Annotated in this window: 57 protein-coding genes and 3 pseudogenes (2 of these 60 cut by a window edge); 27 read left to right on the forward strand and 33 right to left on the reverse strand. The window is 48.2% G+C overall.

Features of this window, described 5'->3' with window-relative positions; translation table 11 throughout:
- The 3 genes in view from HUN05_12375 to HUN05_12385 are tightly spaced (at most 36 nt apart) and all read right to left on the reverse strand, a layout consistent with a single transcriptional unit that may run on beyond the window.
- Positions 1 to 1,132: the 5' portion of a citrate (Si)-synthase gene (locus tag HUN05_12375; GenBank protein WDP88045.1), read on the reverse strand. 35 nt of this gene lie to the left of the window's left edge; only the first 1,132 of its 1,167 coding nucleotides appear in the window; it begins with the start codon at positions 1,130 to 1,132; its stop codon lies off the left edge, out of view.
- A gap of 36 nt (positions 1,133 to 1,168) precedes the next feature.
- A complete protein-coding gene (locus tag HUN05_12380; GenBank protein ID WDP85830.1) occupies positions 1,169 to 1,498 on the reverse strand; it encodes a ferredoxin:thioredoxin reductase in 330 nt (109 codons plus the stop codon).
- Entirely contained in the window at positions 1,488 to 1,754 is a 267-nt protein-coding gene (locus HUN05_12385; GenBank protein ID WDP85831.1) for a glutaredoxin family protein, read from the reverse strand. Before HUN05_12385 ends, HUN05_12380 begins: the two co-directional genes overlap by 11 nt.
- Before the next feature lie 345 nt (positions 1,755 to 2,099).
- Here HUN05_12385 and HUN05_12390 point away from each other — a divergent pair, with 345 nt between their 5' ends.
- From HUN05_12390 to HUN05_12415, 6 genes are all read left to right on the forward strand, one after another.
- Positions 2,100 to 3,251, forward strand: a complete 1,152-nt coding sequence (locus HUN05_12390; protein WDP85832.1) for an alpha-hydroxy-acid oxidizing protein — start codon at positions 2,100 to 2,102, stop codon at positions 3,249 to 3,251.
- Between the two features lie 73 nt (positions 3,252 to 3,324).
- The gene (locus HUN05_12395) at positions 3,325 to 3,759 is read left to right on the forward strand and encodes an FprA family A-type flavoprotein (protein WDP85833.1); all 435 of its coding nucleotides are present in this window, start codon (positions 3,325 to 3,327) and stop codon (positions 3,757 to 3,759) included.
- Positions 3,760 to 3,765: 6 nt separating this feature from the next.
- Positions 3,766 to 4,212, forward strand: coding sequence for a thioredoxin (gene trxA, locus HUN05_12400; GenBank protein ID WDP88046.1), 447 nt, complete (start codon positions 3,766 to 3,768; stop codon positions 4,210 to 4,212).
- Positions 4,196 to 5,173 (forward strand): aminoglycoside phosphotransferase family protein, encoded by a 978-nt coding sequence (locus HUN05_12405; protein WDP85834.1) that lies wholly within the window; start codon positions 4,196 to 4,198, stop codon positions 5,171 to 5,173. The genes trxA and HUN05_12405 overlap by 17 nt, the downstream gene beginning before the upstream one ends.
- 336 nt (positions 5,174 to 5,509) lie before the next feature.
- A complete protein-coding gene (locus HUN05_12410; protein ID WDP85835.1) occupies positions 5,510 to 5,728 on the forward strand; it encodes a hypothetical protein in 219 nt (72 codons plus the stop codon).
- A 78-nt stretch (positions 5,729 to 5,806) separates the two neighbouring features.
- Positions 5,807 to 6,187 (forward strand): desulfoferrodoxin, encoded by a 381-nt coding sequence (locus tag HUN05_12415; GenBank protein WDP85836.1) that lies wholly within the window; start codon positions 5,807 to 5,809, stop codon positions 6,185 to 6,187.
- A gap of 78 nt (positions 6,188 to 6,265) precedes the next feature.
- Here HUN05_12415 and HUN05_12420 read toward each other — a convergent pair whose 3' ends face one another.
- From HUN05_12420 to HUN05_12430, 3 genes are read right to left on the reverse strand one after another with little or no spacing between them, the layout of a single operon-like run.
- Entirely contained in the window at positions 6,266 to 6,742 is a 477-nt protein-coding gene (locus HUN05_12420; protein WDP85837.1) for a ferritin family protein, read from the reverse strand.
- Positions 6,743 to 6,790: 48 nt separating this feature from the next.
- Positions 6,791 to 7,990 carry a flavodoxin domain-containing protein gene (locus HUN05_12425; GenBank protein ID WDP85838.1) on the reverse strand — a complete coding sequence of 400 codons (1,200 nt, stop codon included), beginning with the start codon at positions 7,988 to 7,990 and terminating at the stop codon, positions 6,791 to 6,793.
- 17 nt (positions 7,991 to 8,007) lie between these two features.
- Entirely contained in the window at positions 8,008 to 8,169 is a 162-nt protein-coding gene (locus HUN05_12430) for a rubredoxin (GenBank protein ID WDP85839.1), read from the reverse strand.
- Between the two features lie 199 nt (positions 8,170 to 8,368).
- On the opposite strand from HUN05_12430, the gene HUN05_12435 reads away from it, so the two are divergent.
- From HUN05_12435 to HUN05_12445, 3 genes are read left to right on the forward strand one after another with little or no spacing between them, the layout of a single operon-like run.
- On the forward strand, positions 8,369 to 9,754 hold the full coding sequence (locus tag HUN05_12435) for a TIGR01777 family protein (protein ID WDP85840.1): 1,386 nt from the start codon (positions 8,369 to 8,371) through the stop codon (positions 9,752 to 9,754).
- 22 nt (positions 9,755 to 9,776) lie between these two features.
- Positions 9,777 to 10,880, forward strand: a complete 1,104-nt coding sequence (locus HUN05_12440) for a hypothetical protein (GenBank protein WDP85841.1) — start codon at positions 9,777 to 9,779, stop codon at positions 10,878 to 10,880.
- A complete protein-coding gene (locus tag HUN05_12445; protein ID WDP85842.1) occupies positions 10,870 to 11,862 on the forward strand; it encodes a DHH family phosphoesterase in 993 nt (330 codons plus the stop codon). Before HUN05_12440 ends, HUN05_12445 begins: the two co-directional genes overlap by 11 nt.
- Before the next feature lie 163 nt (positions 11,863 to 12,025).
- Here HUN05_12445 and HUN05_12450 read toward each other — a convergent pair whose 3' ends face one another.
- From HUN05_12450 to HUN05_12470, 5 genes are all read right to left on the reverse strand, one after another.
- Positions 12,026 to 12,865, reverse strand: a complete 840-nt coding sequence (locus tag HUN05_12450; protein WDP85843.1) for a DUF3786 domain-containing protein — start codon at positions 12,863 to 12,865, stop codon at positions 12,026 to 12,028.
- Positions 12,866 to 12,977: 112 nt separating this feature from the next.
- Entirely contained in the window at positions 12,978 to 13,136 is a 159-nt protein-coding gene (locus HUN05_12455) for a rubredoxin (GenBank protein WDP85844.1), read from the reverse strand.
- Positions 13,137 to 13,216: 80 nt separating this feature from the next.
- Entirely contained in the window at positions 13,217 to 14,245 is a 1,029-nt protein-coding gene (cydB, locus tag HUN05_12460) for a cytochrome d ubiquinol oxidase subunit II (protein ID WDP85845.1), read from the reverse strand.
- A 14-nt stretch (positions 14,246 to 14,259) separates the two neighbouring features.
- Positions 14,260 to 15,570, reverse strand: a complete 1,311-nt coding sequence (locus HUN05_12465) for a cytochrome ubiquinol oxidase subunit I (GenBank protein ID WDP85846.1) — start codon at positions 15,568 to 15,570, stop codon at positions 14,260 to 14,262.
- Between the two features lie 45 nt (positions 15,571 to 15,615).
- Positions 15,616 to 15,786 (reverse strand): HTH domain-containing protein, encoded by a 171-nt coding sequence (locus HUN05_12470; protein ID WDP85847.1) that lies wholly within the window; start codon positions 15,784 to 15,786, stop codon positions 15,616 to 15,618.
- A 652-nt stretch (positions 15,787 to 16,438) separates the two neighbouring features.
- Between HUN05_12470 and HUN05_12475 the strand changes: the two genes are divergently transcribed.
- From HUN05_12475 to HUN05_12500, 6 genes are all read left to right on the forward strand, one after another.
- On the forward strand, positions 16,439 to 17,356 hold the full coding sequence (locus HUN05_12475) for a hypothetical protein (protein ID WDP85848.1): 918 nt from the start codon (positions 16,439 to 16,441) through the stop codon (positions 17,354 to 17,356).
- 72 nt (positions 17,357 to 17,428) lie between these two features.
- Positions 17,429 to 17,740 carry a hypothetical protein gene (locus tag HUN05_12480; protein ID WDP85849.1) on the forward strand — a complete coding sequence of 104 codons (312 nt, stop codon included), beginning with the start codon at positions 17,429 to 17,431 and terminating at the stop codon, positions 17,738 to 17,740.
- On the forward strand, positions 17,737 to 18,261 hold the full coding sequence (locus HUN05_12485) for an IS630 family transposase (GenBank protein ID WDP85850.1): 525 nt from the start codon (positions 17,737 to 17,739) through the stop codon (positions 18,259 to 18,261). Before HUN05_12480 ends, HUN05_12485 begins: the two co-directional genes overlap by 4 nt.
- 67 nt (positions 18,262 to 18,328) lie before the next feature.
- The gene (locus HUN05_12490) at positions 18,329 to 18,517 is read left to right on the forward strand and encodes a helix-turn-helix transcriptional regulator (GenBank protein ID WDP85851.1); all 189 of its coding nucleotides are present in this window, start codon (positions 18,329 to 18,331) and stop codon (positions 18,515 to 18,517) included.
- 175 nt (positions 18,518 to 18,692) lie between these two features.
- On the forward strand, positions 18,693 to 19,043 hold the full coding sequence (locus tag HUN05_12495; GenBank protein WDP85852.1) for a hypothetical protein: 351 nt from the start codon (positions 18,693 to 18,695) through the stop codon (positions 19,041 to 19,043).
- Positions 19,044 to 19,103: 60 nt separating this feature from the next.
- Entirely contained in the window at positions 19,104 to 19,466 is a 363-nt protein-coding gene (locus tag HUN05_12500; GenBank protein WDP85853.1) for a rhodanese-like domain-containing protein, read from the forward strand.
- 47 nt (positions 19,467 to 19,513) lie between these two features.
- Here the strand turns inward: HUN05_12500 and HUN05_12505 are convergent, their stop codons facing one another.
- Positions 19,514 to 19,861 (reverse strand): hypothetical protein, encoded by a 348-nt coding sequence (locus HUN05_12505; protein WDP85854.1) that lies wholly within the window; start codon positions 19,859 to 19,861, stop codon positions 19,514 to 19,516.
- 187 nt (positions 19,862 to 20,048) lie between these two features.
- On the opposite strand from HUN05_12505, the gene HUN05_12510 reads away from it, so the two are divergent.
- A complete protein-coding gene (locus HUN05_12510; protein ID WDP85855.1) occupies positions 20,049 to 21,830 on the forward strand; it encodes a hypothetical protein in 1,782 nt (593 codons plus the stop codon).
- Positions 21,831 to 21,977: 147 nt separating this feature from the next.
- Here the strand turns inward: HUN05_12510 and HUN05_12515 are convergent, their stop codons facing one another.
- The 6 genes from HUN05_12515 to HUN05_12540 form a co-directional block, all read right to left on the reverse strand.
- Positions 21,978 to 22,862 (reverse strand): serine hydrolase, encoded by an 885-nt coding sequence (locus HUN05_12515; GenBank protein ID WDP85856.1) that lies wholly within the window; start codon positions 22,860 to 22,862, stop codon positions 21,978 to 21,980.
- A gap of 129 nt (positions 22,863 to 22,991) precedes the next feature.
- Positions 22,992 to 23,381: a hypothetical protein gene (locus HUN05_12520; protein WDP85857.1), complete on the reverse strand. Its 390-nt coding sequence runs from the start codon at positions 23,379 to 23,381 to the stop codon at positions 22,992 to 22,994.
- Between the two features lie 264 nt (positions 23,382 to 23,645).
- On the reverse strand, positions 23,646 to 24,290 hold the full coding sequence (locus HUN05_12525) for a cytochrome b/b6 domain-containing protein (GenBank protein WDP85858.1): 645 nt from the start codon (positions 24,288 to 24,290) through the stop codon (positions 23,646 to 23,648).
- Between the two features lie 2 nt (positions 24,291 to 24,292).
- Positions 24,293 to 25,921: a tetrathionate reductase family octaheme c-type cytochrome gene (locus HUN05_12530; GenBank protein WDP85859.1), complete on the reverse strand. Its 1,629-nt coding sequence runs from the start codon at positions 25,919 to 25,921 to the stop codon at positions 24,293 to 24,295.
- A 72-nt stretch (positions 25,922 to 25,993) separates the two neighbouring features.
- Complete coding sequence (locus HUN05_12535; protein ID WDP85860.1) at positions 25,994 to 26,344, reverse strand: cytochrome c family protein; 351 nt, start codon at positions 26,342 to 26,344, stop codon at positions 25,994 to 25,996.
- 12 nt (positions 26,345 to 26,356) lie between these two features.
- Positions 26,357 to 27,457: a sulfurtransferase gene (locus HUN05_12540; protein ID WDP85861.1), complete on the reverse strand. Its 1,101-nt coding sequence runs from the start codon at positions 27,455 to 27,457 to the stop codon at positions 26,357 to 26,359.
- Between the two features lie 283 nt (positions 27,458 to 27,740).
- Between HUN05_12540 and HUN05_12545 the strand changes: the two are divergent.
- From HUN05_12545 to HUN05_12560, 4 genes and pseudogenes are all read left to right on the forward strand, one after another.
- Positions 27,741 to 29,118, forward strand: a pseudogene (locus HUN05_12545) (sigma 54-interacting transcriptional regulator).
- 343 nt (positions 29,119 to 29,461) lie between these two features.
- Positions 29,462 to 29,986 carry a thioredoxin fold domain-containing protein gene (locus HUN05_12550; GenBank protein WDP85862.1) on the forward strand — a complete coding sequence of 175 codons (525 nt, stop codon included), beginning with the start codon at positions 29,462 to 29,464 and terminating at the stop codon, positions 29,984 to 29,986.
- A gap of 44 nt (positions 29,987 to 30,030) precedes the next feature.
- Positions 30,031 to 30,990, forward strand: a complete 960-nt coding sequence (locus HUN05_12555) for a 4Fe-4S dicluster domain-containing protein (protein ID WDP88047.1) — start codon at positions 30,031 to 30,033, stop codon at positions 30,988 to 30,990.
- Positions 30,990 to 31,430, forward strand: coding sequence for a hypothetical protein (locus tag HUN05_12560; GenBank protein WDP85863.1), 441 nt, complete (start codon positions 30,990 to 30,992; stop codon positions 31,428 to 31,430). Before HUN05_12555 ends, HUN05_12560 begins: the two co-directional genes overlap by 1 nt.
- A gap of 369 nt (positions 31,431 to 31,799) precedes the next feature.
- Here the strand turns inward: HUN05_12560 and HUN05_12565 are convergent, their stop codons facing one another.
- Positions 31,800 to 33,011: an IS256 family transposase gene (locus HUN05_12565; GenBank protein WDP85864.1), complete on the reverse strand. Its 1,212-nt coding sequence runs from the start codon at positions 33,009 to 33,011 to the stop codon at positions 31,800 to 31,802.
- A gap of 399 nt (positions 33,012 to 33,410) precedes the next feature.
- Positions 33,411 to 34,202: an EamA family transporter gene (locus HUN05_12570; protein ID WDP85865.1), complete on the reverse strand. Its 792-nt coding sequence runs from the start codon at positions 34,200 to 34,202 to the stop codon at positions 33,411 to 33,413.
- A gap of 107 nt (positions 34,203 to 34,309) precedes the next feature.
- On the opposite strand from HUN05_12570, the gene HUN05_12575 reads away from it, so the two are divergent.
- The 7 genes from HUN05_12575 (at position 34,310) to recB (ending at position 44,833) form a co-directional block, all read left to right on the forward strand.
- A complete protein-coding gene (locus tag HUN05_12575) occupies positions 34,310 to 35,116 on the forward strand; it encodes an SAM-dependent chlorinase/fluorinase (GenBank protein WDP85866.1) in 807 nt (268 codons plus the stop codon).
- 93 nt (positions 35,117 to 35,209) lie between these two features.
- Complete coding sequence (gene mtnP / locus HUN05_12580; GenBank protein ID WDP88048.1) at positions 35,210 to 35,974, forward strand: S-methyl-5'-thioadenosine phosphorylase; 765 nt, start codon at positions 35,210 to 35,212, stop codon at positions 35,972 to 35,974.
- 5 nt (positions 35,975 to 35,979) lie between these two features.
- Positions 35,980 to 36,501 carry an adenine phosphoribosyltransferase gene (locus HUN05_12585; protein WDP85867.1) on the forward strand — a complete coding sequence of 174 codons (522 nt, stop codon included), beginning with the start codon at positions 35,980 to 35,982 and terminating at the stop codon, positions 36,499 to 36,501.
- A gap of 135 nt (positions 36,502 to 36,636) precedes the next feature.
- Positions 36,637 to 36,987, forward strand: coding sequence for a hypothetical protein (locus tag HUN05_12590; protein WDP85868.1), 351 nt, complete (start codon positions 36,637 to 36,639; stop codon positions 36,985 to 36,987).
- A 158-nt stretch (positions 36,988 to 37,145) separates the two neighbouring features.
- Positions 37,146 to 37,511 (forward strand): cytoplasmic protein, encoded by a 366-nt coding sequence (locus HUN05_12595; GenBank protein WDP85869.1) that lies wholly within the window; start codon positions 37,146 to 37,148, stop codon positions 37,509 to 37,511.
- Positions 37,512 to 37,892: 381 nt separating this feature from the next.
- Positions 37,893 to 41,300 (forward strand): exodeoxyribonuclease V subunit gamma, encoded by a 3,408-nt coding sequence (recC, locus tag HUN05_12600; GenBank protein ID WDP85870.1) that lies wholly within the window; start codon positions 37,893 to 37,895, stop codon positions 41,298 to 41,300.
- Positions 41,297 to 44,833, forward strand: coding sequence for an exodeoxyribonuclease V subunit beta (gene recB, locus HUN05_12605; GenBank protein ID WDP85871.1), 3,537 nt, complete (start codon positions 41,297 to 41,299; stop codon positions 44,831 to 44,833). The genes recC and recB overlap by 4 nt, the downstream gene beginning before the upstream one ends.
- Before the next feature lie 7 nt (positions 44,834 to 44,840).
- Here the strand turns inward: recB and HUN05_12610 are convergent, their stop codons facing one another.
- The 13 genes and pseudogenes from HUN05_12610 to HUN05_12670 all read right to left on the reverse strand — a co-directional run.
- On the reverse strand, positions 44,841 to 45,899 hold the full coding sequence (locus HUN05_12610; protein ID WDP85872.1) for an ATP-binding cassette domain-containing protein: 1,059 nt from the start codon (positions 45,897 to 45,899) through the stop codon (positions 44,841 to 44,843).
- Entirely contained in the window at positions 45,896 to 46,678 is a 783-nt protein-coding gene (locus HUN05_12615; GenBank protein ID WDP85873.1) for an ABC transporter permease subunit, read from the reverse strand. Before HUN05_12615 ends, HUN05_12610 begins: the two co-directional genes overlap by 4 nt.
- Positions 46,666 to 47,415, reverse strand: a complete 750-nt coding sequence (modA, locus tag HUN05_12620) for a molybdate ABC transporter substrate-binding protein (protein ID WDP85874.1) — start codon at positions 47,413 to 47,415, stop codon at positions 46,666 to 46,668. Before modA ends, HUN05_12615 begins: the two co-directional genes overlap by 13 nt.
- 619 nt (positions 47,416 to 48,034) lie before the next feature.
- Positions 48,035 to 48,604: a helix-turn-helix transcriptional regulator gene (locus HUN05_12625; protein WDP85875.1), complete on the reverse strand. Its 570-nt coding sequence runs from the start codon at positions 48,602 to 48,604 to the stop codon at positions 48,035 to 48,037.
- Position 48,605: 1 nt separating this feature from the next.
- Positions 48,606 to 48,842, reverse strand: coding sequence for a hypothetical protein (locus HUN05_12630; GenBank protein ID WDP85876.1), 237 nt, complete (start codon positions 48,840 to 48,842; stop codon positions 48,606 to 48,608).
- A 14-nt stretch (positions 48,843 to 48,856) separates the two neighbouring features.
- Positions 48,857 to 49,903, reverse strand: a complete 1,047-nt coding sequence (locus HUN05_12635) for a DUF2088 domain-containing protein (protein WDP85877.1) — start codon at positions 49,901 to 49,903, stop codon at positions 48,857 to 48,859.
- Entirely contained in the window at positions 49,900 to 51,177 is a 1,278-nt protein-coding gene (locus HUN05_12640) for a (Fe-S)-binding protein (protein ID WDP85878.1), read from the reverse strand. Before HUN05_12640 ends, HUN05_12635 begins: the two co-directional genes overlap by 4 nt.
- On the reverse strand, positions 51,174 to 52,544 hold the full coding sequence (locus tag HUN05_12645) for an FAD-binding protein (GenBank protein WDP88049.1): 1,371 nt from the start codon (positions 52,542 to 52,544) through the stop codon (positions 51,174 to 51,176). Before HUN05_12645 ends, HUN05_12640 begins: the two co-directional genes overlap by 4 nt.
- Positions 52,545 to 52,595: 51 nt before the next feature.
- On the reverse strand, positions 52,596 to 53,873 hold the full coding sequence (locus tag HUN05_12650) for a TRAP transporter large permease subunit (protein WDP85879.1): 1,278 nt from the start codon (positions 53,871 to 53,873) through the stop codon (positions 52,596 to 52,598).
- Positions 53,870 to 54,360: pseudogene (locus tag HUN05_12655) on the reverse strand (TRAP transporter small permease). The gene HUN05_12650 and the pseudogene HUN05_12655 overlap by 4 nt, the downstream one beginning before the upstream one ends.
- Before the next feature lie 62 nt (positions 54,361 to 54,422).
- Positions 54,423 to 55,467 (reverse strand): annotated as a pseudogene (locus HUN05_12660) (DctP family TRAP transporter solute-binding subunit).
- Positions 55,468 to 55,865: 398 nt separating this feature from the next.
- Positions 55,866 to 56,723, reverse strand: coding sequence for an ATP-binding cassette domain-containing protein (locus HUN05_12665; protein ID WDP85880.1), 858 nt, complete (start codon positions 56,721 to 56,723; stop codon positions 55,866 to 55,868).
- Positions 56,713 to 57,671 carry the 3' portion of an ABC transporter ATP-binding protein gene (locus tag HUN05_12670; protein WDP85881.1) on the reverse strand. Its footprint extends 25 nt past the window's final position, so only the last 959 of its 984 coding nucleotides appear in the window; its start codon lies off the right edge, out of view — the gene reads right to left on this strand; it ends in the stop codon at positions 56,713 to 56,715. Before HUN05_12670 ends, HUN05_12665 begins: the two co-directional genes overlap by 11 nt.

Below are 57,671 nucleotides of genomic sequence, written 5' to 3' on the forward strand. Positions count from 1 at the left end.
CCGGTCCGCAATAATCGCCGACATAGGCGGCACCCGGCCGGTATAAAGAGGGTTTGGGCGCTGCCATGGCAAATTGCTCTTCAATGACATGGGCGGTCCATCCGCTGACCCTGGACAGGGCAAACAAGGGGGTGAACAAATCCGTGGCAATGCCCATGGCGTGGAAAAGAGAGGCAGAATAAAAATCCACGTTGCAGTAAATATCTTTGTTTTTACGTGCCTTAAAGGCTGCCTTGCCACGGGTTTCAAGTGCCCGGGATAGTTCATACCAGGTGGTGTCTCCTGAAATTTCGCCCATTCTTTTGCTCATGGGCGCCAGGATGACGGCCCTGGGATCATCTGTCTGGTAAACGGCATGGCCAAGCCCCATGATCAGGCCCCCTGAATCCAGGATATTGTTGATATAGGCCTCAATTTTATCTTCAGACCCGATCTCCTTGAGCATCTTCATCACCCTGACATTGGCCCCGCCGTGAAGGGCTCCGGACAGAGAGCCCATGGCCGCGGAAATGGCCGCATAAATATGGGCTTTGGTTGATGCCACCTGGCGGGCGGTAAAGGTGGAGGCGTTAAAGGAGTGTTCTGCATGGAGCACCAGACCTGTGTCAAAAAAACGGGCCGCTTCGGCATGGGGCTTTTCTCCCTTGAGCATATAGAGGACGTTGGCTGCATGGGAAAGGCTCTTGTCCGGCGCAACGGGCGCTTTTTTATTCCGGATTCTTTCCCAGGCAGCTGTCAGGGTCGCCAGGCCTGCGATGAGGTTTTCCGCGCTGAAAAGGGTGTGTTCCATTCCTTTTTGTCCGGCATTGGGATCGTTCTGGATGAGCATGGGGGTTGCCATCTGAAGCACATCCATGGGATTGGTCCCAGGGGGAAGGGAGGACATTAACTCAAATATATTGTCTGGGATTTGTCTTTTATCTGCCAGGCTTTTTGAAAAATCATCCAGTTCCTTTTTTGAGGGCAGCCGTTCGTAGAGCAGCAAAAAGCAGATCTCTTCAAAGCTTGCCCGTTGTGCCAGGTCCTGAATGAGGTAGCCCCTGTAAATGAGCTTGCCTTCTTTGCCCTGAACATCGCATATTTTCGAGCTTGCGACATCCACACCCCGTAATCCCGTATTGAGTACACTCATACATTCATTGTCATTCATGGCCGTCTCCTTAAAAAATTAAAATATTTTTTCAGGGGGTCTTCTTTCCGGAACATAGTTTGATTCTATTTCATTGTTGTTCAGGGCCGTTGAAATATAGAGTCCGCAAAAGCAGGCCCCGAATTCTTCAAGATCGGGCGCCCTGTATACGCAGGGACACACAATGTCCTTGTCGTGTTCCCGGTCGCCGCAGGCAAGTCTGCAGGGACATGCCATGTATCCGTATCTCTCTTTGTTGAGCAAAAGCGATTCCAAAAGTTCAAAGACCAGGTCCTTGTCCTTGTTAAAAAAAATGCCTTTGGCTTCCTGTGATTTTTTCAATGCTGAATAGAGCTGTTCAATTTTCATTTGCAATCCCCAGAGCCTCCCTGATTTCATTTTCTTTGTATCCGACAATCACGGTTTCATTTATTTTAATGGTGGGGAAGGAACATCTGGGATTCAACTCTTTGATATCTGCCAGAATGGCTTTTCTTTCCTCACCTTCCAGATCATCGACTTCCACGTAATCATATTCCACATCGCAGTCGCTGAACAGTTTCTTTGTTGATTTGCAGTGGCTGCAGGTACTCAAGGCGTATAGTTTTGGCTTTTGATTGCCCATTGAATGATCTCCTTAAGGGTTTTGATTCGGTAAATCCGTATCCATAAAGGATGGTAGACCCTCTTTTTAGGGTATAAAAAAAAAGATGGTCGTATGCACACGATTTAAACATTTTGCATGTTTCATGCCGGTTTGGCAAGATAAAACTGGGTCAAAAGTGGTGGTCTGTTTTTTGCAATATATTTCTGGATAATATTTGGGAAACCTGAACGGGTTTACAGGAAACGCAGGATATGGAAAATGAAAATTTACAGACTTGTGTTTAAGGATGAATTCAGGGTATTAAAATATTAGGATAAAAAAAGATTACAATCGGCCTGATTCTAAATAAAAGGAGAAATCTTCATGAGTCTCTGGTATTGCTCTGTCTGCCATAAAGAATATGATACATCTGAAAAACCCGAGACCTGCAGCCAATGTCAGTCTGATCACCGCATGATTTTTGACCGGCAGTCTTTGCCGGACAGTTTGGAAGCGGTGAGGGATCTTGCCCGTAAAAAGATGAAAGGCATTTGTGCGGTGTATCCTTCCTGTGACGGCACCATGGATAAGATTTGTCAGCGGGAAAGCTATGGCAAGCCCATAGGCCTTGGCGGGGCGGGCAAGGGGCTTTCTTTTCGAAATAACATTGCAGCCCTGGAAGCCGTACAATTCAACATGTCCGTGGTGGGGGATCATTTTGATCCGGATACCCGAACCCGGTTTTTAGGGTTGGATTTAAAATTTCCCGTGCTGCCGGCATCCACTGCCGGGGCGCAAAAATATAATGATGCCCTGGATGAGACCGATTTTTGTAAAGCGGTTCTCATGGGGGCAAAAGAGGCCGGCACCATCGCCTTGAGGGGGGACACCTGGTTTTACACCCCCCAGGACAATCCCGCCTTGGATGCCATGGCGTTCTGTGATGGATACGGGATCAGTATATTTAAACCCCGGTCCCAGGATGTGCTCAAAGGGCTGATAGAACGGGCGGAAGGTTTGGGATGCCGTGCTGTGGGGGTTGACCTTGACGGGGCAGGCTCCACCATCATGGCCCGTTACGGCCAGCCGGTTTTTAGAAAAAGCCCAAAGGATATTGAGGCGCTGGTTCGGTTTTCATCTTTGCCTTTTATTGCCAAAGGGGTGATGCGGCCGGATGAAGCCCAGATGTGCAAGGATGCAGGGGTCTCGGTTGTGGGGGTTTCCAATCACGGAGGAAGGGTGCTTGACTCCACCCCGGGAACGGCACAGGTCTTGCCCCTGATCCGTGAACAGGTGGGCCGGGATCTTATTTTGACCGTGGACGGGGGGGTCAGGACCGGGTACGATGTCCTTAAAATGCTTGCCCTGGGTGCCGATGTTGTGCTCCTTGGCAGGGACATCATCCGTGCGGCCGTTGGCGGCGGTGCCTATGGGGTTGCCCTTCACCTGGAACATATTCACAAAACCTTGAAAAAAGCCATGTTTATGACCGGAACAAAAAATATTGCCGGAGTGGACAAGGGCATTTTATTTTAAGGTTTTTATAGGCCATGTCATTTTTCAAACCTATCAATTAATGTGGGCAACAAAAGAAATATCAGGAGGAATCATGGGACGAATTTTGATTGTTTACGGGACAAGAACCGAAGAAACCAAAAACATTGCAGATCTCATCGGTGAAGGCATTCGAATGTCAGGGCACGAGGCCCTGGTCAAACGGGTCTCCCAGATTAAAACGGAAGAAGATTTAAACGGGTATGAGGGGTATGCCTTTGGATCTCCCACCTATCACGGAGAAATGATCACCTCAATAAAACAGCTGCTCTTTATTGCAGAACGGGCCCAATTAAAGGATAAGCCCGGCGGTGCCTTTGGATCCTATGGGTGGAGCGGTGAAGCGGCCGGAAGAATTTTTGACACCATGGAAAATATTTATAAGATGAATATGACCCCGGAAGGACCGCTGATGCTCAAGGCAGGATGGGTCGAGGGCGGGATCCAGTCGGCCCAGAATTACGGCAAGGCCCTGGCTGAAATGATTTAGGAGTTGATCATGGCTGATCCCATTATTTTTTTATGCCCAAAATGCCGGGCAAAAAACCGGGTGCCTGCGGCAAGGCTCAAGGATCACCCCCTGTGCGGGCACTGCAAAGCCCCTTTGGTTACAGAGGATTTTGGAAAAGTAGTTCGGGTCACGGATTCGGATTTTGACACCATGATCATGGACGCTGATCTTCCTGTGCTGGTGGACTGCTGGGCGCCCTGGTGCGGGCACTGCCTTTCCATGGCGCCGATTCTCGATGATCTGGCCCAAGACTATGCCGGCCGGGTCAGGATTTTTAGGCTGAACCTGGATGAGAATCCAGGCATTGGGGCCAGGTTCGGCATCAATAGTGTGCCCACCCTGCTTTTGGTCAAAAACAAGAAGATACGGCAGACCCTGGTGGGGGCCAGGGCAAAAGAAACCATGGTGGCGGCAGTTGAACGCCTTTTGTGAATTGGATGAAAAATCGTTTTTTCCCTGGATCCAGTCGTTATGGGGGATTCGGGTCAAGCGGATTTGTCCTGAGCTGGAAATCCAGGGCAGTCCTGAGCGCTCTTTGTCCAGAGTTGTTTTAGAGGATGACCTTGGCGGGTTTTTTCTTTTGGAAAAGTTTGCCAGGGAAAAATATCCTGCCAGGCAGCGGGTGGCCCAAACCCTTGCCCATTTGAACCAACATGGACTGACTCGGGCATTGGCACCCTGCAAAACAAAATCCCATACCTTTTTGGACTTTTTTGGCGAAAACTGCTTTCAGCTCACCCGGTTTTTAAAAAGTTCCGGACTTGAACGCCCCCAATGGCTTGGGATGGGTGATATTGGCCGGCAAATGGCCTCTTTTTTAATTTCCATGCGCAAGGCCTCCAAAGGGATCACCGATCACTACTCTTTTTCTTGTTTTTCCATCAAGGAGTATATCTACACATTATTCAGGGAGATGAAAGTTTACCATCCAAAGGTCAGAGAACAATATCTGCCCATGCGGACTTTTTTGGAAAAAGGGTTTATGGATGCCCATGACCACCTGGATTTTGCCTTCTGTCACGGGGATTTTCACCCGTTGAACGTCATCTGGCACAATCATCAGATAAACGCTGTGATCGACTGGGAGTTCATCGGCATAAAGCCTGACTGCTATGACGCGGCAAACCTTGTGGGATGTGCCGGGATAGAGCATCCCCAGGGATTGGCCATGCCCATGGTGACGAGTTTTTTATCAAATCTTCAAAAAACCTCTGTCATCAGTGCGGCCGGATGGCGGTGGTTTCCTGAGTATGTTCTGGCCCTGAGGTTTGCCTGGCTCTCTGAGTGGCTGAAAAAGCAAGATGAGCAGATGCTTGAAACCGAAGCGGTGTTCATGAATATTCTCATTGACCAGATGGGTGAGCTGAGAAAAATCTGGTCCATAAAAAGATAAATTTTTCTTGATTTCCAAACAAATATTCTGATACTAAAAATGGTATATACCATTCGATAAAATTGGCGAATTCCAGAATTGTTACGATAAAAAAGGTAGAAACACTTTTGCCTCTGGGACAGGTTGCGACACTTTGTCCTGAGACATATTTGTTCCTTTGTTTTTAACCTTTTGATTGCGCCCACCCCCGATTTTGCAGGGCACCCAATAATCATGGGGGGTAAGTATGATCTGGTACGGACTTTGCTGATAAACATTAAGGAATATAAAAATTTAAGTAAACACCGGGACCCTTTTGATTTGGGAATTCAAAAAGCATAATCCAGGAGAATTGATATGGCCGAATCATTTGAATATCAGGAAAAGTTAAAAAGGTGTGAAAAGGCAAACACGGCTTTTTACGGTGCTGTCAAATCCAAAAACGAAGTGTATTTTCAGATGGCCTCAATGTTCAAAGAGGTGACCAAGGACAAAAAGAAATCCTCTGTGAAATGGATGGACCAGATTTTGAAATCATCAAATATCCCTGGCAAAATTTTTATGGATAACATATAAAAAAAAGGTCCGGTAAATCATTTTTTTTAAGTTCAAGGATGTTTTATTCAAATCAATCTAAAAGAAAGGAGCATTTTAATGGCTGAGCAACTCGGAATTTATAAATGCGGAAAATGCGGAAATATCGTTCAGGTCCTTCACGGCGAAAAGCCCCCGGTCACCTGCTGTGGAAAACCCATGGACCGCCTGGTGGAGAACACGGTTGATGCTGCCCTGGAAAAACATGTTCCAGTGGTGGAAAAAATTGAGGGCGGTTATACGGTTAAAGTGGGCAGCGTGGCTCATCCCATGGGTCCGGATCACTGGATTGAATGGATTGAACTTGTCTCTTGTGACGGCGCCTATGTGCAGCGTCAGATGCTGACCCCTTCCAGCACACCTGAAGCGACGTTTAAATGTGATTCAGACAAAGCATATGCTTTGGCCTATTGCAACCTTCACGGTTTGTGGAAATCATAGGCAGTCTTTGCACCTTTAAAAAGGCATAAAAAAAACTCACTGCTGAATTCAGCAGTGAGTTTTTGTTTTCAGGTTTTGTTAGGGGGTGGATTCAATCAATTTGTTTGCCAGCATCTTAATATGGCTCATCTCTTCTTTGATAATATCATCCACCTTTGATCTGCCCTGGGTTTCAGAGACCAGCTCTTTCATGCCCAGATAAAAGGCAATTGAATCCTTTTCAGCGGCAATGGCTGAGGTGAGAATGCCTTTCATGCTGGATTCAGGCTGCTCTTTTTCGGAAAAAACCCGGGTATCGGCCAGGGCCTTGAGATAAAGGGCATTTTCATCTTCAGGGTCAAAGACCATGGATTTGCTTTCTTTTGAACTCAAATCGTTTTGCATCTGGGCAAAGATCAGCTCATGGCTGTCTTCCATTTCAGCAAGGCCTATTAGAAATTGTTTGTGAGCATCTTCATCTACCCGGTTTGCCGCTTCCCTGTAAAATCTGGCGCCGTTGACTTCAATCTGTTTTGCGATCTCAAAAATATCATCTGCATTAAATTCGTTGCCCATTATGTCCTCCGTTAGTCTATGATCTATCGTTGGGTTGATAAGCTACAATTATTTTGCTATTCGTTCTTTCAAGGTCTTTGCCAGTTTGACGCCCAGGTCAAAGCATTTGGCAAGATCTGCTTCATCCGGTACATACTGCACCTTTACCCCGGGGTCAATGATATCCAGCTTCATTTCTTCAAATTCTTTGTTCAAAATTTTCATGGCCTCGCCGCTCCAGCCGTAAGAGCCAAAGGCCGCAGCGATTTTATTCTGGGGCCGCAACCCTTTGATATAGGTCATGACATCGGCAATCACCGGGAAAATACTATTGTTGAGGGTGGGAGATCCAACCGCAATGGCACCGGCATCAATGATTTCGGTCATGATATCCGAGCGGTGCCATTTCCGGGTATTCATAAGCCTGACATTAACCTCTTGAGATTCAATACCCGAGGTGATGGCACGGGCCATCTTGGTGGTGCTTTCCCACATGGAATCAAAAATCACCACGGCTTTTTTACCCGGCGCCTGTTTGGACCATTGGTCATAGGCCTGGATGATTTTTGCGGGGTTTTTCCGCCATAAAATACCATGGTCAGGGCAGATCATGTCTATCTTAAGATTGAGCTTTTCCACATCCTTGAGCAGGGCCTGGACCCTGGGAGAAAAATGAAGCAGGATATTGGCATAATATTTTCGGGCATGTGGCATGATTTCATCCCCGATTTCATCGTCAAAGAACATGTCCCCGCAGTAATGCTGGCCAAAGGCATCACTGGAAAATAAGATGGCCTGGTCCGGCAGATAGGTAAACATGGAATCCGGCCAGTGAAGCATTCTTGTCTCAAGAAAGGAAAAGGTTCTGTCTCCAAGGGTCAGGTTGTCCCCTGTGCCCACCACCTTGAAGTTGAACTCCCGGTTAAAATGGCTTTTAAGGTTTTTGGCCCCCATTTTAGAGCAATAGATGGGCTTTTCCTGGCCGATAATGTGCATCACCTTGGGAATGGCTCCGGAATGGTCCATTTCCGTATGGTTGGAGATCACAGCATCAATTTTTTTGGGGTCAATAATCCTTGAAATATTGGATAAAAGTTCATCTCCGAATTTTTCTTTGACCGTATCAATGAGGATGTTTTGTTCGCCCAGAACTAAAAAGGCATTGTAGGTGGTACCTTCATAGGTGGAATAGCCGTGAAAATCACGAATATCCCAGTCCCGACAGCCGACAGAATATATTTTGTCGGCAATTTCAATGGGTTTGTACATAGAGCAAGTCCCCTCGGCTAATCCTCAAGTTTTTCAAAATCTTCCTGGGCAGCGCCGCAAAGGGGGCAGACCCAATCTTCGGGAAGGTCACCCCAGGCAGTACCGGGATCTACGCTGTTGTCAGGATCGCCATTTGCCGGATTATAAACATATCCGCAGGGGCATTCATATTTATCCATTTTTTGTCCTCCTATTTTGATGTGATGATAGAGCGCCTTGCGCCTGCATTTTTATCATGGAAAAACAATACGCAAGGCATATGCCATTTTTTTAACCCTTAAATAGGAAATAATGCTCAGATAAGGGTTTCAACTTGTTTGGTATTCATATAATATAAGGCCTGCAAAATCAATAATTCATTTAAGCTGCAGGCAGGTCATGAAGGACGAGATATTTACCAAAGAAACATTGATTCATGTTCCAGTGGAAGATCTTTTTGCCTGGCATGCAAGGAACGGGGCCATCAACCGCCTGACCCCGCCATGGTCAAAGCTTTGTCTTATTTCAAGACAGGGCAACGGGATTGACAAGGGGGTCAAGGTAAAATTCAAAATAAAGGTGATGGGTATTCCCATGATCTGGGAGGCGGCCCATGTGGAATACCTGGAAAACAAGCTCTTCCGTGACTGCCAGAAAAGGGGTCCTTTTGCCCTGTGGGAGCATACCCATCTGTTTTCCGCCAAGGGTAAAAATGCGGCCCTCATGGAAGACCGGATCCGATTCAGGCTGCCCATGGGGTTTTTAAGCCGTCCTTTTTATGGCCATGCCCGCAGGGAACTTGAGCGGATATTTGCCTACCGCCACAGGGTACTTAAAGATGACATGGAAAACCGGGCAGGCAGGATCCGAAAGCAGAGAATTTTAGTTTCCGGGGCATCCGGCACCATTGGCAAAGCCCTGGTACCGTTTTTGAGGACCTGCGGCCACGAGGTCATCCGCCTGGTCCGGGATCCAAAGGATAAATCCGAGGATGCCCTGTACTGGGATCCTTACAATAATATTCTGGACATGGATGCTGCAGGACCCGTTGACGCGGTGATCAGCCTGAACGGGACGGATATCTCCAGAGGAAGGTGGACCCCTGCCCAACGGAAGTTGATTGTTGACTCTCGGGTGATCCCCACCCGGGTGTTGGTGGAAAAAATGCGGACCATGGCCAGGCCCCCCTCTGTTTTTATTTCTTCGTCTGCCATAGGATTTTACGGGGAGGGAGGAGAGAAGATACTTACCGAAGAGAGCCCCCAAGGAGATTCCTTTATTTCAAGGGTGTGTGATCAGTGGGAGACTGCCTCTCTCGGTGCTGCACGGGCAGGAATCAGGACGGTTCAGCTTCGTATCGGCGTGGTGCTGACGCCTGGGGGCGGGGCTCTTAAACGGATGTTGCTTCCCTTTTCTTTAGGCCTTGGCACCAGGATATCACAGGGCAGGCAGTATATGAGCTGGATCAGCATGGATGATGCCCTGGGCGGTATCCTCCACATTCTTGAAAAAAAACAGATCCATGGTCCTGTGAATCTTACGGCCCCGGCTCCTGTGACCAACAAGGTGTTTACCAAAACTCTTGGCAACATTTTTTCACGTCCGGCGATGTTTGTATTGCCAAGACCTTTGGCCGTTTTTTTATGGGGTCAGATGGGCAAGGAGACCTTGCTGACGTCTGCCCGGGTGGTTCCCCAGATACTCGTGGACACGGGGTATGATTTTTCCCATCCTGTTTTGGCGTCTGCACTGGCCCATGTGCTGGGCAGACCCTTGAAAAATTAATATCTAGTTTCAGGATAAATGAATGAATTTTAGACTCAAATTATTGTTCTCATTGTTGATGATCATTGCCCTGGTTTTCGGGTTTGTTCATATCTATTTTCCGGTTGCCCATTATAGTTTTGAAAGGCTCCATGTTTTTTTGTTTAATTTGTGTACCGGCGGCACCATCCTTTTATATTACACGGAAAAAAGAGCCCAGGTCTCAAAAACAGTGCGCCTGTTTTTTTTATTCTCGCTGATCTATGCCTTTTCAGCTTTTTTCATGTGGTATCCCCTGACCCTTGTTGTGTCAGTTATTCTTTTTGTGCTGGTGGAAAAGATAAGGATAGATAAATTTTCCATCATCCCCATCCAGTTTATTCAATCTAAGATACCGGTATCTGAAAAATTTCACCAGGCCTCGCTTTTATGTCTTTCCATTGGGATTGCCATGGCCTCTTTGGTGATTGTCAACAATGAATACACCCATTGGGTCCAGATGGAAAAACTGACCCTGAACACCTTTTTTCTCGGGTATTCTTTCCCCCTTTCTTTGATCACCCTTTCTTTGGTCTTTGACATGCTTAGAAAAATTGAAGGGGCCAATCGAAAAATCATCATGGAAGTCTGTTTCTGGACCATTACTCTCGGGGTGATCATCTTTTTTGTCTTTATCCTGTTTGAAAAATTCATCCCCCAGATTTTTGTCACGGCAGCCTTGTTCACCGCCGTTGTCATGGTTTTTTTACTCTATTATACCTTTGCAGACAAGATTCAGAAAAAACTGTTTCTGACATCAGGCATAGGGTTTTTAATTGTTACGGCCATTACCGGGATTGCCTATATTTCCCTTCAGATGCAGGAGGGGTATGACCCCCTTAAAACCAAGTGGCTGCTTCACATCCATGTGTTTGCCTCTTTGTACGGCTGGAACCTTTGCGGGCTTTCTGTTATCTGCCGCCATGATGATTTTCCCATTAAGCTTCATTCGCCAACCGTGATATTTATTCACTGGCTGACGGCCTTGGTTCTGGCGCCTTTGGGGGTATTTTACGGATGGTTTGCCATTTTTGCCATTGTCGGCTATGCCTTTATTACCCTGACCCTGTTTTTTTCAAGCAACGGAAAGATGGATCATGCTCAGTAACCAAGAGCGGATTAAAAAAATGCTGGCATTGTTCAGCAAAACATCAAAGGTGCTTATTGTCATCAATGCCGATCCCGACGCCATCGGTTCTGCCATGGCTGTGAAACGGATCCTGTGGCGGCGGGTGTCAGAGGTGGGCATTGCCTATTTTAACCGGATCAGCCGGCCGGACAATCTGGCCATGATTAACCTTACCGAGCCTGGAATGGTTCCCCTGGATGAGGTGGATGCCTCTTGTTTTGACCGGTTTGTTATTGTGGATTCCCAGCCGGATCACAATAGTTGTTTTTCCAGATTTTCCTTTGATGTGATCATTGACCATCACCCCTTGTCGTCTGCCGAGGCCCCGTTTTCAGATGTCAGGCCGGATTACGGGGCATGTTCGAGCATGGTAACAGAATATCTTAAAACCATGAAAATAAAACCCTCTGCAAAACTGGCCGCCGCCCTGATGCTGGGCATTAAGACGGATACGGCTGATTTCACCCGCCAGGCAGGGTCGGGCGATATCCGTGCCTTTCAGCATTTATACAAGTTTGCAGACATGAATATAGTCACCAAGGTGGAGCGTGCCCTGGTCACAGAGGCGGACCTGGACTTTTTAGGCCAGGCCATTAAAAAACGAAAGATCATAGACAACCGGGCTTTTTTCCATGCCGGCAATATTTCCAAGCCCGATGCATTGGTGGTTGTGGCTGATTTTTTTCTGGCCATTGCCGGGGTCAACTGGAGTGTGATTTCAGGGGTGATTGAAAAAAAACTCATCATTATCCTGAGAAATGACGGACTGAGAAAAGGGGCCGGTAAAACGGCACAAGAGGCCTTCGGCAGATTCGGCTCTGCCGGCGGTCACAAGACCATGGCCCGGGCCGAGCTTTTGGTTTCTTTGATTCGAAAAGAGATTAAAAAAGTAAACCAGAATGCCCTGGCAAAATGGGTTCAGGACTCTATCACCCTGACCGCAGGGAAAAAAATAGAATAGGGAGATATCCAAAGGAGACAAAAAGATGAAAAAGATGGTCAGTTTTATTATGATTGCCCTGTTGATGGGGCTTGTTGCAATTGCCGTTGGAGAGTTGTTCTTTAGATAGCATTTACCCCTGGATAGCTAAAAATAGCTGGCCTGAATGTTTTAAGGTTCTTTTTTATCTGGCCTTGTTGGTGAGCAGGTCTGTGAGGTGTTCGCTCATGAACATTATGGCCTCAATGTCCATGTGATCCAGAATGGTCTGGTCAAACATCAGCTTTGCCTCGGGTTCAAATCCCTGGGTTTTATCCCAGAAGAGCAAGGTGACATAGACCTTTGGAAAGATTCTGAACTGAAATGCAAGATCGGCAGCGTCGTACCGGTCTTTTACATCGGTTCCGCCAATGGCCAGGCAGGCCTTTTCAAGCAGCCTCTTCTGGTTTGCAAATTTTTGTTTTAAAGGGGTTTCCACACGATCATTCATGGAGACCATTTTTGAGACCGTATTGGGAAATTCCTTAAAGCTTTTCATTTTACCGGTGGGAGATGAACTGCCGCCTGCGGCAAGGTGGATATATACAAAGGTTTGTTCATTCCGGCTGAGCGCATCCCCACTTTTTTTAACTACTTTTTCTTTGGATACACAGAGACGTGAATTAAAATAGGGCAATATGATATGGGGCTGGCCCTTAAAAGGTCCGGGCCCGTTTCCAGGGTCCAGGATTCCGCCGATGCGGTCTGCCACATCTTCTAATGCCATGGATGCGGCCTTTTTTCTTGCCAGAACAAGGGCTTCTTGGGCCATGTCTTTTTTGAGCCATTTGCCTTGCTTGTACTGTTCTTCAAGTTCGGCCTGTGCTGGAATCAGAATGTCAGGATCAATATGGGGGCAGTTTTTTAAGGGCAGTTTTTCTGAGACCACCATGCCGGCAAAGGCAATACAGGTGGGATAACCACAGTCTTTGCAATTGGTTTTCGGCAGAACTTTGGCGTAGAGATCGACAACGGAAAGGGCCATATTTCCTCCATGACGATCAATGCCGGACAAAAACGATTTTTGCCCGGCATTGATTTTGATATTGGCTTGGATCTAAACCCAAAGGCTTGGGTTTAGATTGTAAGCTTCAGGCTTATTCTTTTTCAAATTCTTCTTTGGCCGCACCGCAGATGGGGCAGCACCAGTCTTCGGGAAGGTCTTCAAAAGCAGTTCCCGCATCAATACCGTTTTCTGTGTCGCCTTCTGCCGGGTCATATACATAGCCGCAGGGGCCGCATACATATTTGTCCATGAATTTTCTCCTTAAGATGTTATGTGGTTTTATTGCATAATATCCCTGTCACCCAGGTGACAGGGATTAAAGGTTATTGACTAGTAGGCTTCATCCATTCCAAGATCCTCATCGGTAATGGGATCTTTGAACAGATGATATGCCCATACCTGGTAGCAGATGACAATGGGAATGAACACCAGCACAACCCCGAGCATGATCTTCAGGGTCAGGGGACTGGAGGAGGCATTAAATGCGGTCAGATCCCAGTCAGGATTCATGCTTGAGGGAAAAAGTGCGGGAAACAGGCCTGCAATGCCGAAAAAGGTGCATCCCATAATGGTCAGGGCCGAAGCAAACCATGCCTTGAACCATGCCTGTTTGGCCGAAAAAAACCGTGTGGCAAACAGGGCGCCCACAGCCACCAGAATGATGCCGAAAAGCAGGGGATATTTAAAATAATTGGCATAGAGGTCGGTGGCAAAATAAGAGGCAATTAAAAAGATCACGGCCACGGGCACAAGGATGAGCCAGGTTTTGGCCGAGATACCCACAACCCGTTTTTGCAGATCCCCTGTGGCCTTGATGGCCATCCAGTTGGCCCCGTGGAGAATAAAGAGCAGGACAAAGAGCAGTCCGCCAAGAAGCCCGTAAGGGTTGAGTAGCTTTAAGGTGTTGCCGTGGTAAAGGCCCTCATTGTCAAAGGGGATGCCTGCAAAAATATTGGCAAAGGCCACCCCAAAAAGAAGGGCTGGCAGAAAAGATCCCAGGAAGATAAATGTATCCCAGAGTTTTTTCCATCCGGGCGTGTCGATTTTTCCCCTGAAGTGGAGGGAGACCCCCCTGAAGATCAGGGCAAATAAGATCAGCATGAGCGGGGTGTACAAAGATGAGAACATGGTGGCATACACCTTGGGAAATGCGGCAAATGTGACCCCGCCTGCCGTGATCAGCCAGACTTCGTTGCCGTCCCACAAAGGCCCCATGGCATTGAGCATCACCCGTTTATCCCTGTCGGTTTTGCCGGCAAAAGGATAGATGGTCCCGATGCCGAAATCAAATCCGTCCGTGAGAAAGAATACGGCCCATAAAAGCCCCCACAAGAAAAACCAGATCGATTGAAGTTCCATAAGTTCTATTCTCCTTAGTTGGTTTCGGCCTCAGGGCCTTCTTTTATGGATTTGGCAATCAGGTAGAAGCCCACGGCACCGAGCAGGCCGTAAACCAGAATAAACCCGATCAACGAGATAAACACCTGGGAGGTGGCAATGGGAGAGGCCGCAGCCGTTGTCTTCATCAGTCCGTAAACAATCCAAGGCTGGCGTCCCACCTCAGAGACCACCCATCCCATTTCAATGGCAAGGTAGGGCAGGGGGATGGACCAAAACATGATTTTTAAAAACATGGGGCTTTCCATGAGTTTATTGCGCCTTGTCCAGCCGTAAAGCATGAGCAGGATAAACAAGGTGCCAAGGCCCACCATGGTTCTGAACCCGATAAAGGTGGGCAGCACCGGCGGTCTTTCCTCTTTGGGAAAGTCCCTTAGCCCTTTGACCTCTGCGTTAAAATCGTGGAATCCCAAAAAGCTTAAAAGCCCGGGAAGGGAGCCGATTTCAATGAGATTTTTTTCCTGTTCCTGGTCGGGAACAGCAAACATGATAATCGGGGCCCGCGTCTGGGTTTCCCAATGGGCTTCCATGGCAGCCAGTTTGGCCGGCTGGGTTTTGGAAACATTGACCCCGTGCATGTCGCCTGAGATGCCAAGCCAGAGGGCTGTGACAAGGCCCACGATCAAACCGATCTTAAAGGAGCGCTGGAAAATTTCAATGTGTTGTTTTTTTAGCAGATGGTAGGCTGAAACCCCCATGATGAAAAAGGCGCCCAGAAGCAGGGCGGAGGGGACCACGTGGATGATTTCAAGCCACCCGTGTTTGTTGGTAATAAGGGCAATAAAGTCGACCATTTCTGCACGGCCGTTCTGGATGGCGTATCCCACCGGGTTCTGCATGAATCCATTGGCAAGAAGGATCCAGATGGCGCTGAAATTGCCTGCAATGGCCACCAGCCACATCACCCCGGCATGGGCCTTGGCAGAGAGCTTTTTCCAGCCGAAAATCCAGATGCCGATAAAGGTGGACTCCAAAAAAAAGGCCACAGAGGCTTCAATGGCCAGCAAAGAGCCGAACACATCTCCGACATATTCGCTGTACCTTGACCAGTTGGTGCCAAACTGAAATTCCAGGGTGATCCCCGTGACAACCCCCAGGGAAAAATTAATTAAAAAAAGCTTGCCCCAGAATTTGGTCATTCTCAGATAAACCGTGTCGCCGGTTCTGGCGTACTTGGTCTCCATATAGGCAATGAGAACAGACAATCCTAGGGTGAGGGGAACAAAAAGAAAATGGAACATGGTGGCTGCGGCAAACTGCAGTCTGGACAGAAAAACCGGATCCATAAACTCCTCCAAATTTAAAATTAAGTGTTATATGTCTCGTTTTTTTTACGACAGGGAATAATAGCATCGTTTGGGCGATATGATTCGGCCTTTTGCCTTGAGTTGCTGGATGCCCTTTGAAACCGCCTTGCTTTCTATACCCAATGTTTTTGCAATTTCTCCCGGCCGGACCGGTTTGCCTGCCTTTTTCATGGCGTTGAACACATCTTCTTCCATTTACTGCTCCTTAATAAAGTTTTTGAGTAAAATCTCTCAATGGAATCAGCAATTAGTGTGCCATATACATATCAAACCGTGCGAAACCTCATGGTACAGTGAAATTATGGTCAGCATACCCAATTTTAAACGGGTTTTCAAGGCTGTTCTGGATGGATGAGAAAATCTTGTAAATCATATTTGTCCGGGGGCCTGCCATTGGTCTGCGAGGAAAATAGGTGGCTGAAACAATGGTGTATCAACGATCTGAGACAATTGTCTCGATTTTGTTTTTTTGAATATATTTTTGGCCTTGAATTTTTTGTCGTGGGGGGATCTGCACTCCTAAAAGAACTCAACCGCTCAATTTTTTGAACACGTTCAAAGAGTTCGTTTGCCACGTCTGTTTTAAAAAAAGTCCAAACCTATCCAGTTCAACCTATTGATTCGCATGGCCGTTTCTGATTTTGTTCTGATCTATAGCAGCCTTTGATTAGGCCGGGGAGGCCAAAAAAATCTTTACCCGGCCGGGACTGGCAAATCATTGCTTTGTCTGGCGGTTGTCTGCCGGCCAGGGATCTGATATTAGATTTGGGGCAATTGTTTTGATTGGACCGCCCTCGGCGGCGTATTATTATTCTTGTTGTTTTTTTGAAAAAGGATCTTTTTGTCTATGAAGACCATTCTTTCCATCAGCTGTTCCGGCTCATTTAAAACCGATCTTCAAAAGGTCTTACCTCGTGAATACCATATCAAATCCCAAAATTTTTCTCTTAAGACCTCTTTTGTCAGAAAGATAAAACCACAATTGGTGGATGGGGATACCCTTCCTAACCCTGCGGCCATGGCTGGTCTTTGTCAAAAAATAAATAAAAGCGCAGGCGTTCCCCTTGTGTTTTGCGGCAATTTATCAACCGGGCCCTGTTTTGACAAGGTGTTGATTCCAGGACGCATAGGCTTTGTACCCCGACCCTTTTCAAAGGTTTTGCTTCAGCAGCAGATCCAAACGATGCCGGCCTTTCAACAGGCCGCTTTGACAATAGAATCAAAGCAACAGGAGTATGCGCTTTTGAAAATTTCTCTCTCCTCTTTGATCAACAACCTGACTTTTGATTTTTGGGCCATGGATTCAAATTTTTGTTATGTATTTCAAAACCAGCATAGCATCCGCAAATGGGGAAATGTCCGGGGTAAAACAATCGACGACCTTGATATTCCGGAAAAATTGAAGCGTATCTGGAAAAATCAGACCCTTAGAACCCGGAAAGGGGAGATTGTCCGGTCGGAGTACATGACGAAAGAGGGGAACCAAAAGGTTTTTTTTGAAAGCACTATCTCCCCGGTGATGATTGAAGGAAAGAATATGGGGATCATTGGCATTACCCGGGATATTTCCGGATTTAAAAAGGCCCAGGAAAATTTAATTTCCCAGGAAATCGAAATCCAGGAGATCAATACCGCGTTAAGGGTGTTGCTCAAAAAAAGGGAGGCTGATAAGCACGAGGCAGAACTTAAAATTTTAACCAGCCTGCAGACCCTTGTTTTTCCATTTCTTGAGTCCATGGACAAGGATGCTTCAAATGTTCAATAGACCACGCTTCAAGAGATTATAGCAGAGCAAACAATTACTTGAACAAGGATTTATACAACTTATATTTTCCCCATGAGATATTCATCAGATTTACGCAAACGCGTTATAGATTTTGTAGAAAATGGAGGAAGCAAGACGGAAGCTGCCAGTCAGTTTAATGTATCCCGTGGAAGTGTTCACAACTGGACGTCTGCCGAAGATGGTTTGTCATACAAGAAACCCGGTCCAAAAGGACCACGAAGTTTGGATCTGGAAGCTTTGCGCCTCCATGTGGAGACAAATGATGACATGACACAATCGGAAAGGGCGCAGCATTTCGGAGTATCCCGTGCCTGTATCTGGTATAATATGAAACAACTCGGAATCACTCGAAAAAAAAGATGACGGGATACAGGGAGCGAAGCGACAGCAAAAGAAAGGCATATCTTCGTCTTCGTGAACGTTATGTACGTCGTTGCAAAACGTTTGTTTATGTTGATGAAAGCGGCTTTTCGCCTTATACAACCCGTCGCTATGGATATGCTCTCAAAGGGCAGCGTGTTCATGGTTTGATTGCAGGAACAAAGCACCCTCGAACGTCTTTGATTGCTGCCCGCATCGAATATAGTTTTGAAGAACCATTTTTGTTTCAGGGAACATGCAATGCGGATATCTTTAATGCTTGGATCGAACACCAGTTGAGTCCACATCTGAACGATAATCATGTCGTTGTGATGGATAACGCATCCTTCCACAAGGGCGAAGAAACCAAATATTTGATAGAAAGAACTGGTGCAGCTCTTTTGTTTTTGCCCCCGTATTCACCGGATCTCAATCCGATTGAACACGATTTTGCGGCCCTAAAAACCATCCGTGAATACAATGAAAACGAAACGATTGATGAAATTATCAGGATGTATAAATAATTATCGGCATTGCTATAGAAAAAACCTGGAGGCGGTCTGTTCTTCATTTTCACGGAATTTAAAATCCATGCACCTGACCGGTACGGAAATACAGGTTGCAAATTTTATCTGCCACGGCAAGACAACCAAAGAGATTGCCACCCTTATGGGGGTTGCTGAAACCACCATAAACACCCACAGAAGTCATATCAGAAACAAAATTGGCATCAGAAATGAAAAAGTCAGCTTGAAATCATTTTTGTTTTCCTTATCCTGATCTGCACCCTGGAAAATAAGGATATTTTCTCCTTATTTTCTCCCTATTCTTTCCCCATTTTTTAGATGGAAAAATTGTGATTTAATCCTTTGCTGAAGTCTGGTTTGAACAGGACAATCCAAAACCGCACCTGAATTGCCTTCTCACCAGTCACCAACCTAAAGGGAGTTTTTAAATGAATAAAAAATTTTGTATTCTCATTTTTTCACTGCTGTTTTTAATTTTATTGGCAGGCCAGGGGGCTGCAGCCAAAATCCCTGCGCCGGAAAAGGGGGATAACTTCAAGGCCGTCACCCTGAAAGAGGCTGAAGCACTTCTCAAAGACGGGGCTCAGATGGTTGCCTGCCATAGCCATACAACAGATTTTATGAAGGGCCATCCCAAAGGCACCATTCACATCACCTGTCTGGTCCCGAAAGATCACAAAACAACAGATATGCCCCTGGACAAGGTTGATTTTGACATAGCCCAGCTTCCGGATGACAAATCAACCCCCATCATTACCTATTGCGCCTTGAGCAATTGATGGAAATCATATCACGCCGCCAGGTTGGCGGTTACCCATGGTTACACAAATGTATACTGGATGCGGGACGGAATAAAAGGATGGAAAAAGGCGGGGTACCCGGTGGTGGGAAATGCCCGGCGCCTTGATGATCTCATTGCCCTGAACAGAACAGATTTTAAATCTTTGTGCATTGGTGAACAAGATGCCAGACAACTTAAAAACTGCTGTTTCGTTGATTTCAGGGACAAGTCAGCCTATGAAAAAAATCATGTTTCAGGCGCCAATCACGTTGAGTATGCCGCCATGTTTTCAAAACCCATGATGGAAGAGCTTAACAAAAGCAATACTCTGGTTATTATCCATGAAGACAAGGTTCTTGCCGGGGTCATTGCGGCCACCCTCAAACTCATGGATTATCCCGATGTCTATATTTTAAGGTAACCTTTCAATCAGGTGCGGTTTAGGATTGCTATTCCAGGGTATTTTCTTTAACGACCTTTTCTTGTCCATTGTTTTAAAATTTCAAGTGTTTTGGAGATAAAGGCACACCTGCACTCATCAGAACAGGGGTTGAGAATATTATTGTTCAGGCACCGGCCCGGGCATTTCCGGTCGGATGCGGGGTTCCGGTCCGGATGAAACGGGCCGTCATAAAGATCCAGCAAAAGATCGGCCTCAATGGACAAGGTGGTGCCGCAGGAATGGTTGAACAAAAACAGCCCCTGTTTAAGATTTTCAAAAAAAAACTGGTAGCCCGATACCTCGATGGCTGGATCGGAGAGGAACGCCTCTCTGGTTTTCCATTGGTGCCCGCATGTCCGGCAGATTTTAAACATTTTATTCTTATGCCAAACAGACCCATAACCATGCAAGTAAAAATATAACAAAACCCCAACTTTTGAGTACCTCCGGGAACCGGTTTTAGACTATTTTTTTTTAAATTTTTCCATTGACCTTTAGCTCCTCAGAACGTAAATCATAAAAAAATTTGCCTGTGCAGTTGAATCTGAAAAGGAGTTTTCCATGTCCCAGCACACCATTTCCTTTAAAATCGTTTATTGCGATACCCAAAGTGCCGCCGCAGCTGTTCGGGGGTTAAGACACCTAAAAAACGGCTATGCCTATGAAATCAAAACCTACTTTGAAAAGCAGTACAACATCCATGAGATCGATGAACGCCTTCTTGACTGCTACAATTATGAACTATCCAGAAGAAAAAACATCATAGATGGGGCCATGGATACCGATGCTTACGAAACCTTTGAATCCTTTAAGGATTTGCTAACCGAAACCGGGGCACTGACCCTGGAGCTGGTCTTCTGTCACGACGAGACCGGAGAAGAGATTGAGTATAAATTTGACAACCATGATGTGAACGGGCCGGCACTTCCGCAGGAAAAGCCCACACAGGTGATTTATACTGACTTGGATGAAATCACCCTGCAAAAAACGGTATACAGGGCCATATATACCATGGATATAAAAACCATTAACGCCATTTACAACTCGGGCATAGATATCAATCATAGATTTGAAAACGGGGAAACCGCCCTGATGAAAGCGGCCTCCTACAAGAGGAAAACCGATAAATCTCTGGCATTGATCCAAACCCTTCTGGAATACGGGGCCGATGTCAATGCCCGGTCCGACTACCATGATTTGGCCCTGTTCAACGCCTTTGAGGTCTGCAATCTGCCGGTGATCAAGCTGCTGGTGGATTCGGGAACAAACCTGGAGACTGAATGGGTCGGTGCGGCCGAGAATATCCTGGACCTCTTTGCTAATTCCATGGAGGGAGAAGGGTTGATTGAAAAGGAAAGTCAATACCTGGAGATCCTGGAATATTTGAAAGGCCAGGGGCAGAGTGTTGCCTCCTATTTTGACCCGCCCCTGTCCCTAAAATATGACGGTGCTGGATATAACAGTCTGCTCAGATCCATTGCTGCATACGATCTCATGGACCTTCTCAATTTCCTTGTGAACGAGGGGATCCCCTTGGAAAAGCTGGCCTATATCCTTTACCGGTCCCAAAACTGCCGTGCCGCGGATTTTATTCGAAAAAAAGGCCGTGGCATCATTGATTCACAAATCAATTCCATTGACCGGAAAATTGCCCGGGAAAAGGAGGTGGATGATATGGTCCAGGCCGCTAAAAAAGCATTGGCCAAAGAGAGATACCAAAAGGTCATTGATCTGCTTGTTCCCCTGGAAAAAAGCAAAGAACTCTGGGAATACCACACCACCCTCATTGACAGAGCCCGGGAAAAAATAGAAGAGATCCACCGCAAAACCGTGCCTGAATCACAGGCGACCCATAGATTCAACCTTCGGTTCTGCCGGCCGGGCAAGGGGTGTTTCCTTTCGGCTACAGCCCACGTCGACCTGGTCTGGGCCATAAAAACGGGGTTTGATTTTCATGCAGCAGAGATCCGGGCCATTGACCATTCCGGTTGGGACATGGGCCTGGACGGCCTGGACCACCTTCAGGCCCTTGTTTACTGCCGGCCTCCCTTTGACAAGGGCATCCACAGCGGGTTTCATTTTTCCATTGACCGTTACGGTATTCTTTCCATTGGAAAAATCGAAACCGCCCTGTCCCAGGCCCTGTCCACCCCGGCCATCTATTTTAAAAAAATGACGGTCTCCTGCCAAGGCATTGAAATCCGGTTCAAGGCGGCAGAGGCCTTTACCCCGAAAGAACTTCCGGCCTTTGAAAAGACAGATATCGGCAGGAAACTGGGAGAATATTTTAAAAAATCCACCGGCCAAGCGCCCCTGGTGAGCCTTCAGGCAATATCAGGCTGAATGAGCTTTTCCGAAATATGCGGGCTTACCATCTAAGGTCTGCCGGTGGCGGGAGGACAGCCGTATTCCCTCCTTCTGGTTTACAAATAATGCAAAAAAAAGGGGAGTGATCCTGCTATTTGGTCAGGCCTTTGAAAACAATGAGTTTTATTCATCCCGGATGGAATCCAGCACCTGTTTTATGAATATCTCATGGTCCCAGGAATCATCATGGGTAACCCCCAGCCTCACCACCACCACATCTTTTGAGGGAATGACTGCAACGATCTGTCCGTTGAATCCACTGCAATAGTAAAGATCTTGGGGCAGGGATGGGAATTTTCGATTTTCAGGATTGTCCCGGGTGCCTGCATTAAGCCAGAATTGGGCTCCGTATTGCCCCATGGGCGCCATGGGGGTTGGTCTGGTGGAATAATCCATCCATCCTTTGGGCAGGAGTCTTTCATTATCCCAGACCCCGTCATTCTTTAAAAATAAACCAAACCTTGCCCAGTCCCGGGCCGTTGCAAACATATAGCTGGATCCCACAAAAGCGTCCGAGGCATCCGGCTCTATTACAGCAGAAAATGCCTTGATTTTATCAAACAGGCGATTTTTTGAAAATCTGTGGAAGGATTCAAGACTTCCCCCCACGCTGTCTTTTACAATTTTTGCAATGATATTGGTTGTGCCCGAAGAATAATACCATTGGGTGTCAGGGGCTGATCCAAGATCTTTGCCTGCGGCATAGGCTGCCATGCTTTTGCTGGCATAAAGCATCTGGGTTGCATCCTTAAACGGTGCATAACTCTCTTGGAATTCAAGGCCCGAGGACATTCGCAGCATCATGTCCAGGGTGATTTTATTTCGCGGATCCGGGGCTTTCCAGGTGTCAACCAGGGCCGAAGAATTGATATCAAGACGCTTGTCCTTTACAAGTATGCCCACAAGGGCATTTGTAACACTCTTGGACATGGACCAGCCGAGCATTGGGGTATCTTTGTCAAATCCTGGAGCATATTTTTCAGCAATGATCCGGTTTTTCAGAACCACGACAACCGCCTGGGTGTTTCTCCCGGTCCCGGGACCAGGCTCTGCAAAGGCCATTTCAACAGCCCTTTGCAATCTGATTTTATCCACAGATTCATCTAGGTTTTCAAGATCAACATCAGAACCCATGGGCTATGGTAAAAGAGGTCTTGAAAATTCAGGGGCCAAAATATTTTTTGCCTGGTCCAGAAGCTGATCTCTTGAGGTGTCAACGGCCAAAGTGCAGCCGCAGCCTTCACGATAGACCGCCGTCATGGGCTTCCAGAATCCAAGGGCCTTTGACGTGACGGTCCGGTTTTCATAATCCACCCTGGGACTGACAAGCCGGAACAAAGGATGGGTGGGCAAAACCTCATTTTTAAACACAGTTGCTGGGTTTCTGTTTGCCAGGAAAACCTGGGAGCAGACATACTTGGCAGAATATCCGGTGCCAATGGGCAGGGCAGAATTTAAAAAATAGACAAGATATCCGAGAATACAGACAATCACAGCACAGATCAGCAATTTTAATGACTTTCCCATTTTACCTCCTCAAAACAATTGTGTGGTTTCAGATCTTCTGCCGGCAAGGTATCAGGTTCGATTATGACAGGCAACCAGGTGGTGATTATTTTGGGTCTATTCTGAAAACAAATTGTATTTTTTACAGAATGAAACTCTTGTTTTAATATGGTTGTATATTCAATCTTTTGGGGGGGGTGGGCTGGCAAGGGCCTACGGCTTAAAAAAAAATCCCCGGGCAGTGCGGTCTGCCCGGGGATAGGGAATGGGTGGGATAAAATGGGATCAGGTCTTTTTGGTGGCCTTGTTTTCCCATTCCTGGATCTTGGTGGTGTCGTAGACCTCTTCCCAGCCGGTGATCATTCCTGCAATGTGGCTGAACAGGGAGTGCCCCGTGGTGGTCATGTACAAATGGATGATCAGAAAATTCACCAGTAAAAAAGCCACAAGGGTATGGGCAACGGCCAGAATGGAGAGATCTAGGCTGGCCGGGATCTGGTTGTACAGGTAGTATAACAGGCCTGTTGCCATCTGCACGGGCAGGAGCATGGCTGAAATCCCCAGATAGGCAATCCGCTGCAGCGGGTTGTGTTTGGCCCCTTTTGACTTTTGCACGGGATGGCTTTGGCCCTTGAAAATCCCGAATGCATAATACAGCACCACGTTAAAGAGTTTTTTGGTGGTGGGGATATACTGCTTCCATTCCCCTGTGGTCAGAAGCCAGAATACAAAAAAGGCAAACATGACCAGCCAGGAAAGGCCCACAAAGTTATGAACGGTGACCGCAGTTTTAAAACCCATCAGGGTATAGGTGCCGTGAACTTCAAAGCCTGTGATCAAAAGGACGAAAATCATGAGGGCTTGGAACCAGTGCCACAGTCTTTCAAACCGGGTGTAAAGATATACTTTTGTCAGGTTGGGTCGGGTCATTTTTAATCCTCCTTTCCGTTCCGGGTGAAAAAACGGCCCAGGCCGTGGAGCAATACCCCTGCAAAGGCGCCGAGCACCGCAATCATGCCGATGCTGTCGATAAAGTTGTTCTTATCCCGTCCGGGCAGGTAAATGCCGGTGATACTGGCCAGCCTGGAATTTTCCCGGATATGGCATTGGGTGCAGGCCAGGGCGTTTTTCCCGGGGGCCACCATATGGGTGATGGGAAAGGCATAGGTGGTCTCAACATAATCAAACTCACCCGAGTAAGGCACATCCAGGGCCTTGTTGCCCCGGGTGATGGCATCGTTCATGTCAAAGGTGGTCCAGTATCCCTTGGGGCCTGAAAGAATGGGGGCTACCAATTGTTTGTTGATCTTATCATAGGGCTGTTTGCCCCTGTGGATTTTAAAGGGATGGATCCGGGCATTGGGATCGGTTCTATCCCCAAGGGGATGACTGACCTCTACGATCTGAGCCGGATCAATTTTATTTTTGATGCCGATATTGGAAAAAGACCCGTTATACCAGAAGTATTCAGGTTCCACATTTTTTTCCCATCTAAACTCGCCCTTGATGGATTTATAGGTGGGTTTGCCGAACTCCCCTTTGGTCACATAGGGTTTTCCCTCTTTTTTATCCCCTGCCTTGGTCCAGTCCCACCACATTTTCGTGGGGTTGACTCTGGCAAATTCAGGGATGTGGCAGGACTGGCAGGCCACCTTGTCCACATGATCGTTCATTTTGGAATCGGTTTTATGGGGCAGGGTGCCGTGGCAGGACTCGCAGGTGATTTTTGTGGCCATGTCATCCTGGATCAGGCTTTTGCGCTCGGCAGCGGCCGGCCGGGTATAGAGGCGGCCGGCAATATTATGCTTTACCGTGGTGTGGCATCTCGTGCAGGTGAAATCGGTACCTTCGCTGGCCATATGTACATCCAGCATTCGATTGGGCTTGGCAAGAGAGGTGTCTAAATCCCCGTGCTTGACCCCGTCTCCGCCCCCGCCTTTGAAGTGGCATTCCCCGCAATGCTCCCGCTGGGGCATGGTGATGTTTTTAACTGCGGTTTTGATCTCGTTCTGGAGCTCCTCGACAATTTCTTGGGTCTCTGGGTCATCATCCCCTTCAAAGGCCTGGATATCGCCGAATGCTTCCTTATAGTTGTACTTTTCACCGCCGTGGCAGTTGAGGCAGTTGACCTCGTCCTGGGTCCCGTTCCACCCCACATGGCAGCTCAGACACCCTTTGTCTTCCATGGCATTGCCTGAAATGCAGAAATTGTTGACCGCATGCCCGGCCTTGCCGTTCATAATGCCCGGGGTCTCAGACGCCACTTCCCATGTCCAGTGAATGGTCTTTTCAAACTGCATGGATGCATCGGTATGACAGGAAAGACAGGCCTGGGTGATCTGCGCTCCTGAGCTAAAGTCCTGATTCAAGGCCTCTATCTTGGAATGATCGGTTGTGGTCCAGCGTTTGTTGGCTTTGACCGCCTGTTTGGCAAGCTTCATCCCTAACGCTTCCCCGTTGAGTTCAGGGCCTGTGGCGGCAAGGCTTGGGTAAACCAGGCCAAGCATGGCAGTCATGCCCAGGACAAGCGTCAGGCAGGTTCCGGCAATTTTTTTTCCCATAGTGTCTCCCAATAAAATAGATATTGCCCTGTGCAGGCCGGGTACACCTGCACAGGACTTTAGATCAATGGTTTATTTACATGTTGCCGGGGTGGGGGAGTCTGCTGCAAAACTGTAAAAATAGGAGTAGATATCTAAAATATCCTTGTCCGAAGCATTGGCCCACTCCTGGTCACATCCAAAGGCTGAAAAGTCTTTGCCTTCAAAAATGGCTTTCCATTCAGCCTGTTTTTTATCTGCAGGGCTGACCGTTGGGGAGTCGGAGTCCACAGCACCCCTTTCAAAACATGCCTTGACCAGTTTGCGATAGGTGTACTTTCCTTTTCTTTTGTTTCCGTTGGGTCCCTCATCGGCAAAGACAACAGCAACAGATCCCAGGGTGAAACATACCAGCACAGCAGCAATCAATATTTTTTTAAGCATTGATACTCTCCTTTAATTTTTCTTTATGGTGTAAGAACCGTCTTTTTTAAAATCAATGGTGGCTTCCACATAGTAGACTTCTATCGCTTCTCTGACATCTTTGACCATGTAATAGGCTTCCCCGCTTCTGGCTCCGGTGGAGCAGACAAAGACAATGGGCTTGTCAGAGGGAAGGTCTTTGATCTTGGGCTCCAATACTTCTGTGGGGATATTGACGGCCGTCTTAAAATGGCCCTTGGCAAACTCATCGGCATCCCGGGCATCAATGAGGAGGATGGATCCGGGATCTTTTTCGATTATGCTTTTAAACCTGTCAAGGTCAATGGAGCCTTCCACATCCCCGGCTTGGACGGCCACGGCTGCATTATCCCCGCCGAATTTTGCCTTCCAGTCGGGGTATCCCCGGGTAAATACCGTTACATTTTTATATCCCAGGACAAGGGCCCGGGCAGCAGATTTGTGGCTTAGCTTGCATTTTAACCCGCCGCAATAAAAGATAATCGGAGTTTCAAGGTCCCTGGGCAGCTTCCCTTTAAGGGTGTCAAACTGGGAAAAGGGGATGTTGATGGCTGTGGGGATATGACCCTTGTCAAATTTGGGTTTTTGGGGTCTTGCATCCACAATAATGGTGTTGTTTGCAGCGATCTGGACAGCCACCTGCTCAGCAGAGATTGCCGGATAGGCACCGGGCTGTTTCTTGTATTCGGGAAATCCTTTGGCAAACACCTTTACATTGGTATAGCCCAGAGCCGCAGCTTTTTTAGCAGATTTGTGACTCAGCTTGCATTTTACTCCGCCGCAATAATAGATGAGCAAGGTGGCCTTATCCTTTGGCAGCATATTGATTTTTTTATCAAATTCAGAAAAGGGAATGGACACGGCCCCCGGGATAAACCCCTTAATATATTTGGGCTTGTAGGGTCTTGCATCAATGATCATCACATCCTCGTCCATGGGCACTGAGATTTTGGACATAACGAAATCCACTTCCACGATATCGTCAAACATCCAGGCCTCTTTTGCCTGGGCAGGGGATAGCATGAAAATGAAGGCCAGAATCATCAGGCCTGCAGCCAGACCGGCGGTCAATGATTTGTTTGTGTTAGGTTTCATTCTGTCTCCTAGGTAAATAAGGTTAATGGGTTTTAGGCTCAGGTGTTAACTTTAGTTTTTAATTAAATGGACAAATATATCAATTATTGAACAGGCCATTAGAGTTAGCAAAGGTTGTGCCAAACAGGTTTGAAGATCTATGAATTGGAGATAATATCCTTATATTAAAGAATAAAATTAAAGGCTGCAACCTTTTTCCCCTGACGGTCTTTAAAAAACTTGCCTGAATGTTAATGCTGTGTTGAACTTTATGTTCAATGCTGTTAACTATAAGGACCTGTGTATGGATATCGGACCCCAGTGGCGTCACATCATTGATTCTGTTCAAGAGGGCATTATTATTGTGGATGCCCATGGCAATTTTCTTGCGGCCAATGAATCGGCACAGCTCATGACAGGGTATTTGGAAAAAGATCTTAAAGGCCGTTCCTGCCGGCTGCTCAACTGCACAGGATGTGAAATCCGGGGCAAAGGGCCGGGCAAGAACTGGTGTGACCTTTTTTCCGCAGGCATTGTCCGGGAAAAAAAATGCGTGATCACTTCTGCCGCCCACCAGACCATCCCCATTGTTAAAACCGCCAGGGTGCTGTATGGCCAGAAGGGTGAAATCCTCGGAGCCGTGGAGACCCTGAAGGATATTTCGGAAAATATTAACTATAAGAACGAACTGGCCTCTATCAGACGGATGTATCATATTGACGACGGATTTCACGGAATCATCGGCCGAACGCCAGTGATGATGAATTTATTTGAGCATATACAAAGCGTGGCCGCCTTGGATACCCCGGTGATGATTTTGGGGGAAAGCGGCACGGGCAAGGAAATGGTGGCCAAGGCCCTGCATGAAACCGGAAACCGGGCAGACACCCCTTTTATCAAGGTCAACTGTGCTGCCCTGAGTGAAAGCATTCTGGAAAGTGAATTGTTCGGTCATGTCAAAGGGGCTTATACCGGTGCGGACACTTGAGGCTGCCCACAAAGGAACAATTTTTTTAGATGAAATCGGGGATATTCCGCTGTCGGTTCAGGTCAAGCTCCTTCGGGTGCTTGAAGAGCGGATGATTCAGCGGGGGGGGGGAAACAAGTCCATTCCCATTGATGTCAGGATTATCACAGCCACGAACAAGGATCTTGAAGAGATGATCGCCCAGGGAAGGTTCAGGGAGGATTTGTATTTCAGGATCAATGTCTTTCCCCTGGTCTGCCCCCCCCTGCGCCAGAGAAAAGAGGATATCACTTTGATTATCCAGCATGTTATTGCCATCCATGCAAACAAGACCGGGAAAAATATCCTTGGATTTGCTCCGGAAGCCATGCGCTGTATGGTCTCTTATCCCTGGCCGGGCAATATCCGGGAGTTGAAAAATACCGTGGAATACGCCTTTGTTCTGGCCAGGGGCAAGGCGGTCAGACCGGAACATCTGCCTGAAAAGCTCCTTGGGGGTAACCCCCTTTCTAAGGTGCCTTCCACCGGAAAAGAAAGATTTGAATCAGGCAGGGCAACCCTGTTGGAGATCGGCAAAGACCAGCGCCTGGAATTGATTGATGCCCTTCAATGGGCCCAGGGCAACCAGACCCGGGCCGCATCGATTTTAGGGGTATCCCGGGTCACCGTATGGAAGCGGATGAAAAAATACAAGATCAAAATGACACCCGGGTGATGAACAACAGGTGTCGCCCATTAGAAAATTTATTGATGGGCAGATCTAATCATCAGGGGGGTAGGTTTCAAAACCCCGGGACCTGGTTGACTCTTTTTTATCCAAGGGTTTTATGATAGTTTTATTTTTAACACATGAAAGACCAGGTTAACACTTGATTAACATTTATGAAAAGATGAACCAAGGACGCTAAAGATCAAGGGCGGTACTGACAAAATTAAGCTGATTTGAATTACTGGCATCATCTTTGCTGTATCTAAAGTAGACGGTGCCTGCTGAAATGGGCCAGGGGCTTTGACAGGTCAAAGTGCTGGCCATTTGCACGGCAAATAAAGGACTGAGAATGAAAAAAGAAAATGTACTGGTTGTTGCTCTGATTTTGATTGCCCTGGGCGGATTCTATTTGTTTAACCGTTTAAATTCAGGTCAGCCGTCACAGGCTGTGCCGGTTTTTACCGAAAATGCATCTGTTCAGACCGGATCCGCACAGGATATCAACTGGAAAGACTTTACCTCGGGCATGGCCCTGGCACGGGCGGAGCAGAAAAGTGTTTTTCTCTACTTTTATGCGCCCTGGTGCATCTATTGTACCAAATTAAAAAAGACCACATTTAAGGATGCCAGGGTGCTTGAGTATTTAAAACAAAATTTTGTCAGTATCCATGTGGATACCGACAAAAGCCCTTCACTGGCCCAGGACTGGCAGGTCAAAGGCTTGCCCACCATGTTTTTTCTTGACCCGCAGGGAGAAAAAATAAACCGGATGCCCGGATATGTGGATGCAGGTCAATTGCTTCAGATTTTAAAATATATCCATACCCAAAGCTATACGACCATGGAGTTCCATGAATTTGTAAAACAAGGATAATTCATCCCCGTTGTTCATGGGGGTGGATGAAAGAAGGTGAATCCATGTCAGATAAATTGTCCAGACGGGCCTTTTTAAAAGGCAGTATTCTTTCTGTCGGCTCTGTTGCGGCATCCGCCTCTGTGGTAAGTGCCGCTTCAGCCCTTGCCCCTTCGCCCCAGGACCCTCTGGTGACGGTGATTGATATTTCTAAATGCATTGGATGTGAGGATTGTGTCTATGCCTGCAAAGAATCCAACGCCTCAAAATTTCCTTTTCCCCAAAAGCCTTTTCCCCGAATGTTTCCGGACCGGGTCCCCATTGAGGACTGGTCAAATCGCCAGGAGGTCACGGACCGCCTGACCCCCTATAACTGGCTTTATATCCAGCATGCCACGGCCATTGTTGACGGAGAAGAAGTTGAACTTACCATTCCCAGGCGGTGCATGCACTGCAACAATCCTCCCTGTGTGAAACTTTGTCCCTGGGGGGCGGCCAAACAGGAGACCAACGGGCTTTCAAGGATTGATGCCGACATTTGCCTGGGCGGTTCCAAGTGCAACAAGGTTTGCCCCTGGGATGTTCCCCAGCGCCAGACAGGGGTCGGCCTTTACCTGGATATCCTTCCAAATTTTGCCGGAAACGGGGTGATGTACAAGTGCGACCGCTGTTTTCAGAAAATAGAAAAAGGGGAAACACCTGCCTGTATTGAGGCCTGCCCCGAAGATGTACAGACCATTGGCTTAAGATCCAAGATGGTTGCCCTGGCAAAGGCCAGGGCCCAAGAGATGAACGGGTACTTATACGGGCTTGATGAAAACGGGGGCACCAACACCATTTATATTTCCCCGGTACCCTTTGACACCCTTGACCTTGAGACTGGAAAGGGAAAACCCCATATGGATGTTGTGCCGGACCAGATGGCACAAGGGTCACGCCTTGCCCGGGCAATGCTCATTGCTCCCATTGCAGGGATTGCCGCCGCTTTTGGCAAATATTACAGCCGGGTAAAGGAGGATCGCTGATGAATGGGAGGATCAAAAAAACAGTCTATGGATTTATCCTGTTTTTCATTACCCTGACCGGGTTTGCCCAGATGCCTATTTTTAAACGCTATTATATTGCAGATATACCCGGCCTTGGATGGCTGGCCCAATTTTATGTGACCCATGCCATTCACTATATTTTGGCCTTTGTTCTTTTGGGATTTGGACTATATGTTGCAGCAGACGTCCAGCTTAACGGGAAAGGGATTGGTTCTCTTTCGCTGACAGGGCGTTTGCGTACAGGACTTATTTTAGGCTTAATGGTCTCGGGCGGATTCATGGTGGTCAGAAATTTGGCCGGAGTCTATTTCTCCCATACCAGTATCCATCTGATGAACCTGTTTCATGTCGGGTTCTGCATGGCATTGTTAGGGGTGACTTTATTTGCTCTGGTCACCCGGAAAAATTGGACCGTTTAAAAGGCCAGGGTCAAAAAACAGATGGCATCCGTCCGGTTTTTTTTAGCTTATCAAGGATGTTTTACCGGCATAGGCTTTGACGGTTTCAAGATCCGAATGACAGGTCGCCATGAGGATGGTGGATCTCTCTTCTGGGTCAAGACCTTTTTGGGCCTCAAGTTTTCAGATTGTGGACAACACCTCAATACCGCTGATATCGGGAATGTTCAGAATTCTGTGTCACGGTTTCGGTTCCCGGATCTGCCTCAGCGCCAGCGGAAGTAAAAGTCAGGTCCGAGAATGGGCCTTCAATCAGCCACGTCGGAGGAGTTGACTTTTGCTGGAGTGGAGTTCCTGGAACCATCTTTTCCATCTGTAAATAAATCCCTATCAAATTCCCAGCTCTTTATCCAGCCGGCCTTCAAAGAAAATTGCCAACTGGGAAATTGTCAGTGACCAATTTTGAATCGGCATTGTCCATTTTTTACTGGCGTTCTGGATCCCCATGTAAAGCAGCTTTAACAGGCTGTCCTGGTTCGGGAATGATCCCTTTGTTTTGGTCAGTTTTCGAAACTGTCGATGCACAGCCTCAATGGTATTTGTGGTGTATATTATCCGTCGAATCTCTTCTGGATATTTAAAGAAATGACTGAGGCGTTCCCAGTTGTTCCGCCAGGATTTTATCACAATCGGGTATTTGTCATTCCATTTATTTTCCAAGATATCCAGTTCTTCTTCGGCCAGATCCTTATTGACCGCTTTATAAACACGTTTTAGATCTGCCATAAATTCCTTTTTATTTTTGGAACCAACGTATTTCAATGAATTTCGGATCTGGTGGACTACGCAGAGTTGAACTTCTGTGTCCGGGAATATGGTCTCAATGGCCTCGGGAAAACCTTTTAGACCATCAACACAGGCAATCAGGATATCTTTTACCCCTCGGTTTGAAAGGTCTGTTAACACCTGCAGCCAGAAGTTCGCACCCTCATTCTCGGATATGTACAGCCCAAGAACCTCTTTGCGGCCCTCGATATTCACCCCAAGAATTGTGTAAACGGCTTTGCTGCCGACCTTTCCGTTTTCTCGTACTTTATAATGTATGGCATCAAGCCATACGATTGGGTACACATTTTCCAACGGCCTGGCCTGCCATTCTTTGACGGTATGGATGATTTTATCGGTAATGGTGCTCAGAGTGGCATTTGAAATCTCAAGTCCATAGATTTCCTGTAAATGGGAAGCCATATCATTATAACTCATGCCCAGGCCGTAAAGGGCTATTATCTTTCTTTCAATTTCATCGCTGAGCGTTGTCTGATGTTTTTTGACGATCTGTGGAGAGAAGGTTCCGGCCCTGTCACGCGGGGTTTCCAGCTCAAATTTACCATCCAGGGATTTAATGGTCTTTTTGCTTTTTCCATTACGGCGGTTGGCAGAAACTTCCTGCCCGAGATGGGACTCCAACTCTCCTTCAAGAGCAGCTTCAGCAAGATTTTTGATTAATGATGTAAGGACGCCGCCCTTACCTGTGAAGGGTTTACCTTCCTGGATGCCTTTAAGGGCTTTTTGAAAATCAAATTCGGTGTTTTCTTCGGTCATGTCAGTTCTCCTTATTTAGCTGAGTATATCAGCTTTCATTCAACTGACACAGAATTTTGAACGCCCTCGCTGATATCGGGCATGGAAACATCCAGGGAGATTAAATTATAGAGTCTTCATTTTTCAAGGGCGGTGTGGACTACATTGATGGCAGATTCCCCATCCCTGACCCCGTCACACGCCCCAGGCCGGAAAGACATTTTATTATTTTTTTGGCTGATCACTTCGTTATCCACCACAAGAATACGCATATTTTTCTTTGAAATGATTTGAATAATAAATTTAAAAAACGATGCCTAAATTTTTATTTTTTGGGAATGAGTTTTCTTTTTTTTTCGGGAAAAATCGCCAGGGTCAGCCCGGCCAGGACAATTGACGAGGCAATAAAAAAACGCAGGGTCAAAGGCTCTGATAAAAAAAAATTCCGCCTAAACTGGCCAGTATTGGCACGCTCATCTGCACCAAAGCCGCCTGAACGGCCAAAAGGTCCTGTAAGGCCCGGTACCAGACAACGTACCCCCCGGCCGAAGCAACGGCTCCGCTTGCCAGGGCCGCCCCCAGGGTAAATGGATCCGGGCGGGCAAAGCTGCTCTCAAAGGGGCCTCCTAAAACCTTGAAAAAGGCTCCTGCGACCAAGGCAAGAATAAAGGCAGCTGAAAAATTGGCAGCCGTGGTTCCCTGAGGGTTTTTGGCTTTTTGTCCCAAAAGAGAATAGATGCCCCAGGTAACCCCTGAAATCCCCATGAAAAATGCGCCGGACCTGGAGGGCAGGGAGAGGGATGGATAGACCAGCCCTCCAAGTCCTGCTATGGCAATGGCCATGCCCAGAAAGGTTAAAAGATTGGGGCGTTCTCCCTGGCAGATCCCGCCTGCAAACATGGTGATCTGGATTGCGCTGAAAATGATGAGTGCGCCTGTGCCTGTGGAAAGGGTTTGGTAGGCAAATGAAAAAAACAGGGCATAGGCAAAAAGCATGAATGACATACAAAGCGTGGGCCCATTTAAAACAGATTTGAATCTGAAATTTCGGGTGATCAGCATCAGAACCAGCCCACCTGAACCAAGTCTGATCAGGGTAAAAAGTAAAGGATCCATCTGTCCTTTCTCCAGGGCAAACCGGCATAGAACAGAGTTGGCTGCAAAGGCAACCATGGCCACAAGGGTCAGGACAGCAAATTTTTGGCTTATCAATTTTTCACGCGTTTCATTTAACTTTTCAATTTATTTGAGAAGAGGTATATCTCATACCAGGGATTTATGATCTGGAAAAGGAAAAAATTAACCCGGAGGCGATTGTCGTGACCACTCGGAATATACCCATTGTACTGGTCAGTGATTTTGGCCATACAGACCCCTTTGCCGGTATTGTAAAAGGGGTGATCCTCAATATTTGTCCAAACGCTCAACTTGTTGACCTGACCCATGGTATTCGGCCCCAGGATATTTTCCAGGGGGCCTTTGTCTTGTACCGATCCTTTGGCTTTTTTCCCAAAGGCAGTATTTTTTGTGCGGTGGTGGACCCGGGAGTGGGCTCCCAAAGAGCCCCCATTGCCATAAAAACCCGTAACTATTATTTTGTGGGGCCTGACAACGGGCTGCTCTGGCCGGCAGCCAGCGCCGACACCATTGAGACTTGCGTTTGTCTGGACAGGCCTGAATTTTGTCTGGAGCAAATATCAACGACCTTCCATGGTCGGGATATCTTTGCACCCATCGCGGCTTGGATCCGCATGGGTACCCCTTTGCATTTGCTGGGCAGGACCATGGCCTGTCCAAATGAATTTAAATTCCCAGTGCCGAAATTGGAGAGCCAGGGGATGATACTCACGGTACTGGGCCGGGACCGGTTCGGGAACCTGACCTTGAACCTGAAATCTCAGGAATTTGAGTCTGGTTTCAGCGCTTTGTTTTCCCTGGAATTTAAGGGGGTGAAAATCACCCGGGTCTTTGAAACCTATGAACAGGCCCCCAAAGATATTTTCTTTGTTCTGGCCGGGTCTGCAGGGTTCATGGAAGTGGCTTTAAAAAACAGCAGTGCCGCCCGGATGCTCAAGGCCGATGTTTTGGACCGGTTTTTGCTCAAATCCAGAAGAGAACCAGAATAAAAAAGGGAAGGGGTTTCCTGCTTGATAAGCATTAGATATTATGGTAGCCAATTCCTACCTTAAAGGCATATCAACTTGAACAAGGAGAATAACATAATGCAGATCGGCATAATTGGCGGATCAGGGTTGGATGACCCGGATATTTTAACAAACCCGCAGGAAGTTGAAATTCATACCCCCTATGGATCCCCCTCGTCTAAAATCATGTCCGGCAGGATCGGGGATCTTGGTGTGTTTCTTCTGGCCAGGCATGGCAGAAACCATCAGTTCAGTCCGACCCAGGTCAACAACAGGGCCAATATCCATGCCCTTAAAGAGGCAGGTGCCACCCATATCATGGCCACCACGGCCTGCGGCAGCTTAAGGCAGGAAATTGACCGGGGCCATTTTGTTATTCTGGACCAGTTTATTGACTTTACACGGTTTCGTAAAACCAGTTTTGTGGATTCCTTTGAAACGGGTGCGGTTCATACGGCCATGGCACACCCTTTTGACCAAGGTTTGAGGCTGAGCCTGTTTGACTCGGCAAAGGCCCTTGGATTTTTGGTTCACAAATCAGGGTGCGTGGTCACCATTGAAGGGCCTCGATTTTCCACTGTGGCCGAGTCAAAGATGTTTCGACTATGGGGGGCAGATGTGATAAATATGTCAACAGCACCCGAGGCCATGCTGGCCAATGAGGCGGGTCTCCCCTATGCTGCCGTGGCTATGTCAACGGATTATGACTGCTGGAAAGAGGATGAAGACCCGGTCACCTGGGATGACATTTTGGCCGTGTTTAATCAAAATGCAGATAATGTAAAAAGTCTGCTTGTCAAAACCATTGAAGATTTAACCCTTACACAGGAGATCAATTAGACGATATGAACTTGAAAGAGAGCATCAGAAGTATTCCGGGCTGGCCGATCAAAGGCGTTATCTTCAGAGATTTAACCACCTTGATGCAGGATCCTAAAGCATTTGAGCAAGCCTGTGATATCCTTTTTGACCGGTACAAGGACAAGAACATTGACAAAATTGTGGGTATTGATGCCAGGGGCTTTGTCTTTGGCGCGGTTCTGGCCTATAAACTGGGAATCGGTTTTGTACCGGTCCGCAAAAAAGGTAAACTCCCCCATAAAACCCTCCAGGAAAGCTACAGCCTTGAATACGGCAAAGATACCCTTGAAATTCATGAGGACAGCATAGAAACGGGAGAAAAAGTGGTGGTTGTGGATGATTTGATTGCCACAGGCGGTACTGTGGGGGCAACGGTCAAGCTGGTCAACACGCTTGGCGCCGACCTGGTTGAATGTGCCTTTATTGTTGAACTGCCCGATCTTAAAGGAAAAGAGAAGATTCCCGGAACCCCGGTGTTTTCAATCATCGAGTTTGAAGGTGAATAATTTTGCAGTGAAAACACAGGAGGGATTATGGGCGGTTTAAACCTTAAAAAATGCCTGATTTGGGCCTTGGTTTTTTCAGGGATTGCTTGTGGTTGCGCCGGGACCTTTGGGCGCTTGCAACACAATAAGGCCTTGATGGCAGAGTATCATGACAAAAAACTCTCCTCAGATTTAAACTATTATTATTGCGGCAGGTCTTCCATACCCGATGCCGTGGTCGGGATTGATAAATCCTATACATTTGAGGACAAATTCTGGTTCAAGATCGAATCCCGGGAGGATTTGTACGATAAGATCAGAAATTTGAGTGACCTTGAACCCGAACATTCCATGATGTATGCCAAGGATATTCTGGACCCCCAGGGCAGATCCATTGGGACCTGGTTTTCCTTTTACAACACCACCGGTATAAAGGTGGATGAACACGCAGGGGTGATTGAGGTGTTTAGTCCTTATAAACCATCTTCTCGGTTTTCTCCCGGGTGATACATCCAAGGTGAAAAATTAAGTACAATTCATGGCCGGGGCTCTATTTTCTGGATATCTTGAATGGTTTACCCTTGTGCTTGACCTCTTAACAGGATAAAAGTGCAGACCGTCTGCACAGGCAGATGGTTTTTTTAACCCCATAACCGGAGAGATATATGAACGACAACGGCGGTTCGCCCAACAGCATTGATTTTTTGGTCGACAAGGACCATCTTTTTCGTGAACAAACCATCACGGACCTGAAAATTGCCACCATCCGGCAATTGATTCCCATCAAGGCAGACGGGTCAGACGATGCTGACCGGGAACCCATTTTCATCGGCAGTACCCAGTTAGGTACCCCCCAGGGACCCATCCCCATGCAGGCCAAGCTTGAGGCTGCAACCCTTGGACAGGCCATGGATGCCTTCCCCCAGGCCATGGAAGAAGAGACCAAAAAAGTGGTTGAAAATCTCAAACGGATGCACGAACAGCAGAAAAAATCCCAGGATTCCAGAATTATCATGCCGGGGATGCAATAAATCATGGATTGAAAAATGGGGAAGATTGATTCGCTCGTCCTCAAATCCTCCCTTAATACCCATCCCGCATATTTTACGAATCGATTTTGCTTTAGCTGTACGCCAGGCCGTGAAGCCATAGAGAGTCTACTGCGAACGGGTTGCAGCGATGCAGATAAGGCAAAATCGGTTCGCCCGAAGGGGAACTCCCCCTGGAATTGGTTTGGTAAATAATTATAATTTGCTGTATCTAAAGAGATAATATCCAGCATCCTCAAATTGTCAGTTACTGACCTTCAGGTTATGAAATATTCGGGCTAAAGGGTTTAGCATCAGGGTTTGATCGGTGTATCAGGATTTGCTATTCTAAGGATAAATTATTCGGATAAGGAATTTAAGGCCTTGCTCAACCTGATTAAAAGCAATTGGATGGAAAACCTTGTACAGGCGTTGTTGACCATGATTTCCGAGGTGCCTGATACCCCTTTGGCGCCCGAATATATCGGCATTCAGTCCAGAGGGATGAAACAATGGCTGACCACAGCCATTGCCCAAAGGTTTGGCATCTGTGCCAATGTTCGTTTCTTGTTTCCCCGGCAGATTTTAGAACAGGTCCTTGAGCATACCATTGATAATACCCAGGAGCTGTCCGAAAGCCGGATAAACAAGGCAAAAACCGTGTTGAACCCGGAGATCATGACCTGGTCCATCATGGATATCTTTGTCTCTTCTTCCCTTGAGGCGTGTCCCGGATTTGAGGCCAGCGGTCTTACCCGGTATATCATGGATGATCCCACGGGGAAAAAAAAACTGGGGCTCAGCCGGAAAATTGCAAAGGTGTTTGATGACTACCAGGTATACCGTCCCGACCTTTTGGCCCAGTGGGAGGGGGAAAAACCTCTTGATCCTGTATCAGATTCTGTCAAAGATCATGCCGTGTGGCAGGCATGGCTCTGGAAACAATTGAGCCAGAGGGCCATGTCTTTGCCAGACCGGGTGGATGCCCTTTTGACCCGGGCAAGGGCCGGTCTGCTCCAAAGGGATCATCTGCCTGAAAGATTTTCTTTGTTCGGGGTCTCATCCATGCCGCCCCGGTTTTTGGAGGCCTTTGCCGCCCTGGCCGAAATTTTGGATATTCATCTTTTTCTTTTGACCCCCTGCAGCCAGTTTTTTTTTGACTTAAGATCCAGCCGCCAAAAAAAAGAGATGGACCTTTTTTCGGATACGGATGGAAAAGAAGATCAAGAGGGGTTGATTCCCTTTACGGATGACGGCAATCCTTTGCTGGCAGCCCTGGGCCGAAGCGGCCGGGAGTTTCACGGTATCTTGGAAAATTTTGACTATCATGAACCCTGGGGGGATTTTTTTACAGACCCTTTGGATCATGAAGAAGACAGGTTTGGCCTGGATTCAGGAGGGCTGCCGTCCATGCTCTCTGTTGTCCAGTCTGATATTCTCAATCTGGTCCACAGGGGGGAGAAAGACCATCCTCCCCGGGCAGCGGTCTCTTTTGCTGATCGTTCTGTCTCCATTCATGCCTGTCATTCACCCATGCGGGAGTCCCAGGTGCTCAAGGACCTTATTCTCGAGGCATTTAATACCCATCCGGAACTTTGCCCCCATGATGTGATTGTGATGATGCCCGATATTGAGGCATACGCCCCTTTTTTAGAGGCCGCATTTTCCCCGTCCCCCAAAATTCCTTTTGCCGTATCTGACCGGCGAAGACGGTCAGAATCCAGCACTCTGGAGGCATTTTTAAAAATATTCAAGCTCAAGGATTCCCGGTTGGAAAAATTCCGGGTCATGGATCTTTTGCAATCCCCTGTGATTGCAGAAAAATTTAATTTGACCGTGGCAGACCAGGAGCAGATGGACAAAGGCCTTACCGCTGCAGGTGTTATCTGGGGCAAGGACGAGGCCCACCGTATCCAGGTCACGGGCAAATCATACCCGGAAAATACCTGGGCCTTTGGCATGCGCCGTTTGGCCCTGGGCTTTGCCATGCCCGGCGGAGAATCGGAACTGGCAGGAGAGGTTCTGCCCCTGGACGGGTTTGAGGGCCTGGAGGGCCAGGTCTTTGGGCAATATGCCCATTTTGTTCATACCTTGTTTGACTGTCTTGGACTTTTGGACTCTCCCAAGACCCTGGAAAACTGGGCCGCCTGTTTTAAACGCATTGTCCGGTCCATGATGGTCTCTGACAAAGGCTATGACAAGGATATGGATTTTTTGTTCACCGCCTTTGAACAGATGGCTCAAGAGGGTCAGGATGCAGGATTTAAATCCAAAATAGATTTTTCAGTGGCAAGGGAGGCTGTTGAATCAAAACTGGATCAGAATATTTCACAGGGCAGTTTTCTTGCCGGCAGCATGACCTTCTGCAATCTCATGCCCATGAGAAGCATTCCTTTTAAGCTGGTATGCCTCATGGGCATGGGAGAAAAACATTTTCCAAGGGCACATTCGGTGAACCGCTTTGATTTGACCCATAAACACCCAAGACCCGGTGACAAGAACGAACGGGAAGAAGATCGCTATCTGTTCCTCGAGTCTTTGCTTTCAGCACGGCAGCAGCTGATTATCACCTATACGGGGATGAGCATCAGCGATAATTCTCCCATCCCCTGTGCAGCGCCTGTGGCAGAGCTTGAAGATACCCTGATTCAGAGCTTTAGTTTTCCCGACGGGTTTTCCTGGAAAATTTTCCACCCCCTTCATCCTTTCAGCCCTGTGTACTTTGATTCTTCGGGAAAATCCCCTGATTTTTTTTCGTTTTCCACCCCCCAATGCCGGATTGCAAAGGCCCAGGCAAGTCAAAAATTAAACATCAGTACGGGGGAAAAACAAAGTCTTTGCCCTCCTGGCGCAGCGGGCTTACCCGCTTTGCAGCCTTTGCCCTGCGGACCGGTGTTCATTGAGATCCTTGATTTTATCCGGTTTTATCGCCATCCTGTCCAGGCGTTTATCTCCCGTACCCTGGGGCTTGTTTATCCTGATTTGGGAAAAGAACGCCTGGATCGGGAGGCGTTTCAGGTCAAGGGGCTTGCCCAATACCATTTGGGGGCCTTGTGTATGGATCAGACGGGAGACAAGGAGTTGTTTGCCCGGGTCAGGGCGTCCGGCACATTGCCGTTTGGACAAAAGGGAAAAACCGAATTTGACCGAATAAACGGCCTTGCCCGGCCCATAAAGAGCCTGGCAGACGAGATGGGGGCCCGGGACAGGGTTGAAACAAACAATATTGAATTTAAAACAGGGCCCTTTGAGTTTTCAGGCCAGGTGGGTGATGTTTTTGCCCAGGGCCGTGTGGTCAAAGGATTTGCCGCCTTGACCCCGGCCCGTATTCTCACCCAGTGGATTTATCATCTGATGTATTCGGTCATGGTCTCTGATGCCGGATATACCCGGCTGGTGGGCAAGGATCTCAAAAAGGGCAGCGTTTATTGTGAATTAGCCCCCTTAGATCAACCAACGGCCGGGCAAATCATAGAAGATCTTGCACAATTTTATCTTACCGGCCAGACCCGGGTGATGCCTTTTTTAACCCGGGTCTGCTTTTATCTTGCCGCCACCTTAAAAAAACTTAACTATGATCAAAGCAGCCCTTGCATTGAACAGGCGTTTGAAAGGGCAAAACCCCATTGGGCAGGCAATGATCATCTGCCGGGTGAATGCCAAAACAGGTATACCGCACTGGCCTTTCAGGGGGCAGATCCCTTTGCAAATTCAGAGGCCCTAAAGGCATCCGGGCTGATCGAGACCGGCCTTTTTGTTTTTAAACCGCTTTTGGAGAACCTGACCCTGTGAAGATCTTCCCTCAATTAGACCCCTTTACCCTGGATCTTGAGCAGGTCACCCTGATCGAGGCCTCGGCCGGCACAGGCAAGACCTATACCATCACGACCTTGTTTGCAAGACTTGTGGCCATGGGATACCCTGTGGAATCCATCCTGGTGGTCACCTTTACCGAGGCTGCGGCGTCGGAACTCAAACTTCGGATAAGACAACGGCTTAGCGCCTGCCTTAGCGCCTGTAACGGCCAGGAAAACCCGGAGGCGCGGACAGACGAACTGGCCGTTTTTTTAAATTCCCAAGCCCAGGCCCCCTTGATCCGGAAACGGTTGAGCCTGGCCATTACCTGCTTTGACCAGGCAGCCATCATGACCATCCATTCCTTTTGTTTTTCCGTGCTCAAGGAGAATGCCGTTGAGAGCGGGGTTAATTTTGATATGGAACTTCTGGCTGACAGCCAGGGGTTTTTTTCCGAAACCGCCATGGATTTTTTCACGGCCCGGATCAATGATGAGGATCCCTTGTTTTTGGATTTTCTGGACAAGGCCGGCATCACCCCGGAAAAGATTCAAAATGAGCTAAGGGGGGCAGTGGCGCGTCCGGGACTTAAGGTTTTTCCTGACGCTGCGGTTTTCAGGTCCATTGGAGATGAGTACAGGCAGGCTGTACAGGAGGTGCGGGCAATTCTCACCCGGGAAAAAGACCTGATCCTTACCTTGATTTCGACCCACAAGGGCGTGGATAAACGAAGCTATTCCAAAAAGAATCTGCCCCTTTGGCTGGATCTCAGCCAAAAAGCCCTTAAAGAGGAAAACCGTGTCTTTGTCATGACCGAACAAGGGGATCCTTTGTATAAATTTACCCGGACCCGGATGGCTCAAAAAACCAAGGCCGCCCATACACCGCCGGGTCATCCTTTTTTTGACCATTGTGAACACCTCTTAAGCCTTTATCTGGTCATGGAAGAAAACCTTGTGGCCGTCAAGCTTGAATTTCTTGAGTATTATGCCAAGGCACTGGCCAGGATGAAAGAGACCCAAGGGGCCTGCTTTTTTGACGACCTGATCAATGATCTGGCATCCGCACTTCACTCTTTTCGCTCCAAACATTTGAAACAGGCGGTTCTGGAAAGCTATCAAGCCTGTCTTATTGACGAGTTCCAGGATACAGACCCCGGACAATATGATATTTTTTCAATCCTGTTCAAACCTAAAAATTTTGTTCTGCCTTTTTTTATGATCGGTGATCCCAAGCAGGCCATTTACGGGTTCAGGGGCGGGGATATCTTTGCCTATCTTTCAGCCTGTGAGCAAAGCTGTCAGCAATTTACCCTGGCCACAAATTACAGGTCTGCCCCGTTGCTGGTTGACGGAATCAATGCCATTTTTTCCAGGGTTCCGGCCCCGTTTGGATTTAAGGAGATTCCCTTTCATCCGGTTGCCACCCCTAAAACAGCCAAAAACCGTCTGGTTTGCGATAAGATTTTCGCTCCGCCTTTTAATTTTGTTTTTGTGCCAACTAAAAATTTGCCACAGGATGCTAAGGGGTGGGTTAAAAAAGGGGCCGGTCTGGCAGCGATTCCGGATATTCTGGCCAAAGACATTCTGTCTTTGCTTTTAAACCCGTCAACCCGGATATTGGATACCCGGGAAAAAGAGGATATTCCCCGGAAAATATCCTTGAAAGACATGGCCGTTCTGGTCAGGACCAATGACCAGGCCCAGGCGGTTCAAAAGGCGTTATCCCAATCTAATATTCCTTCGTTTTTATCCAAAACAGGATCTGTGTTTGATTCTGCCCAGGCCGTTGAGCTTTTTGATATCCTCTCTGCCGTGGACCGGCCGGAACATACCGGGTTTTTAAAGGCAGCCCTTGCCTCTTCTGTCTATGGCATGACCCCCCAGATGTTTGAACTCATGGACAAGGAGCACACCCTTTTGGAATCATGGCAGGACCGGTTTGCAAGCTATCATAAAATCTGGGAGGAGAAAGGATTTGTCCCCATGATTTCAAGGCTTTTTCATGATGAAGACCTAAGGCCTGCGCCTTGCGATGCTCTTTGTGAAAGGGCGTTGACCAATTTTTATCATCTGATTGAGCTGATATCCAAAATGGCCCTTCACCAGGATCTGTCCCGGCCCTTTTTGTTGAAATGGGTTCAAAACCAGCTGTCCAAAGAGACCCGGGAGGAGACGGCTGACGAACTTCGCCTGGAAAGCGACCATAGTGCCGTGGCCATTGTGACCATTCACAAGAGCAAGGGACTTGAATATCCCATTGTGTTTCTGCCCTATCTGTGGACGGGTAAAGGCCGCCCGGGGACCAAAGGCCCGGTTCTTTACCATGACCCGGATGAGGATTTCAGGCTTTGTCTGGATTTGGGTTCGCCCCAAATTGACCGGGCAAGGGCGTTTAAAGATCAAGAAGATCACGCCGAAGAGATGCGCCTGCTCTATGTGGCATTAACCCGGGCCTCTGTTATGTGTCAAATCTATTGGGGGGCTTTTTCAGGGGCCAATACCTCAGCGCTCGGCTGTTTGCTTCATCCGGACGGATTCCCGGATGAAACCGCCATGGTTGAGGACTTAAACGATTTTGCCGCAAAATATCCCCAAAGTATAGCATTAAAAGCCCCTGAGCTGCCGCCCCATCCTTTTTATCTGCCCAGGTCGCCGGCGTTGGATCAGGACCTTGTCCCCCAAAAGATGTCCCGGGACATTTTGTTTGACTGGCGAATAACCAGCTATTCCGCTCTTATTTCAGGGCAGGGAGGCCATGAGACGGTCCAAAGGGAAAAAAGCCCTGGCCTTGATGACATGATCATTCTGGAAAATTTTCCAAAGGGGGCCGGTGCCGGAGATTTTTTTCATTCTGTGTTTGAGGATATTGATTTTTCAGATCCTGCCACCATTGAACCCATTATTTCAAAAAAACTTGTTCAATACGGTTTTTCAGGCAGAGGCTTTGGCCAGCAGGTCCTGGCGATGGTAAATGAGGTCTTGTCCTGCCCCTTGAATTCCAGGGACAATTCTTTGTTTTCCCTGGATGAAATTACCATGGATAACCGGTTTACGGAGATGGAATTTTGTTTTGACATGAAAGGGTTTGACCTGGCTGCCATGGCCCGATTGTTTGCCTGCCTGCCCGGAGAACATAATTACGGCCAGCGCCTGAAAAAAATGTCAATTCCTAATTTTAAGGGGTTTGTCAAGGGGTTTATAGACCTTGTGGTCCAGCACAACAACAAGTGGTATATCATGGATTATAAATCCAACTATCTCGGGCCAGCCTATGGGGATTATGACCCACCAAACCTCCACCAGGCAATGGTCTCACACGATTATATCCTCCAATACCATCTCTACCTTGTTGCCCTGGACCGGTATCTTCGTTTTCGCCTGAAAGAGTATGATTATGATCTCCATATGGGCGGGGTTTTTTATCTGTTTATCCGGGGGATGAAAAAAAATAGTCAGAGCGGGGTCTTTTTTCACCGGCCTTCAAAAAAGATTATGGAAGCCTTTTCAGGGGCCCTGTTGTCTTCCTGATATTTGTTTATTGGATAATCCTGACATGATCGGCATTGATCCTGGCATAAAGTGTGTCCCCTGGCTTTGGATACAATCCGGTCATCATATTCCGTGTTGAGTTAATATTCAGAGCCGTGTTCCTTATTTTGACACGAAGAGACCAGATTTCTCCTTCACATTTGATTTGCTGAACTCTGGTTTTAATTAAACTGTCCCCGTTTAAATGGCTTGGCGGGGTATTGTACAGGCAAATTTCTTCAGGACGGACCGCCACCTTGACCCGTTCTCCTTGGATGGCCTCATCCGTGGACATGATATTAAAATCATCCAGTTTTAAAAGGGTCTCACCGTTAATTTTTTCACCCACACGTGCACCCCAGAATGAGGCGCCCACAAACGCTGCCACAAATTTATTGGCAGGTCTTTCAAAAATCTGCCTGACGCTTCCGCATTGGAGCACTTGCCCTTTTCTTAAAATTGCAGCTTTGTCGGCAAGGGCCCAAAGGTCCTTCATATCATGGGTCACATGAATGACGGTGGTGCATTTTTTATCAATCACGTCACAGAGAAGCTGGCGAATCTCCCTGCGCGTCCCCGGGGCAAGTGCTGAAAAGGGTTCGTCCATGAGCAAGAGCCGCGGATTGACCACCAGGGAGCGGGCAAGGGCTGTCCGCTGCTGCTCCCCGCCCGAGAGCGTATCCGGCTTTCGTTCCAGAAGATGGTCAATCTTGAGGCTGGCTGCAATCTCTTCAACCTTGGTTTTGATATTGTGTTTTTCTACCTTTTTTAACCCATAGGCAATATTTTCAAATACAGAGAGGTGGGGCAAAAGGGCATAATCCTGGTATACGATCCCAATCCCTCTTTTTTCCGGCAGATCATTGACAATATCGTCACCGTCCAGGATAATTTTCCCTTTTTCCGGCTGGAAAAATCCGATAATGCATTCAAGTAAAATACTTTTTCCTGAACCTGTGGGATCGATGATAACGGCATAATCTCCCTGGTCTAAATTCAGGTCCAGTGATTTAAGTTCAAAATCCCCTAATTTTATGCTTAAATTTTCAATGCTCAAATAACTCATATGCTGGCCTCTGATTTTTCAAATACCAAAATGGCAATAAAAGAGACAATCACAAGGATAATACCCGATGTGATCGCCATTGGCATATTACCGTAAGAAACGTTCAGGTAGAGGGTGATGGGAAGAACCTCTGTCTGCATATATGACCCGCCTGCAAGGATCAACACAGTGCCAAAGGTGCCGATACTCCGGGCAAAGGCAATAATTGTCGCAGTTAGAAGACCGTTTTTGGCCAATGGCAAAGATACATTTATAAATGTTTCAAACATCGAATATCTAAGGCTTCGGGATACAAATTCCAGGCGGGGATTAATAAAGTCAAAGGTTGATTTTATAATCCTGACCGCATAGGGAAGGGCGGTGAAAAACTGGGCAATAACAATACCCTGTTTGGTAAATACAAAATCAAGGCCTATGGCCCGTAAACTTTCCTGAATGACCGGGTGTCCAAAGAGCAGCAGCAGGCAAAGGCCCAGAACCAGCTCGGGAAATGCAATGGGAAGATCAATGATTGCCTTGACAATACTCTTACCCCAAAAATCAATCCGGGAAAGAGAATATCCTGTGGGCACTGAAACAATAAAGACCAGAAAGGTGGACAAAAGACTGGTCCAGACCGTCAGTTTAAGTGAGAACAGCATCTCTTTGCTTAATAAGGATGCCCAGATCTCCCCTGGGCTGGGGACCAGCACCAGGGAGATAATCGCGGCCAGTAATATTGCGGTCAGGATAATTGGAAGGGTAATTAAGACTAACCGAAACCAGGTTAGTCTGTGCATCTTTCAAACCCCCATTTTTCCCAGACCGCCATGGCCTTGTCCGAGGAGATGTATTGGGTAAACTCCTGGGCAAGGGCCGGGTTGGGCGAACAATTGGTAACAGAACAGGGAACGGTTTTAATAATATTGTCCTGGTCCGGAATCCGGATCACTTCCACCTTGTCCTCTGCCCAGGCCACAACATCTTCCCAGATAATGGCGGCCTGAACCCGGTTCATGGCCACATAAATCAGCAATTGGTTCACTGTGGGGCCTGAGACCACGACCTGGGGTTTGACCTGGTCGTACAATTTGTTTTTTTCCAGCAGTTTTTTTGAAATTTTGCCGATGGCACAGGCCCTTGGATCCCCAAGGGTTATCTTCACATCTTTTCGGCCCAGGTCCGCAAGGGTCTGGATATTGGCAGGGTTGCCCTTGGGCACCACAATCACGGGAATATGTTTGACAATCTTCTGGTCTGTACCTGGCTTGAGCCATCCGTTTTTTTTGGCATCATTGGTATATTTTTCAGCCCCGGGAATAAAGACATCACAACACTTGCCCATGCCAAGCATTCCGAAAATTTCTCCAGATCCTCCGTAATGGACCTTTATTTCAACGTTGTGATCTTTTTCAAAATTCGTTCTCAACGCCTCCATGGGCTTCATCAAGCCTGCCCCGGAATAGATGGTCAGATCAGTTGCGGCCCATGCAGGCATGGCCATGAGGGAAATAATCAATAGGTATATATAGCGCATATCGCACCTCCGTAGGTTTAAAAATTTAATTGGTGGTACCACCACGGTAGGTACTTGTTAATATTTAACCCAAATGATCATGAATGAGAGGGCTTGATTGAAAAAATAACCTGCAATGACCATGGATAACCTGGTCTTTGGCTCGCATATTTTATGAATTGATTTTGCTTTAGCCCGCATATTTCACAAAGCGTTTTTGCCTTAGCTGCAAGGCACAGACCGAGAAGCCGTAGTCCTTTACTGCGAGCGGACTGTAACCCAGCAGATGAGGTAAAACGCTTTGCCCGGAGGGTGAGGTTTTGTATAATGGAAAACGACTTAAAAAACGATACAACCAATTGTAATAATATAACTTTTTGGCAAAACGCTTAAAAGTTCATGAAATATTCGGGTTAGCTGCCAGGCCTCAGGCCGTGAAGCCGAAGTGACTATACTGCCAACGGTCTGGAACGACGCAGATGAGGTAGTATCGAGTCGCCCGAAGGGTGACTTCCCTTGGAATTGGCTTGGTCGGTCGTTATACCCTGTTGTATTTAAAGAAATTAATATCCGGTTGCTTTAAATTGTCATGAGATATCCGGGGGATGATTGGCCAAGACGGTGGTTTAAACGGTCTTTTTTAACGGTTTCGTTTATAAAAATAAATGACCACCAAGAGTTTGGCCTTGTGTGTTCCCAGGCTTTTGCCCACATGGGGAACAATGGAGTCAAAATAAATATTGTCGCCCGGGTTGAGCAGATAAACCTCCTCCCCGTAATGAAATTCTATTTGCCCGTCAATGACATAGATGGATTCTTCCCCTTCATGGGTATAGGTCCGGGTGATTTCAAAGGGGGCATGGATGATAAACGGATCCATGTTTTTTCCGGGCTTTCCCTCGGCCAGAACTTCATAATCATACCCGGTCTCCTGGTCTGTCTCCCGGATCAGCTTGCGGTTGTCCTGGCGGCTTAAAAAAAAGCGGACATCTGAAATGGGATCCACCTGGCCGGCCAAAAGAGAGGTGACCTCAATGTCCAGGCCAGCTGCAATCTTGGTCAAAGTGGAGTAGGGCGGGGCTTTTTGGGCCCTTTCTACCTTGGAAAGATACCCCTTGGTCAGGCCGGTTTTAGAGGCCAGATCCTGGAGGGTCATCTGATTGCTAATCCTGAGTTTTTTGATGTTTTCGGCTATGCTTTTTTCGTCCATGTCATCCTCCTTTTTTTGGGGGGTGCGGTTCAGGGCCGGGGTCAGATATCCGGGGTAAAATGTTTTCTGCATAGGGAATCACATACCCCTTGCCGGTCAGACGGGTGATATATTTTTTTAAATCTTGGGTGAATTCAAATCCAATTTCCCGGGTGTGGGGCTCGTCCAGGTCTGAGACCAGGGTGATCTCATATTGGCTGAGCATGTCAATGACCCGCAGGGCCACATATTCGGGCATGCAAAAGGTGGTGTTCAGCTTTTTTCCAAGGGCCTTGGGCTGATGTTTATATTTTTTAAGGGCAGCTTTAAATCTGTCATTGCCCACGCCCTGGCCGCATTCTGCCACAAACAAGAGTTTGCCTTTCTTTTTGACCGCAGATACGGCATTGAACAAGGCTTTGGTGGCTTGGTAAAGCTGTCCATCTGTGTTTTTTCCCCGGCTGAAAAGAGAACAAAATCCCCCCTTGTTTGAACATCTACACAGCAGGCCGCATCCAGGGCGGAGCATCCGTTTTGAAATGTGGAATGAAGATCTCCCACAGAGGCATAAAAGAGTTCTCCTCTGCCGTTGGCTGCCACGGCGGCATAGGTGCAGGTTTTGTTTTTTAAAAATATTTCTGCTCCCTCCTGCATGTCCTCACTCACCGGATTGCCTGCACAGATGCCCTGCTTTACCATGGGGTGGGGATTCCCGTTTTTATCCATGGCCAGGGCATGGTTCGTCTGGATGGCATTTTCTCCTGAAATCCCGGGAAGAATATATTTTCTGCCGCCGCCGAATCCTGCGAGCATGTGGTGGAGGATCCCCCCGAAAATGATGATATGATCGGCTTGCCAGGCCTCCCGGGTCATGGTGACCCGTGTGCCGGCAGAGGTGGTGCCGATGGTGACAAGCCTTGTTTCATCCAGGCCTGCGGAATTTAGGATCTCAATTTTAGGGTCAATGGTTTGGCCGCACAGCCGGGCAAACTTTTTTTGGGGTATTGGACCATGGGTGCCAAGGGCAATGATAATTTTGATCTGGCTGGGTTTGACCCCTTTTTGTCCAAGGGCTGAAATAATATCCCCCACAAAAAGATCTGCCCTGGCCCAGAGCCTTGTGTCATCCGGTATGATGAGGGCAATTTTTTTTGAGGCAATCTCTTTTGGGCAATGGTCCTGAATCCCTTGGGCGATAATCTGACTGATGGATGTATGGCTGAGTCCCGGGATATCTCGGCCTTTGAGCAGGCCGTAAAGCTTGGTTTCGGGAAGATCAAAGCTGAGGTGTGTGCCCCCTTTTTCCAGACAAATTTTCATGGGGTCTCCCGGGCCATGGCCTGGCAGATCAGGGTTACAGGATGGATAATCTTTGTTTGGCTGTCTAAGGGAAGGTTACCCTGCAGATTGAGCCTGCAGACCGGGCAGTCCGTCAGCCAGAGATCTGCATTGGTATGAGTGATCTGGGCCTGCTTTTGCTCCATGATTTTTTGGGCGGTTTTGGGGTGTTCGTAAAAAAAGGTACCGCCCCCGCCGCAGCACAGATCTTCTTCTGCCGTGGGAACGTACTCAAGGTTGGGCAAATGTCTCAGCAGATCCTGTACCCGGGGATGCGAGTTAAAACTGTTTCTCGAATGGCAGGGGGCATGGTAAACCCCCCGGCTTATCTTGGGTGGTGGGGGATCATATTTAAGGTTGAATTTGGATAAAAAGCTGAGTATGTCCATTGTTTTTTCAGATATTGTTTGGGCCTGGGCTGACAGGGTGTCTCCTTTGTCGATCCCCTCTTTGTTCAGTCGTTGAATATACAAGGGATATTCATCCTTTAATGCCGCCCCGCAGGTGGTGCAGTCCACGATAATATGGTCGTAGTCATGGCAGGCCAGGGCCCTGATATTGGTGATGATGTTTTTGCGGGCCTTGGATCCGGCCCCGTGATAGAGCAGGGGGATGGCGCAGCAGGTCTGATCCCGGGGGATGATGACCTCATATCCAAGATCCTTAAGAATTTTGACGCTTGCCCTTCCCGTGTCTTCAAACATGTAGTTGGTGGCGCATCCGCTAAAGTAAACAAGTTTTCCCCGCAAGGGTTTCCCTGATTTGGGCCGAATCTTTTCGGGCAGGGTTTGCCTGAATGGCGCAGGGTTGAGCTGTGGAAGGCAGGAGATTGGAATCTGGCCCAGTCTGTATTTTTTTTTCAAAAATTCAGGGGTGAGTTGCTGTCCCACACCTGCCATTTTGGCCCCGGCCCTGAGACGATACTCTCTGGCCAATAGAAAAATTAATCCCTTGATGGCCGGGGTGTCGCCCAATGCTGCCGCCATTTTTTCACGCATGTCCATGAATTTTTCATAATGGTTGATCCCCGAAGGACAGATCCGGGCGCAGGCCCCGCACATGAGGCAGTTGGAAATGATTTCTTTGAGCAGGAAAGAGGATTCCAGTGTATTGGTTTCAAATGCCTTGATCAGCTGGAGCCTGGCCCGGGGAGATGCCTGTTCTTCTTTCAGGATTTGATATACCGGACAGACAGAAAGGCAGAGCCCGCATTTCCCGCAGTTTTGAGGGGCAGAGGCAATATTGTCAGGTGTCATATGAATTTTCCCGGGTTGAGGATGGACAAAGGATCAATGGCGGACTTGACCTTGGCCATGATCTCCATGGAATCTTTGTCCATGACCAGGTCCAGGTATTTGGCCTTGGCCAGACCAATGCCGTGTTCGCCGGACAGGGTCCCCCCAAGGGCGGCCGCTGCCGCAAAAATCTCATCAAATGCCTTTTCAACCCGGGCCCATTCCGCTTTATTGTTCCGGTCTGCAGGGATCAGGGGGTGCATGTTCCCGTCCCCGGCATGGGCCAGCACCCCGGCCGTGAGATCATACTTTTTTGAAATGGCCATGATCTGCCGGATCATTTCAGGCACCTGGCTGACCGGCACGGTCACATCCTCGGAAAGGATGTCCGGGGCAAGCTTGGCAAAAACCCCGTAGGCAGACCGCCGGGCCGTCCATAGTTTGGTTTGTTCCTCTTGGGTGGATGCTTCTTCAATATGGGCGGCATGATTGGCCTTAAGATGGTCAACGATCAGGGCCACTTCTTTTTCGCAGGCCTCTTTGATTCCGTCGACTTCAATGAGTAAAGATCCTTGGGCCTCCCGGTCGAGTCCTAAATTTGCACTCTCTTCAATGGCGTTTAAGGTGAATTGGTCCATGAGTTCCATGGCTGCAGGCAAAATACCGGACCCTATGATATCAGAGACCGCTTTTGCCGTATCATCCAAGTCCGTAAAATTGACCATCAGGGTCCGGGTGGTTTCCGGTTTTGGCACAACCTTGACAATGGCTTGGGTCACAAGGCCCAAGGTGCCTTCGGAGCCGCAGAACAAGGATGCCATTTTGTATCCGGTGACATCCTTGACATTCTTTGAACCGAACCTGGTGATTTTCCCGTCGGCTATGACCACTTCCAGGCCCAGAACATAATCCATGGTCACCCCGTATTTGAGGCATCTGGGGCCGCCGGCGTTCTGGGCAATGTTTCCGCCCATGGTGGCTATGGACATGGAACCCGGGTCCGGGGGGTAAAAAAATCCATGGGGGGCCAAAGCGTTTTGAAGATCATTGTTGATGACCCCGGGCTGGACAACGGCATATCTGTCCCTGGTATTGACCTCTATAATCTGGTCCATTTTGGAGAAACACACAACAAGCCCCCCCTGGATGGGCACTGGGGCCCCGCACACTGAAGTGCCTGTTCCCCTGGCGGTTACAGGGATTTTGTTTGCATGTGCAATTGATAATACCTGGGAGACTTCGGCTGTTGTTTTGACAAAAATAACAGCCTCGGGCAGGGCCTGGACCAAAAAGGCGTCATAGGCATAGCAGGCAAGTTCTTCGGGCCGGTCAAGGTATCGTTCTTTGGAAACAATTGCGGTAAATTTTCTTGCCGCTTCGGGTGTGATCTTGCCAAACCCTTTATTTTGAAATTCTATTGGTTTCACAGATGGCTTTCCTTAATTGAGAATCCAGTTTGGCAATGTCAAAGAGATCCAGGGAATATAGGTGACGAGCAAAAGACAGACCAGCATAATGCCTAGAAAGGGGGCAACGCCCCGGGCGATCCTGGCCAAAGGGGCCTTGGTAATGCCCGAAGCCACAAAAAGATTCAGTCCAAAGGGCGGGGTCAGCATGCCCATCTGGATGTTTAAGACCATGACAATGCCGAAATGGACCAGGTCAATCCCGTACCGGTTCAGGGTTTCTAAGAAAATAGGGGCCAAAATCAGCATGGCAGAGACATCGTCCATAAAACAGCCCAAAATAAGAAATAAGATGTTGACCGTGAGCAGGAACATCCAGGGGCTGTTGATATGACTGATGATGATGTCGGCCAGCTGGTGGGGGATCTGCTCGGCCGTGAGCAGCCAGATAAAGGTCATGGCGCAGGAGAGGATAAAGAGCAGGCAGGCGGATAGAACCGCTGCATCCTGGCAGATATCGGTAATATCTTTGATGCCAAACTCTTTGTAGACAAAGATTTCAATGAACAGGGCATAGACCACGGATATGGCAGCGGCTTCCGTGGGGGTGAATATGCCCGAATAGATTCCGCCCAGTATCACAAAGGGGAGAAGAAGGGCCCATAACCCCTCTTTTGCCGTGCGGGTCAGCTCAGCCAGGGACGCCGTTCCCTTCACCCGCCAATTGTTCTTTTTGGCAACAAAAAAGGTATAGATCATGAGGGCCAGACCGATGAGCAGCCCGGGCAGAATTCCTGCCATGAAGATCCTGGTCACAGAAACATTCATTACCAGACAATAAAGGATCATGGGAATGGAGGGGGGAATCACGATGCCAAGGGAGCCGGAGACTGTAATCAATCCCAGGGAGAACCGTTCCCCATATCCTGCCTTGACCAGTGCCGGGATCATGATCGAGCCGATGGCCACAACCGTTGCAGGAGAAGACCCTGAAATGGCGGCAAAAAATATACATGCCAGGATGCCTGCCATGGCAAGTCCGCCCGGAAACCAGCCCACCAGGGCATTGACAAAGGCAATGAGTTTTCTGGCAATCCCTCCCCGGGTCATGATGGCGCCGGCCAGGATAAAAAAGGGAATGGCCAGAAGTACAAATTTATCCAAGGCGTTAAACAGCTGCTGGGTGATGATGTGCAGCGGTGTAGAGGTGAAAAAAACCAGGCATACCAGGGTGGTAATACCTAAAATTACGGCAATGGGCGCCCCTAAAAAAAGCAGGGCAGTAAAGCTTAGGCAGATGGTGAGAATCATTTTGCTGGATTTCCGGATAAAGAGGGGGTTAAACATTGCCATGCCCGGATGAAAAATCTGATACCCATGGAAATGGAAAAGATCGGTATGGGCAGATAGACGATATACATGGGCAGTCCCATGGTCGGGGAGGTGGTTTCATACCCGTGCATCCGGGCCACAATTTTCCACGAATAATAGGCCACCGTAAAAAAAACAGGGCGCAAATCGTGTTTGTCCCAGCCTTTACCCGTCCCTGCCAGGCCAGGCTCATTTTGGATACCAAAAGATCCATGGAAAAATGGCTGCCGGATTTGACGCCGGCCGAAGCGCCTAAAAATGCGATAAACACCCCGAGATAACGGCCCAGTTCTTCAAACCAGGTAAACGAGTAGTTGAATACATACCTTGAAATGACCTGAATAAAACCGATCAGGGCAAGTCCTATAATGGTCCAGACCAGTGTGAATTTTTCCACCCGGTCGAAAAAGTTGACAATCTGACGCACCTGTATTCTCCGTAAAATTAAAGCCCGTGCCCCATAACCGGACACGGGCAATGCGGTTATGCCTATTGCTGGTGGGCCTTGATTTTAGCCAGCATGAAGTCAAAAAGAGGATTCCCTATTTTTTTGCGGTATTGGTTCCATACCGGGATCATGGCATGTTTAGAGGCGTTTCTTTCCTCCAGGCTCAGGTCAATGATTTCAACATTGTTTTGTTTTGCATAGTCGGCAATGGAAATATTGCTCTTGGGCAGCGCCTGGTGAAGTTCTGCATTGACCCGTCTATTGGTCTCAATGGCCACCTGTGAGGCCTCTTTAAATATCTGCTGTTCTGCCGGGGACAGGGAGTCCCAATAATCCATGCTGACAACAATGACGCATTCGGTCAGGCAGTGCTGGGTCCGGGTGACATATTTGGTGACTTCGGTAAATTTCATGAGCACGGTGGTCAGGATGGGGTTTTCCTGGGCGTCAATTACCCCGGTCTGAAGGGCGTTGTAGATCTCGGGAAAGGTGATGCCCACAGGAGAGGCACCAAGCTGCTTAAAGGTGTCCAGATAGGCCGGAGAGTTCATCACCCTGACCTTGAGGCCTTTGATGTCTTCAGGGGTTCTGACCGGGCGCTTGGTATTGGTAAAGTCGCGGATTTCATTTTCAGTCCATCCAATGGCAATAAAGCCTTTTTTGGGGAAATAGGAAAAGATTTTTTCCTGGACTTGAGGGTCATCCAAGGTGGCATAGGCTGTTTTTCTGTCCGGGAAGATAAACGGCATATCCAGGACCGCGCATTGGGGTACAAAGTTCTGGAGCACGGCCGTGGTTATAGAGGCGATCTGAAGGGTGCCTGACTGCACCTGCTCGGCCATGGAGCGCTCTCCGCCCAACTGGCCTGCCGGGAATGTGGCAATATTAATTTTACCGTTGGTTTTTTCTTTTACATAGGCGCTAAAGGCGTCCACGCCCTTGGCCTGGCCATGGAAGGGGGGGGGCGACATGGCCGAACTTTACCTTTCCGGCAAAGGCAGGAACGCTAAAGCTGAGGCTGAAGGCCAGACAGACACATATGACAGCTGCCAGCAGAGGCAAGGACGTGATGGGGAGTCTTTTCATTTTTTTATTTCCTTAAAAGAGGTCAGTATCGATGTACCAGTACATTTTATGCCATGAATTATCCAAATGTTATCTGTTTGTCAACATATTCCACAGCTCAAATGGATTGATTTAAAAAATGATATGGATCCTGTTTGGGGGGACAGGTTTTATGACTTATTTTTAGCGGTATGGAGCCTGTTCCAGATCCAGAGAGATGAATAATGAAAACCGGAGTGGGGTTGCCCCGCTCTATAACTGCCAGGTCGTGTGTACCGAAGATCAGGTCATTGTATTCGCCAAGGTCATCTATGGGGAAAATGAAATTTACCAGCTTGAACCGATGCTGGAAAAGACGACAGCTAGCTTCGGGCGTCAGGGATTGAAGAGGATCTATAAGCCATTGCTGCTTCTGGCGGCTATGATTCAAAGAGAGGAAAGTGGCAGGCCACCCGGCGGCCCTGGGCAATGGTTTTGAGCATGGGCTTGTTTTGGGCGCATTTATCCTGTTTGTATCGGCACCTGGGATGGAAGGGGCATCCCGGGGGCGGGTTCATGGGGCTTGGCATATCTCCGGTCAAAGGAGGGGTTTGTTCTCTTCGGGTGAGACTGGTGGTGGGTATGGCGTCAAGCAGGGCCGGGGTTGAGTAGAGTCCGTCCCTGGGAGCGATTTCCACGATATTTCCCAGATACATGACAGCGATCCGGTCGCAGAGGTGGCGGACTACGCTCAGGTCATGTGAGATGAACAGATAAGTGAGTTGGAATTTTTGCTGAAGGCCTACCAAAAGGTTGAGAATCTGGGCCTGGATGGATACATCCAGGGCAGAGACCGGCTCGTCGGCAATGATCAGCTTGGGATTGAGGGCCCGGATCCGGTCTTCTTTGTGGCTGCCCATGCCGTGGATGGTCAGGGGCTCTCCCATGATGCGGCGGATGGTGTGCCTGGGGTTCTGGGAGGAGAAGGGGTCCTGGAAAATCATCTGCATGTCCTGGCGCAGGGTTCTAAGGGCCTGGCTTTTCAGGGAGAGAAGATCAATGCCCTCAAACAGAATCTGCCCTGCTGTAGGCGGTTCTAAGCGGAGAATGCACCGGCCCAGGGTGGATTTGCCGCAGCCTGATTCCCCGACCAGGCCAAAGGTCTCCCCCTGGATCAGATCCAGGTCCACCCCGTCCACGGCTTTGACATGCCCTGCTTTTTTTTTGAACCATCCCTTTTGGGAGACCGGATAATATTTTTTCAATTGCCTGATCGTTAGCAGCTGGTCATCTTTCATGGAGAAAACACCTTACCTTGTGGTTGAAACCTGTGTCTTTGAGGTCGGGAACGGTTTTTGCGCATGGGGAAAATGCATGGGCGCACCGGTCGTGGAAGGGGCAGCCCCGGGGCAGGTCCGTCAGGCTGGGCACCATTCCGGGAATGGCCTGGAGCAGCTTGTCCTGGGGCACGGGCCGGTCCAGGAGGGGCACCGATGCCATGAGGCCTTGGGTATACGGATGAAGGGGATTTGAAAATATGGTTTTTACATCACAGGATTCAATGATTCTTCTTGCGTACATCACGGCTACCTGGTCAGCGGTTTCGGCCACCACGCCAAGATCGTGGGTGATGAGCATGATGGCCGTGCCCAGATCTTGTTTTAATTCATTCATTAGGGTCAGAATCTGGGCCTGGATGGTCACATCCAGAGCTGTGGTAGGCTCGTCGGCAATGAGCAGTTTTGGGGCGCAGGCCAGGGCCATGGCGATCATAACCCTCTGGCGCATGCCCCCGGACAGCTGGTGGGGAAATTCCCTTGCCCGGCGGGCCGGATCCGGGATCCTGACTTTGTCCAGCATGTGGACCGCCAGATCTGAGGCGGCTTTGCCCGAGGCTTTCTTGTGCAGGATCAGGACCTCTTCGATTTGCCGGCCGATGCGGTGGAGCGGGTTGAGCGAGGTCATGGGCTCCTGGAAGATCATGGATATCTGGTTGCCCCGCATCTGCTGGTACTGCGTTTCCGACAGGTCCAGAAGATTTTGTCCTTTAAATTGGATCCGGCCGGATGTGATGTCCCCCGGGGGCTGGGGTATCAGGCCCATGACGGCCAGGGAGGTCACACTCTTGCCGCATCCGGATTCTCCCACCACCCCTATAATCTGCCCGGGGTCCACGGAAAGGCTTACCCCGTTAACCGCCTGGACCAGGCCTTCGTCTGTCTTAAAGGTTACACATAGATTTTCTA

Origin of the sequence: Desulfobacter sp., assembly GCA_028768545.1 — a bacterium.
GTDB lineage: Bacteria > Desulfobacterota > Desulfobacteria > Desulfobacterales > Desulfobacteraceae > Desulfobacter.

Coding starts and splice junctions, on each gene's coding strand:
- HUN05_12380 (WDP85830.1), bottom strand. CDS start 1,498: ATGAAAATTGAACAGCTCTATTCAGCATTGAAAAAATCACAGGAAGCC.
- HUN05_12385 (WDP85831.1), bottom strand. CDS start 1,754: ATGGGCAATCAAAAGCCAAAACTATACGCCTTGAGTACCTGCAGCCAC.
- HUN05_12390 (WDP85832.1), top strand. CDS start 2,100: ATGAGTCTCTGGTATTGCTCTGTCTGCCATAAAGAATATGATACATCT.
- HUN05_12395 (WDP85833.1), top strand. CDS start 3,325: ATGGGACGAATTTTGATTGTTTACGGGACAAGAACCGAAGAAACCAAA.
- HUN05_12410 (WDP85835.1), top strand. CDS start 5,510: ATGGCCGAATCATTTGAATATCAGGAAAAGTTAAAAAGGTGTGAAAAG.
- HUN05_12415 (WDP85836.1), top strand. CDS start 5,807: ATGGCTGAGCAACTCGGAATTTATAAATGCGGAAAATGCGGAAATATC.
- HUN05_12420 (WDP85837.1), bottom strand. CDS start 6,742: ATGGGCAACGAATTTAATGCAGATGATATTTTTGAGATCGCAAAACAG.
- HUN05_12425 (WDP85838.1), bottom strand. CDS start 7,990: ATGTACAAACCCATTGAAATTGCCGACAAAATATATTCTGTCGGCTGT.
- HUN05_12430 (WDP85839.1), bottom strand. CDS start 8,169: ATGGATAAATATGAATGCCCCTGCGGATATGTTTATAATCCGGCAAAT.
- HUN05_12435 (WDP85840.1), top strand. CDS start 8,369: ATGAAGGACGAGATATTTACCAAAGAAACATTGATTCATGTTCCAGTG.
- HUN05_12440 (WDP85841.1), top strand. CDS start 9,777: ATGAATTTTAGACTCAAATTATTGTTCTCATTGTTGATGATCATTGCC.
- HUN05_12445 (WDP85842.1), top strand. CDS start 10,870: ATGCTCAGTAACCAAGAGCGGATTAAAAAAATGCTGGCATTGTTCAGC.
- HUN05_12450 (WDP85843.1), bottom strand. CDS start 12,865: ATGGCCCTTTCCGTTGTCGATCTCTACGCCAAAGTTCTGCCGAAAACC.
- HUN05_12455 (WDP85844.1), bottom strand. CDS start 13,136: ATGGACAAATATGTATGCGGCCCCTGCGGCTATGTATATGACCCGGCA.
- cydB (WDP85845.1), bottom strand. CDS start 14,245: ATGGAACTTCAATCGATCTGGTTTTTCTTGTGGGGGCTTTTATGGGCC.
- HUN05_12465 (WDP85846.1), bottom strand. CDS start 15,570: ATGGATCCGGTTTTTCTGTCCAGACTGCAGTTTGCCGCAGCCACCATG.
- HUN05_12470 (WDP85847.1), bottom strand. CDS start 15,786: ATGGAAGAAGATGTGTTCAACGCCATGAAAAAGGCAGGCAAACCGGTC.
- HUN05_12475 (WDP85848.1), top strand. CDS start 16,439: ATGAAGACCATTCTTTCCATCAGCTGTTCCGGCTCATTTAAAACCGAT.
- HUN05_12480 (WDP85849.1), top strand. CDS start 17,429: ATGAGATATTCATCAGATTTACGCAAACGCGTTATAGATTTTGTAGAA.
- HUN05_12485 (WDP85850.1), top strand. CDS start 17,737: ATGACGGGATACAGGGAGCGAAGCGACAGCAAAAGAAAGGCATATCTT.
- HUN05_12490 (WDP85851.1), top strand. CDS start 18,329: ATGCACCTGACCGGTACGGAAATACAGGTTGCAAATTTTATCTGCCAC.
- HUN05_12495 (WDP85852.1), top strand. CDS start 18,693: ATGAATAAAAAATTTTGTATTCTCATTTTTTCACTGCTGTTTTTAATT.
- HUN05_12500 (WDP85853.1), top strand. CDS start 19,104: ATGCGGGACGGAATAAAAGGATGGAAAAAGGCGGGGTACCCGGTGGTG.
- HUN05_12505 (WDP85854.1), bottom strand. CDS start 19,861: ATGTTTAAAATCTGCCGGACATGCGGGCACCAATGGAAAACCAGAGAG.
- HUN05_12510 (WDP85855.1), top strand. CDS start 20,049: ATGTCCCAGCACACCATTTCCTTTAAAATCGTTTATTGCGATACCCAA.
- HUN05_12520 (WDP85857.1), bottom strand. CDS start 23,381: ATGGGAAAGTCATTAAAATTGCTGATCTGTGCTGTGATTGTCTGTATT.
- HUN05_12525 (WDP85858.1), bottom strand. CDS start 24,290: ATGACCCGACCCAACCTGACAAAAGTATATCTTTACACCCGGTTTGAA.
- HUN05_12530 (WDP85859.1), bottom strand. CDS start 25,921: ATGGGAAAAAAAATTGCCGGAACCTGCCTGACGCTTGTCCTGGGCATG.
- HUN05_12535 (WDP85860.1), bottom strand. CDS start 26,344: ATGCTTAAAAAAATATTGATTGCTGCTGTGCTGGTATGTTTCACCCTG.
- HUN05_12540 (WDP85861.1), bottom strand. CDS start 27,457: ATGAAACCTAACACAAACAAATCATTGACCGCCGGTCTGGCTGCAGGC.
- HUN05_12550 (WDP85862.1), top strand. CDS start 29,462: ATGAAAAAAGAAAATGTACTGGTTGTTGCTCTGATTTTGATTGCCCTG.
- HUN05_12555 (WDP88047.1), top strand. CDS start 30,031: ATGTCAGATAAATTGTCCAGACGGGCCTTTTTAAAAGGCAGTATTCTT.
- HUN05_12560 (WDP85863.1), top strand. CDS start 30,990: ATGAATGGGAGGATCAAAAAAACAGTCTATGGATTTATCCTGTTTTTC.
- HUN05_12565 (WDP85864.1), bottom strand. CDS start 33,011: ATGACCGAAGAAAACACCGAATTTGATTTTCAAAAAGCCCTTAAAGGC.
- HUN05_12585 (WDP85867.1), top strand. CDS start 35,980: ATGAACTTGAAAGAGAGCATCAGAAGTATTCCGGGCTGGCCGATCAAA.
- HUN05_12590 (WDP85868.1), top strand. CDS start 36,637: ATGGCAGAGTATCATGACAAAAAACTCTCCTCAGATTTAAACTATTAT.
- HUN05_12595 (WDP85869.1), top strand. CDS start 37,146: ATGAACGACAACGGCGGTTCGCCCAACAGCATTGATTTTTTGGTCGAC.
- HUN05_12610 (WDP85872.1), bottom strand. CDS start 45,899: ATGAGTTATTTGAGCATTGAAAATTTAAGCATAAAATTAGGGGATTTT.
- HUN05_12615 (WDP85873.1), bottom strand. CDS start 46,678: ATGCACAGACTAACCTGGTTTCGGTTAGTCTTAATTACCCTTCCAATT.
- modA (WDP85874.1), bottom strand. CDS start 47,415: ATGCGCTATATATACCTATTGATTATTTCCCTCATGGCCATGCCTGCA.
- HUN05_12625 (WDP85875.1), bottom strand. CDS start 48,604: ATGGACGAAAAAAGCATAGCCGAAAACATCAAAAAACTCAGGATTAGC.
- HUN05_12630 (WDP85876.1), bottom strand. CDS start 48,842: ATGCCCGAATATGTGGCCCTGCGGGTCATTGACATGCTCAGCCAATAT.
- HUN05_12635 (WDP85877.1), bottom strand. CDS start 49,903: ATGAAAATTTGTCTGGAAAAAGGGGGCACACACCTCAGCTTTGATCTT.
- HUN05_12640 (WDP85878.1), bottom strand. CDS start 51,177: ATGACACCTGACAATATTGCCTCTGCCCCTCAAAACTGCGGGAAATGC.
- HUN05_12650 (WDP85879.1), bottom strand. CDS start 53,873: ATGATTCTCACCATCTGCCTAAGCTTTACTGCCCTGCTTTTTTTAGGG.
- HUN05_12665 (WDP85880.1), bottom strand. CDS start 56,723: ATGAAAGATGACCAGCTGCTAACGATCAGGCAATTGAAAAAATATTAT.